Source organism: Paenibacillus wynnii (genome assembly GCF_000757885.1).
Taxonomy (GTDB): Bacteria; Bacillota; Bacilli; order Paenibacillales; family Paenibacillaceae; genus Paenibacillus_AQ; species Paenibacillus_AQ wynnii.
The window spans coordinates 1,267,447-1,325,117 of sequence record NZ_JQCR01000003.1 but is presented as its reverse complement, the minus strand read 5'-3'; the positions used below and the strand labels follow the sequence as shown (position 1 = coordinate 1,325,117).

Genomic DNA, 57,671 nt, shown 5'->3' with positions numbered 1-57,671 from the left:
AAGCGTCAGCTTGAACTTCCTGCTCCAATTGACCGTAACATTTACATTATGTCTGAGGAAGAGCGTATTGAAGAAGGCATCCCTAGCTTGCCATCCGATTTGAAGGAAGCTCTAAGCGAATTGATCCGCAGTCAAGTAATTACTGATGCTCTCGGCGAACATGCCCTTGCTCATTTCTATGAGTTGAAAGAAATTGAATGGGATATCTACCGGACCCAAGTGCACGAGTGGGAACGTAATCAGTACATGACTCTTTACTAGAATCCAGAACCCTTGACGCGTTAAGCGTTGAGGGTTTTTTTATTTGTGGCAAAGTTAAGTTATAGTTAGTATTCTGCATAAGGAAGGACCTGTGGCATTAAGCCAACAGGTCCCTTTGTTATTTATCAGTTTTTTGCTGTATGAGATTGTTGTACGTGTTCAGCATATCATCAAGTAGTTGACTTGCTTTTATTACCTCCGGGTCGGATAGGCGTTTATATGCGGATATCCAATACCATCCGGTTTGAAGTGGTTGACCAGATCCGCATCGGGTCTCTAAGTTGGTTGCAAATTTGCTTCTATTATTTGATTGATGCAGAGGGGAAATAACACACATTTATCAAATATTACCGAACCACACAAGCGTTTAAGTGATTTTCTGCATCTCATACACTATCAAAAGTAAAGAGGTGATAGAATATGACTGCTGCGAAACGTGCGAGAATTCAAAGAGCTTTAAATGCTTTACGGGTGCAGAGAGCTGTGTTGTTAGAAAGACTTGAGGAAATTAATGAGAACCTTCGTAGATTCCCTGTTGGAAGCCGGGGAAGACGGGAGTTGCTGGCTGCAAGAGTTTCGATTAGAGAAGCCCTTCGTTTAAATGCAATTGCGATTCGAAATTTAAGAGCCGTGTTATAGTTTTAGGGATAAGATGTAGTGATTTAAGATTTCTAGTATACGAAATAGAAGGTCAGGATTTTCCTGCCTTCTATTTTTTTGAGGCTGTATGGTTCTAATAATCAGTAAATATATCTTTTCAATTTATTTTGAGATTCGGAGTCGTCATTAAATTCAGAAAATGTAACGATCGATTTTAATGTTTGATACAGAAGAAGAGCTTCGGAATAAATTTGGGGATAACGGGAGTCCGATGGTTTGAGGGCGAACTGTTTTGGTAGGAGAGAGATGTGAAGGATCTGTGTAGTTAAGGCTTGGATGTAAATTATAAGTGTTAGCTCAGTTATTTCTTCGGTATGAATTGTCGCTGGTTTAACCTCTGTATGATCTGCAACTCTCCGGTTGATTAGACTTGTTTTAGAAACCTTGGTAATAGTTAAAGCGTTTTCAATAATTTCACAGCCTAGAATTTGATCGAAAGAATAAAGGTTGGCTATGGCTTTTTTCTGCGAACTATAAGGAAAGGTTCCTATGGCTATTTTTCTTAAATTCTCATTATACGCAACGATACAGGATTTATTGGAAGCGATAAGCTGTCTAGGGAATTTCATTCTAAAAGAAGAGACTGCAGCAATTAACTTGTGGTGGTCAGTTATCGGAAACATTAAGATAAGCTTTATCATTGCCGCAATACATAACAAAGAAGCTCCGATGAAAGTAAATAGGTACATTAAAAAGATGAGCATAACAATACCCCCTATAACCTATGATTCAATGGTAACCTTTTGGTTAAAGCTCACTATTAATAAATATGTACTCTTTCTTGAAAGATACGTAATACAAATAGAAAAAACTCCCCCTTTATAGAAGGGGAGTCACAGGTGGCGCTAAATTAAAGCGATGGCTAACAACGTGAACAGGCTCAGCGTTAAGATTTGGTTACTATAAGGATTTCCATATGGATAGGGATAAAAGGCCGAGGTTTTAACGCGTCCACCTTGCTCCGGTTTGAGATAAACATTATTTCTGTCGACATCCATGATAACTCCCACATGTTGCTGACCATCCACAGTTAAAATACGCACCTTTTTGTTCTTACAGTGCAAGCAATTGTAATATGCATCCATAGATACAACCCTCCTCCTTTTCCTTATTAACTTATGGAGAATCGGATTGATGGTAACGGCAGAGTTGCTTAAATTTAAATTAATGTCCTTACGAGTCTAATCACGTCAGTTCCTTATTGTAACTCTTGTTCCTACATTAACCTTGCTTGCTAGTTCGAGCACGTCCGCATTATACATACGAATACAGCCTTGCGATACTCTCTTGCCGATAGATGAGGGGTTATTAGTGCCGTGAATGCCGTAGTGCGGCTTAGATAGCCCCATCCAGAAAGCTCCGAAAGGACCGCCGGGATTGAGCTGTTTGTTGATAATTGTGTATTCACCTTCGGGAGATCGGTTGAGTATCGTTCCAATTCCGACAGGAAATCCTCGGACGACTATATCATCTTCTAAAAGATATAACATGCGTTGAGACAAATCGACGATGATACGAATAGTTGGCATAATCATCAGCACTCCTTTCGATGTAGAATATGTTCCAACAGCCTAGGATGTTCAGAGTTGAAAGTCACAGCAGCGAACAGTGTAATAGGGTTTGTACAACAAAAAGGCTGATTTCGCAACATGATGCGAATCAGCCTTTTTGTTGTGCTCTGAAAAAATAAATAAGGAAATTAATGAATATCTCGGAACAATCCAATAACTCTGCCTAATATCGTTACGCGGTTAAGGCGTAAGGGTTCATAGGCCGGGTTCTCAGGCTGCAGGCGAATATGATCACGTTCTTTATAGAATGTCTTAACCGTTGCTTCATCTTCATCAGTCATAGCAACTACGATATCACCGTTGTCAGCCGTTTGCTGCTGCCGAACAATAACATAGTCTCCATTCATTATTCCTGCTTCAACCATACTGTCACCGAGAACGGACAGCATAAATACTTTGTTATCCCCTACAAAGTGAGAGGGTAGCGGAAAGTAATCCTCAATATTCTCTGTTGCTGTGATCGGTAGACCTGCAGTTACCTTACCTACAACCGGAACACGGGTGATCGTCTGTGCAAATTGATGAACGTTATCAGAATCTTCTTGACCCAGAAGTTCGATCGCGCGTGGCTTCGTGGGGTCACGGCGGATAAGTCCCTTCTTCTCCAGGCGGTCTAGATGACCATGAACAGTGGAACTGGATGCAAGTCCTACAGCTTCACCTATTTCACGAACGGAAGGTGGATAACCCTTGCTGCGGACTTCGCTACGTATAAACTCCAGAATCGCCAATTGACGACTTGAAATCTTGGACATCGGAATCAACCCCATATAGTAATGTTTGGGAAAATTATAACATAGAACTACCGTTCGTACAAACATAAGTTCTAAAACTAAAGAAAAGGGAACAATTGTTCGAAAATAGTATTGATTCAAACACATGTTCGTGTTATATTATTTTTGAAAGTAAGAACAAGTGTTTGGAGGGTGATATTTCATGTTAAAATATAGCACATACCGCAGCATTTATAAAGAGACACCGAGGGTTGATCCTATAGAAAATCGTTTTTCATCCGTTCGTATGATTTCGTCTTTATTTATGACCAAAGCATTCCGGCAGGCAAATTTGATTAAGGTCTTGATGATTCTCATGCTCGTAGTTTCCGGGTTTACAGTAGTAGGTAATGTCTTCGCCAGTTCTATTGCTCAGGTTAAACATCAGGAGAAAATAGTAGTCGTTGAACGTGGTGATACGCTTTGGAGTATTGCATTGAAGAATAAACCGTCTGACATGAGAACAGTCGTATATATAGAAGGAATTAAACAATACAGTGGGTTAGAGAACAGTAGTATTCAGGCAGGAGATATCTTATCTCTTCCTATTTATTAAGATTTAAGGAAGTGTGAATTACATATCGAAGAGCTTGCAGGGGGTAGACCTTGACAAGCTCTTTTTCTCATGGCAAAGTTAGTATGAATTTATAAGGGAGGGAAGAGCAGTGGATATCGATAAACTGGTCGCGCGGATTAACGAATTAGCACGCAAACAGAAGTCCGTTGGCCTGAATGAAGAAGAACTGGCAGAACGAGCGAAGCTTCGTGAAATCTATCTGGGCAACATACGGAATAATTTCCGTACTCAGTTGAACACTATTGAGATTGTAGATAATGATAAGCATGATAAAGGTAACAAGGGACTGTTACATTAATTCCTTTTTCCTTTTCATAGATATTACAGAACGACTAGGGGGAAATCACATGGCCCGTTCTTGGGAAAGAATGGTTCAACGCAACTCGCAAAAAATCAACCAGCAAAGAAAGAAAGCAGGCAAAGATTCAATTCATGCTTCCACTGTATCCACAAAAAGCGGAGATGTGTATAGAGGACGTAATATTGTTCTGCCTGTAGTACTGATAGGACTTGGAATTATGTACTGGATGGTCGGAACCTTAGATGAAGTAAAGGGCAATGGTTCTCTGATGAATTGGCTTGGGATCGTTCTTTATTTTGCTTTGGCAGCACTTCTTTTTTTCCGTCGTCCATACCTGAAGGTGGAACGTGCAAGACTCTCGACCTTCAAGTTTAACCGTGAACGCTTTCTTGGAGCGGCGGATATTGAGAAAATCGTTCTCTCCCGCGGTTCTGTAATCATTAAGCATAAGGGTAAGCGGATGAAATGGATTTTCTCCAAGTTAATCAATCGTTATGATACTGCAGTCATGGGAGAACGTTTGGAGCAGTTTGCCACAGCTAATAACATCACAATAGAACGCGAGTAGAATCACGCATCATGATTATTGAGGAAGAGGGAGAAATCTAATGCCGATTACCGCCGTACTGTTTGATCTGGACGACACGCTGCTCTGGGATGAACGCAGCATTGAGGAAGCATTTGAATTTACTTGTAAAGCAGCGGGAGATTCCGTTAACCCTCAGGAACTGGAGGAAGCGGTGCGCAAGGAAGCAAGAGGTCTATACGAATCCTACGAGACCTTCCCTTTTACTCAGATGATCGGGATTAATCCTTTTGAAGCTCTATGGGGGAATTTTACCGCAGGAGAGCAAAATGAATTTCGTCAAATGGAAAAGCTGGCTCCACTGTACCGCAAGGAGTCATGGCGCCGGGGACTTGCTGCTCTTGGCATCAATGATGAGGATCTGGCTCAGTCACTTTCGGAGACGTTTGCAGCTGAACGAAGAAGCAGACCTTATATTTATGAAGAGACCTTCCAGATTCTTAATCAGCTCCGCGGAAAAGTGAAGCTGCTGCTTCTGACGAATGGCTGTCCGGCTCTTCAACAAGAGAAGCTGGATGGAGTACCAGAATTAATACCCTATTTTGATCATGTCGTGATTTCGGGAAGCTTTGGCAAAGGGAAGCCGGATAAGGATATTTTCTTACATGCTCTTAATTTGCTGGAAATTACTCCGGAGCAGGGGGTAATGGTTGGCGACAAATTAACGACAGATATCCGCGGTGGACTGGCCGCCGGCCTGACCACGGTTTGGATTAACCGTACCGGAAAAGAACCAAATCCCGAGATCCAACCTCATTTTGAAATAGAGCATCTGGCAGATCTTATTCCATTAGTAGAGTCCTTATAAGTTCTATAAGATAGGTGTCCTATCAACCATCAACATGGTTGTTGGGGCATCTTTTTTTAATATATAAGGAAGTATAAGTTTTCAGTATACTTTGGACGGCAAAGCCGTTTCTTCTTGGATTTCGGTCGAAAATGTGATATATGTCACAAAATTGTGAACATCATTCGACAGGTGAGCCGTAATGAAAGAATTTTTGTGTGTATAATAAGACTTATAGATATAAAAAACCTTACTATGAATGAATACTTATAATGCAGAGTGGAAAGGAAGGCTTTTCGAATTCCCTATATTCTGCTAAACTTACTCTAATGTTTTACTGGGGGGATACTAAATTGGCTAAAATCACACTTGCTGAAAGCTTACAAAAACGAATATTAATTCTTGATGGCGCGATGGGCACCATGATCCAACAGGTCCCACTTACGGATGCAGACTTTGGCGGAGAGGAACTCGACGGATGTAATGAAATGTTGGTTCTAACTCGACCAGAGGTTATTCAGACCATACACGAGCAGTATCTCGAAGCAGGTGCTGATCTGATAGAGACCAATACATTCGGTGCAACCTCGGTTGTACTGGCGGAATATGATATACCTGAAAAAGCGCGCGAGATTAATCTGGTAGCCGCTGAGCTTGCCCGTAAAGCGGCAGACAAATATGATACGCCGGAACATCCGCGTTACGTTGTGGGGGCAATGGGCCCGACGACAAAGACTTTATCAGTCACCGGAGGTGTAACGTTCAAGGGGCTTGTTGAGAGTTATGAAGAGCAGGCTATAGCTCTAATAGAAGGCCGTGTGGATGCACTGCTGCTAGAGACTTCACAGGACACACTGAATGTTAAAGCTGGAAGCATCGGGATCCGAAATGCTTTTGAGAAGACAGGAATTACTCTACCGGTAATGATCTCAGGAACGATTGAGCCGATGGGAACAACACTCGCCGGACAGAATATCGAAGCCTTCTATATTTCATTAGAGCATCTGAACCCGGTATCGATTGGTTTGAACTGTGCAACTGGGCCGGAATTTATGCGGGATCACATTCGTTCATTGTCAGCGATTTCCTCGGCGGCTGTAAGCTGCTATCCAAATGCAGGCCTGCCTGATGAGAACGGGAACTACCACGAATCACCGGAATCTTTAGCCCGCAAGATCGGTGCTTTTGCCGAAAAGGGCTGGTTAAATATCGCTGGGGGCTGCTGCGGTACCACACCTGAGCACATTCGTGCGATGGCTGATGAATTGGCACAGTATCCACCGCGTCCATTGGAAGGAAATCACCCGCCGGCGCTTTCCGGAATTGAACCTATTTATATCGAGAGTGAGAATCGTCCATACATGGTTGGAGAGCGGACGAATGTTCTGGGCTCACGGAAATTTAAGCGTCTAATTGTTGAAGGTAAATATGAGGAAGCCTCAGAAATTGCCCGTGCACAGGTCAAGAGCGGTGCTCAGGTCATTGATGTCTGCGTACAGGACCCTGACCGGGATGAGAGCGAGGATATCAAGATTTTTCTGGAGTTGGTTGGCAAGAAGGTTAAAGTTCCCTTGATGATTGATACCACCGACCCTAAGGTTATAGATTTGGCACTTCAATATTGCCAAGGTAAGGCAATTATTAACTCCATTAATCTTGAAGATGGTGAAGAAAAATTCGAGCAGGTAACGCCGCTGATTCATAAGTATGGTGCTGCGATAGTGGTAGGTACAATTGATGAGACCGGACAGGCTATCCTGGCTTCTGATAAGCTTGAGGTTGCCAAACGTTCCTATGATCTGCTCGTGAACAAGTACGGCCTGAACCCAGAGGATATTATTTTTGATACATTAGTATTCCCAGTGGGTACAGGAGATGAGCAATATATCGGCTCTGCTAAGGAAACCATTGACGGAATCCGTTTGATAAAAGAAGCACTCCCTGCGGTTCATACGATCCTGGGAATCAGTAATGTCTCTTTTGGACTTCCTGAAGCAGGACGTGAAGTACTGAACTCCGTCTTTTTATATGAGTGTACAAAGGCTGGGCTTGATTATGCTATCGTTAACACGGAGAAGGTGGAGCGTTATGCATCTATTCCCGAAGATGAGCGGAATCTTGCCATGGAACTAATCTACAACACAAATGATGCGACGCTTTCCGCATTTGTTGCCGCTTTCCGAGAAAAGAAAGTAGAGAAGAAAGAGAAAATCTCCAATCTTTCGCTCGAAGAACGGTTGGCTTCTTATGTGGTGGAAGGAACGAAGGAAGGCTTAATACCCGATTTGAACGAAGCATTAACCAAAAGCGGCCCTCTTGAAATTATCAATGGACCTCTTATGGCAGGAATGTCAGAAGTCGGCCGGTTATTTAATAATAATGAATTGATTGTTGCGGAGGTTCTCCAAAGTGCTGAAGTGATGAAAGCCTCGGTAAATCATCTGGAGCAGTTCATGAAGAAGGACGAGACCTCAGTTAAGGGTAAAATCATGCTCGCTACCGTTAAAGGGGATGTGCATGACATCGGCAAAAATTTGGTTGAGATCATCCTGTCCAATAATGGTTACCAAATTATAAATTTGGGTATAAAAGTACCACCAGAGAACATTATTGAAGCGTTCCGGCGTGAAAAAGCGGATGCGATTGGACTGTCCGGGCTGCTCGTGAAATCTGCCCAGCAGATGGTACTGACCGCGCAAGATCTGCGTACGGCAGGAATAGATGTTCCGATTCTAGTCGGAGGAGCAGCATTGACGCGCAAGTTTACCAAAACTCGTATTCGTCCTGAATATGACGGGATGGTGCTCTATGCCAAGGATGCTATGGATGGTTTGGATATCGCCAACCGGTTGATGAACCCGAATGAACGGGCTAAAATGCAGGAAGAAATCCGCGAGGAAGCGGAAGCGGCAGTAGCGGTTGCCCCTTCACCGGAGCTGCCTAAGCTGACAAGAGCTGTCCGATCTCATATTTCACCGGATGCTCCCGTCTTTCTTCCTCCGGATTTGGACCGTCACGTGCTGCGCAACTATCCATTGGGTCATGTAATTCCTTATGTGAATATGCAGATGCTGTTAGGCCATCACTTAGGTCTGAAGGGTTCAGTAGAGGCTCAGCTTGCTGCACGGGATCCACGTACAGTAGAATTAAAAGAAACCGTGGACGATATCCTGCAGCAGGCGATAATGGACGGTACGATTACACCGCACGCCATTTATCAATTTTTCCCTGCTCAATCCCGCGGGAATGATATTCTCGTATATGATCCGCAGGATGTGAACAAGGTGCTTCACACCTTCACCTTCCCACGTCAGGCGGTTGAACCTTATCTGTGCCTAGCTGATTTTCTGAAGCCTGTAGACAGCGGCATAATGGATTATGTAGGTTTCTTGGTGGTAACTGCAGGACATGGAGTTAGAGAACTCTCCACAGAGCTTAAAGATAAAGGGGATTATTTACGCTCACATGCACTTCAGGCGGTTGCTCTTGAGATAGCAGAAGGTCTGGCTGAGCGTGTCCATCATATGATGCGTGATATTTGGGGCTTTCCCGATAGCGCGGATATGACGATGAAGCAAAGACACGGTGCCCGTTACCAGGGGATCCGAGTATCCTTTGGTTATCCTGCCTGTCCCGATTTGGAGGATCAAGGACCACTTTTCAAGCTATTGCTGCCGGAGGACATCGGTGTTCACTTAACAGAAGGTTTCATGATGGAGCCTGAAGCCTCTGTATCCGCAATGGTCTTTGCTCATCCTGAGGCACAGTATTTCAATGTTGAGAAGGTATAGTTGTAAGCCAATTATATAATCCCGGACTGAATGAAAAATTTTCATTTCAGCGGAACCTCCCGGTTACGGGAGGTTTTTTGCTGGGAATACTAGAACGATAAAACTTACAAAGTACGGCGCAGCTGTTTTGATTTTTGAATACAGTATAGAAAAGATAGGAGGGCAGCTATGGAATTATATTTCTTAGGGACAAATGCCGGTATCCCCACATTGCAACGAAATGTAACTTCTATTGTCTTGCGTTTGCTTGAGGAACGCCGCAGCTACTGGATGTTTGATTGCGGGGAAGGTACTCAACAGCAGGTGCTTAAGTCTCCGCTTCGGCTTGGTAAATTGGAGAAGTTATTTATTACCCATATGCATGGTGATCATCTGTTCGGCCTGCCAGGGCTTATTTCCAGTCGGGGTTATCAGGGAGGAACAAGTCCCCTTACGGTCTACGGACCTCCAGGTATCAAGGCTTATCTGGAAACCTCCCTTTCACTGAGCCAATCCCGTATCCCTTACAAGCTTGAAATCATAGAGCATACCGGTGGACTTATCTTTGAGGATGAAGGCTTTAAGGTGGAGGCCGGATTATTGGAGCACCGTATTGACAGCTACGGATACCGCATTGTTGAAAAAGACAGTCCAGGCAGTCTTAACACGGAGCTGCTTAAGGCCAAAGGGCTGAAGCCGGGACCGTTATACGGAAAACTCAAAAAGGGTTTCGATGTGATGACGGAGGAAGGCGAGACTATACACGCTACCGATGTACTAAGCAAGCCTAAGCGAGGACGGGTGATCACTATTTTGGGCGATACAAGACCTTGTCCAGGTGCACTCCACCTTTCCTTGGATGCCGATTTATTGCTGCATGAAGCTACCTTTTCTCAAGATCTAACGGATATGGCTTATCAGTATTATCATAGTACAGCACTTCAAGCTGCTGAGTGTGCCAAGGAAGCAGGAGCACGCAGGCTTTTACTGACACATTTCAGCTCCCGCTACAGCTCTTTTGATGAGCTCGTTCCACTGCTGGAGGAAGCGCGGTCGGTATTCCCGGAGACACAGTTAGCGGAGGAATTTACAGCCTTTCCGATCTATCGGAGGTAAGCGGGAAATGAATTATTTTCCGGGAAAGCGCAGGAAGTGACAGAGTTGTGGCAAATATCGCGGAAACCGCATCATCTTCGATTCTGTTCGACTTTCTTATAGGCTATAGACGGATATCTTGAGTTTTATCGTATTAACTATTAATGGCATGAATTAATTAAAAACGCCAAAAGAGGAGCCTTCATGGACAATATAGAAGGAATTTTGATAGATCTGGATGGAACGCTGTATCATGGCCGACACAGAATTCCGGGTGCGGACGATCTAATAAAAGGCCTTCGGGATGCGGGGATTCCTTTTTTATTCGTCACGAATAATTCTTCACGGACACCGGAGAGTGTAGCGGAGCATCTGCGAGGAATGGGCATAGAAGCTAGGGCTGAAGAGGTATGTACCTCCTCTCTTGCAGCAGCGAAATATATGTCCGAGGAAACACCGGGAGCAACGGTAGCGATATTCGGGGAAGAAGGTTTACATCAGGCATGTATGGATGTGGGGCTTACACTTGTAACCGAAGCTCCGCAATATGTTGTCCAAGGGATAGATCGCTCTTTTACATATAACTCTTTGGCTCAAGCCTCTAGGTGGATTATGGAGGGTGCCGTCTCCGTGCTCACTAATCCTGACCTCATGTTACCGTCGGATGACGGCGTGATGCCCGGCGCGGGTACGATTGGTGCAGCTATTGAAGCAGCAAGCGGAGTAGCTCCGATTGTCATCGGCAAGCCGGAGAGACACCTGATGACTTACGCAACCGCATTGCTTAACATTAATCCCGAGAATGCAATTGTAGTAGGTGACAACATGAGGACGGATATCGCTGCTGGTGCAGGGGCGGGTTGTCGTACGGTTCTTGTGCTGACAGGTTTAACTACAGAAAATAATTTGGAGCACTATAAGACCGTTACCGGACTAACTCCGGATTATATTTGTGCTGATTTAACTGAACTAATGGCGCTGCTCGGGTTATAATAGCAGAATCGCTATATTTCACCAACGTAGAAGGGAAGATGAGACATGCCGGAATTACCGGAAATGGAGAATTACAGGAGGCTGCTGAGCCAGCATATTATAAATGTGCCAATTACGGGAGTAACCGTGAACCGAGAGAAAACCATCAATGTAGAAACGAACGTCTTTGCCGAGGCGTTGCTCGGAGCACGGGTGGTCTTTGTTGAACGGAGAGCCAAATATATTTTGTTCCATCTGTACGATGGCCGACGTCTCTTGCTGCATCTGATGCTGGGCGGAATGCTGTTCTATGGAACGGAGGAGGAAAGACCGGAACGCAGCACGCAGGTGGAGCTGGCCTTCGGGGATCATATTTTGTATTTCATTGGGCTGCGTCTTGGATATTTGCATCTGGTATCCGTCAAGGAAGGCGAAGCACTAATGGGTAAGCTGGGACCTGAACTGCTGGATCGCCGGATGACTTTGGAACGCTTTGAGGAATTGCTGAAAAAAAGACGCGGGGCGCTTAAGACAACACTCGTGAATCAACATGTGTTTGCAGGTATCGGTAATTGTTATGCGGATGAAATTGCCTATGAGGCCAAACTGTTGCCGACGGTACTAATTCAGACATTGACGAAGGACTCTATCGCCCGTCTGTATGAGGCAGTTCGTAAGGTTCTAACAGAAGCTACCGATACTGGCGGATATATGGAAATCCCCTTTATGACGGGTGATACGGTGACTGGTGCGTACAATGATCAATGCAAAGTGTATGACAGGGAAGGCGAACCTTGCCTTCGTGGTGGGGGAACCATTGTTAAAGTAGAGCTGTCTGGGCGTAAAGTGTTCTATTGCCCTGACTGCCAACATGAACAGTAAACCTGCAATCGGAAGTCATGTCAGCATCCGCGGTGGTTTCGGGAAAGCAGCCCGATTTGCCTGGGAGAGCGGTGCGACAGGCTTTCAATATTTCCCTAAGAATCCCCGAAGCTTAAAAATCAAACCTGTGAATAGGCGGGATGCAGAGGATTGTGCAGTTTTTTGCCGGGAGAAGGGGTTGAAGTCTATTGCTCACACCCCTTATCCAACCAATATGGGGGCGAATAGTAATGGCCGATCTATCACCGTATTATCACTAAGGAATGATCTTGAGATTGCGGAAGCGTGCGGTTCACTTGGAATTGTGGTTCATTTTGGACATTTTCAGGGTACTGAGCCGTTACAAGGGTATCAAAATATTATACAATGTATGAATGAAACGTTAGATTCCTGGGAAGGCCGAGCGAAGCTGCTCATCGAGAATCAAGCTGGCACTAGCGGATCGACAGGAACAACTCTGGAAGAACTGGTAAAGGTGCGTGAGCTTAGCCGTTATCCTGAAAAAATCGGATTTTGTTTCGATACTTGTCATGCATTTGCCGCAGGGATTTGGAATCCATCAGACACCGGGGAGTTAATTAAACGGGGGCAGGCGCTGGGCTACTGGGATGATCTTGAGGCTGTTCATTTGAATGATTCATTGCATCCGTTTGCCTCTGGGCGGGATCGCCATGCAGTAATTGGTAAGGGCTATATTGGTAATGAGGGATTGAGAAGTCTGTTGACCGCAGAACAGCTTTGTCCTGAAATAATGGTTATGGAGACCGAAACAGGAGCGGATGGAACTTATCGGAACGAAATGGATACCGTGAATTCCTGGTATTGATTGATCGGAGGTTAGGATCATGATTAATGTCTATATGGATGACTTTAGAAAGGTACCGCAAGGGTTCATGCTGGCTCGCACTACGGAGGAGTGTCTGTTGCTACTGCGTAATTATGAGGTTGGAGTTCTGTCACTCGACCATGATATGGGACCTGTTGACGATACTGGAAGCGAAGTAGCAAGGCTTATCGTACTGGAAGGACTATTCCCGCAAGAAGTTTATTTTCATACCTCGAGCCTATGGGGCAGGAAAGAGATGTACGAGATGCTCTACGCCGCCAAACCCGAAGGGATGCTTATTCACAACGGACCTATGCCACAAGACAAGCTGCTGGCTATAGCTTCTGGTGACTCCAACGAATGAAGGATATGAAGGAAGTACAGCTTCTGGAGATTTTGGAACAGGAAGGCAGACCGTTGGCAGTGTTTTTCTATACACCTCTTTGTGGAACCTGCAATGCAGCTCGGCGAATGTTGGAGGTTGCGGAACATATGCTGCCGCCCGACCTTATCGTGGCTTCCGCTAATGTTAATATGATGCCCGGTTTAGTAGCCCAATATCGTATTTCCAGTGTGCCTGCGTTAATGGTAGCTTCTGCGGACCGAAACACAGACCCGGATATTTATTATGCGATGGTTTCTGTAGAAAGAGTGCTGGAGTACATAAGGAGTGTGACCTCATAAATGATTTCATTACAGCATCTTACCCTTCGCAGGGAAGAAAGTCTAATTCTCGATGACGTTTCACTTGAGATCGGACCCGGTGAGAATTGGGTGATTCTCGGTCGTAATGGCTCCGGTAAAACTACCTTACTGGAGATGATGACAGGGTATCTTTTTCCCAGCAAGGGATCAATAGAGGTACTTGGCTATAAATACGGACAATGTGATGTGCGTGAGGTCCGTAAGGAAATCGGTTATATCAGCCCGAACTTGATGGAGAAGCTGTCACTTTCAGACCCGGTATGGGAAGTTGTAGCGACAGGGGCGTACGCTTATTTACGGTTCTATCAGACCATCCCGAGTACCGTGAAAGAGCGAGCAATTGAACTGTTGGAGGAAATGAATCTAGGATCACTGGCCTTTCAACCGCTGGGAACTTTATCGCAGGGTGAACGCAAAAAAGCGATGTTGGCTCGTTGCTTAATGGCTGATCCCAAGCTTCTCATCTTGGACGAGCCTTGTGCAGGTCTTGACTTGTATGAACGGGAAAAAATGCTGGCAGAAGTGGATAGGCTGCGTCAGCGAAACATTGCGGTTGTCTATGTCACCCATCATGTCGAGGAAATTGTTCCACTGTTCACACATGTTGCTCTTATTCGCGGAGGTAAGCTGGCGGGCTCCGGCCGCAAGGAAGATGTATTAACTAAGGAAATGCTTATGGCTACCTACGATATTCCTATTGATGTTGAATGGGACGGAGGTCGGCCTTGGATTAAAATAAGATCTGGAGGCTCAACCATTTGAACGATTTCATTGAAGACCCTGAGGGGCAAACTCCCCAAGCGGAAGAACCGGTTAGTTCACGTTATATATGTACGGCTAATCACGGTTTTGCACCCTTTGCTCAAGAGGAACTTCGCCGTCTGTTCGGCGCAGTAAAAAGCACGCTGTTGGTGCCGGGTGAGATATTCTTAGCTACGCTGCAAGTCGAACCGGAAGAGGTCACACAACTTCTTTTGAATAATCTGCCTATCTTTCTGCGCCACATTCAACCTGTTCAGTTCCAGGATGAAGCTGGATTACCTGCACTAGGACGGTTGGCAACCTATTTAAATAGTCTGAGTCATCTTCAAGGACAAACTATTGCACTGCATGTCCGTAAGGGTGGGAATTCATTCTGGCAAGAAAGCCCCGGAGAACTAAGGGAGTGGCTGCAGGAGGAAGTAAAAGGTCTTGGGGCCGAATTCTCTGTGCATGAACCCGCTTGGGTAATTTCAGTTTACGCCGATGATGATGCACTGTATGCAGGTGTATGCCGTCCGGAAGAGAACCTGTCCAGTTGGAACGGAGGGGCTATCCGCTTCCGCAAGGAGGAAAGTCAAATTTCCAGAGCCAAGTTCAAGCTTATCGAAGCGGAAAAAGAGTTTGGTATTCCCTTCAACAGCTTCCGACGGGGACTGGATATTGGGGCTGCACCGGGTGGGTGGACTTCATTTTTGCTGGAGCATGGGGTACAGGTGACAGCAGTGGATCCGGCCCACATGCATGAGTCGCTTAAGAATTATCCAGGACTTAAGATCTTGCGGAAGAACGCCAATGAGCTCAAATTCCGCGAAAATGAGTTTGATGTCATTGTCTGTGATATGAGCTGGAGCCCTAAGCTGATGGCGAAAATGGTTACAGGTTTACTACACAGTCTTGTTCCGGGAGGAACAGCTGTGGTAACTGTGAAGCTGATGCACAAGAAACCGCTAGCCATGATCAAGGAGATTATTGAGATCTTCGAAGCGGAGCGGATGCAGATCCAACGAGCCAAGCAATTGTTCCATAATCGAGATGAAATCACGCTGTATATGATAAAATACTAAATAAACAGCAACACTATAATGTAAAAAACAGGGAAAGCATCCCGTTTACAATGACCGGTAAAAACCGGAGCATTGAACGGATGCTTTCTTTTTTTTATGTTATAAGTTGAACAAAAGAAAATAACAAAAAGCGAAAAGGAACGATAGGGAAATTTGGATACAACAGCGGCCGGAAGTCCAAATCTTCACGGTAGTGACGTCTGAGCCTTAAGTCAATATCTTAAGTTCAACTTAAATAGAAGGAGGAGAATGGAATGCGTTATCAATCTAAACTTTCAGCCGGAAAAATATGGGATGGACGTTATGCCATTACACAGATTATCGGCTCCGGGGGTATGAGTCATGTTCATTTGGCTGAAGATTTACGCCTGCCGGGAAAGAAATGGGCGATTAAAGAATGTGTTACCACGGGACTGACCTACGGCAGTTTGCAGGCTGAGGCTGAGCTGTTAATTTCATTGAACCACCGCAGATTGCCGCGGATTGTTGATTTTTACCCTCCGGACAATGAAGGCTATTCTTACCTGGTGATGGATTACATCGAAGGTATAACTCTGGGAAGTTACATGAGTTCAAAAGCAGGAGTGATGTCGGGTACAATGATTTTAGGGTTTGCCAGGCAGCTGCTAGAAGTTTTGCAATATTTACACGGTCATAATCCGCCTATTGTATATCGTGATCTGAAGCCATCCAATATTATGATTACTGCACAAAACGAATTAATGCTGATTGACTTCGGCATTGCCCGCAGCTATAGAAACGGTGGAACAGAGGATACAGAGAAGCTGGGTACTGTTGGTTTTGCCGCCCCGGAGCAATACGGAGGAGGGCAGAGTGGACCGTTGTCTGATTTGTATGGACTGGGTGCTCTATTACTCTATATGGCAACAGGGGGTAGATATAGTCAATGGCAGAGTGGAATGGATCGTCATTTGAACGGCAGTGTTCCGACAAAACTAATCCCTGTGATTCAGCGTTTGCTTCGTCACCATCCAGAAGATCGCTATCGAGATGCCCAGTCGGTATGGAGTGCATTAGCAGGTATTGGTGATGAGGATGATAATTCAGTAGCCGAACTTCAGCCGACATCGGTCCGGAATAAACCTTGCATTGTGGCCGTATTGGGAATAGCGAAGGGGTTGGGAACCACGCACACCTCCCTTGCAATAAGCGGATATTTGTCGCGACTTGGAGCAACTGCATGGGTAGACTTAAGCGCGGAAGATTCACCTGTATTCCACCGAATACGGAGTATGGTAGATGTGAATGAGGAATATGCTCCGGGCCGGGAGCCCGGACCTATTTTTGAATGGAATGGAGTGCATTATGGAAAGAGACCTGATCGCGGTGGGCTTGATAGGTATCTAGAAGGGGATTACCGTTATGTAGTCATGGATTTGGGAGTCGGAAGTTTCGAGGGGGCATTGGAAGAGTTTGCTCGGAGTGATATTCCCATACTGATTGCTTCGGGAGCAGATTGGCGATTAGAGGAATTAGTACTCTGGTTGCGCCGCAGCGGATTGCAGAATCATGCGAAATGGAAAGTTGGGCTGCCAATGGCAAGTAGAACTGCTGTGAAATTAGTTCAAAGTGTTTTTAAAGAGGGTAAAGTATATGGATTGCCGTTGCAGTCCAATCCCTTTAAGGTTTCAGGGGAATTTGAGGCTCTATTTGAGGATTGGGTTCATGGAATTCCCGAGAACATCAGCAACTCAAAAAGTAAGAAATTTTTTCAAAAGAAAAAATATTATATAGATTAACTTGATAAACTGACAAAAGGATTATAGTAACGGAGGGGAATTTTGGAACTGGAAGAGCGGTAGCGTCCGCCTTTGTCTCCGGATTTCATCCGCTAATAGCGGTAAAAATCCAGAAATCCGGAGACAACAGCGGCTGGATGTCCAACATTCACCGTAGTTACGACCCAAAACCAATGTAGCAAAATCTTAAGTTCATCTTATATAGAATCTTTAATTTAATTTTATTAATAATATATTTCTGTGGAGGCTCTACTTGTGTTAAAATAAATTGTTGTAGGTTATTTTCAGATTTTAATGTTTTTATATATAGATAGGAGCTTGCGGAGAATTTATGAGTTTACTTACTGTAGAAGACGTTTCCCACAATTTTGGGGATCGGTTGTTGTTTAAGAACGTATCTTTCCGGCTGCTTGCCGGTGAGCATGTTGGATTCGTAGGCGCAAACGGAGTCGGCAAATCGACTCTAATGAATATTTTGACCGGAAAATTGCTTAAGGATAGCGGTAAAGTGGAGTGGACGCCAAGAGTTCGTTACGGCTATTTGGATCAGCACACGAAGCTTGTTCCTGGCATGACTGTACGGGATGTCCTGAAGGATGCCTTTCTTCCACTGCTAGAGCTGGAGAAGGAAATGATGGAAATTACCGATAAAATGGGTGATGCAACACCTGAGGAACTTGATATCCTGCTGGAGCAAATGGGTGAAATCCAAGAACAGCTTGATATCGGCGATTTCTATCTGATTGATGTAAAAGTAGAGGAAATGAGCAACGGTCTAGGTTTGTCTGCGATCGGTCTGGATCGAGATGTGGCCAGTCTGAGCGGAGGTCAGCGGACCAAGATTCTGCTTGCGAAGCTGCTGCTTGAGAAACCTAATGTTCTGCTGCTGGATGAGCCTACCAACTACTTGGATGTAGAGCATATCGACTGGCTCACCAATTACTTGAAGCAGTATCCGTATGCGTTCATGCTGATTTCACATGATACGGAGTTCATGAACAATGTTGTCGATATTGTGTATCACTTGGAATTCTCGAAGCTTACCCGTTACACAGCGAACTACGAGAAATTCCTTGATATGGCTGATATGAATAAGAATCAGCATATTGATGCCTATGAGAAGCAGCAGGAATTCATTAAAAAGCAAGAAGACTTCATACAGCGTAATAAAGCACGTTACTCTACTTCAAGCCGCGCAAAAAGCCGGGAGAAGCAGCTTGACCGCATGGAGCGTATCGACCGTCCTGAGGAAGCTGCTAAACCGACTTTCCAATTCAAAGAGAGTCGTGCAAGCGGCAAGACGGTATTCGAAGGAATCGATTTTGAAATCGGTTATGATCGTCCGCTCCTGCCCAAGTTGAACATGACGATTGAACGTGGGGATAAGATCGCCATTGTAGGTTGCAACGGTGTAGGTAAATCGACATTATTGAAAACCATCCTCGGTGTTATACCTCCATACAGCGGTAAGACTTATAAGGGTGATTTCTTGAATAGTGCCTATTTCCAACAGGAAATGAAGGGTGCCAAAATCACTCCTATCGACGATGTCTGGAATGAGTTCTCCAGCCTTACACAAAATGAAGTACGGGGTCATCTGGCTCGTTGCGGCCTGAAGAATGACCATATCACTCGTCCGCTGAGCATGTTGAGCGGCGGAGAACAAGCCAAGGTACGCTTGTGTAAACTGATGATGCGTGAAAGTAACTGGATTCTGTTCGATGAGCCTACGAACCATCTCGATGTTGTTGCTAAGGCTGAGCTTAAACGTGCGCTTCAAGAATATAAAGGTACCATTATCCTCGTATCTCATGAACCGGTCTTTTATGAAGATTGGGTCACGAAAACTTGGGATGTAGAGCAATGGTCAGGTCAAACCGTATAGATGAATAACAGGACCGGGGATGAGCAGCTATGCTGCTTGCTCCCGGCTTTTGAATATGGAGGACTGTTCAGGATGATACATAACGATAAAGGTAAGGACAATGATCGAGTAATTGCTGTTAGCTCATCAGAAGGGCGTGAGGGCCGCTACTCGCGTCAGGTTCGATTTACGCCATTCGGTGAGGAAGGCCAGTCGCAGCTTGCAAAATCCAATGTATTGATCGTTGGTGCTGGTGCTTTGGGCACTGGCATCGCGGAGACATTGACACGCTGCGGGGTAGGCCGAATTGTCATTGTGGACCGTGACTATGTAGAATGGAGCAATCTGCAGCGTCAGCAGCTTTATACCGAGGCGGATGCTGAGCAGCGCATACCGAAGGCAGCTGCAGCCAAGGATAGGCTGCAGCAGATTAACTCCGGGGTGACTGTGGAAGCTCACGTTATGGATGTCCGGGCGGAAGAGTTAGAAAGCTTGCTTCCTGGTATTGATCTGATTATGGATGGTACTGATAATTTTGATACCCGGTTGATTATCAATGACATGGCTCTAAAGCACGGTATTCCCTGGATTTATGGAGCCTGTGTGGGCAGCTATGGAATTACGTATACCATTCTGCCAAATGAAACACCCTGTCTGAATTGTCTGATAGGATCTGTCCCTTTGGGCGGGGATACCTGCGACACAGCGGGTATCCTTCCGCAAGCCGTTCAGTTGGTAACAGCAAACGCTACTGCGGAGGCACTGAAGCTACTTGGCGGACGGAAACAACATCTGAGAGGCAAGCTCCTAACCTTTGACGTGTGGCGAAATGAACATCAGGAAATCGGAGTTAAAGCGGCTAAGAAAGATAATTGTCCTTCTTGCGGTACTCATCCTATATATCCCTATCTAACTGCGGCCAACACGGAGCGCAGTGATGTGCTGTGCGGCAGAGACACTGTGCAGATACGTCCGGCACAGAGACAAAAACTTAATTTGGAGGAGATTGCCAATCGCTTATCGAGGCTTGGAAGTGGGAAGGTGGATCTGAATCCATACCTGGTATCCTTTACTGAAGGTCCTTATCGTATGGTTATCTTCACAGATGGCCGAGCTTTAATTCACGGCACTAGCGATATTGCTGCTGCCCGGAGCTTTTATCATCGATATTTCGGTTGAGAGTACTTCATAAAGTGAAAGACCATTCCTGATTTAGGAATGGTCTTTTTGTATTGCGGGAACCCTAGGGTAACTCTGCGGCGGTTCTGCCGGCGCAAGGCTAACTGGATGCGGGTGGTATGCGTGAATGAGCGATTAGTTTGGTTTGCTCCCGGTTTAACGAAGAGGGATACAGAAGAACACAGAAATTTGAATCAGGTCGTGGTCGATATCGGACTTAAAATTACGAGATGCGAAGAAATTGAGGATCTTCACGAAATACTATCACGCATTGATCCGTTATTGCTATTGGTTGAACTGAATATGCCCAAAGGATGGACCGGATGGAATACAATTACCTCCTTGAGAAAAGAAGGCAAAATTATTCCTGTAATGGTAATATCCGATGACGGTTCCAGTGATAAAGCCGTTTGGACTTTCAAATCCGGGGGTAATGAATATATGTCAAGACCTCTGCATGTTGGCGAATTCAAGTGTAGAATACTCAACTTATTGGAGCTTTCAGGAAGGCGTCGCGGCCTAGGGAATTTGCTTAAAATTGATGGTCTGATTCTCGATCCCAACCACCGGCATGTAAGCCGGGAAGGGAAGGAACTGAAAATGACACCCAAGGAATTTGAACTTCTCTATTACCTTGCAGTGAATCAAGAGAATATTTGTCCCCGTGACGAAATATTAAAGAAGGTTTGGGGATACCATTTTGATACGAATACCAATGTTGTTGATGTATACATCAAGCATATACGTGCAAAAGTTGATAAAGGATATCGGAACAAGCTGATTCATACGGTACGGGGTACCGGTTATGTATTGAGGGCGCCGGATACGACGCCACATGCTGATCCCAATTCTCTATCATAGCCTAAACTCTATGGTTTAGAGCTGTTACAGTACACGGCGGGCTTTCAAATAAGTTCTGTTCCAATTTCCTGAGGTAAGACTCGAAATTGTTACTCCCGGTGAGCCGTAAGTGTGCAGAATTTTTCCATTTCCGGCATAAACAGCTACGTGAGTTACATTACGACCGGTTGCTCTACTTCCGCTGGAGAAGAATACAAGATCGCCAGGACGAAGATTGGCTCTCGATACCGCTACGCCTACTTTGGATTGGGCCACAGAAGTACGCGGCAGATATTTACCGTATTTACCGAAAATATATTTCGTGAATGATGAGCAGTCAAAATATCTGGTAGTGGAAGTCGAAGCTCCGAATACATATCTTACGCCTAAATAGTTTTTACCCAAGTTTACGATTTTTTGACCTTTCGAAGTAGCTGATACGGATGCTGCTGCAACGGGTGATGTTCCTGCTCCAGTTGCCATAAGTGTGGTAAGTCCAATAGTAGTGCTTATTCCTACAATAATTGCTTGTTTGAACCACTGATGCTTTTTCATGTTGTGATATACCTCCATGGTTTGTTTGTCTATACTGTTTAGTTTGTTTGTTTGCCTGTTTCGAAGTATAGCAGAATATCTATGTCCTAAATATTGGTTGAGAGAGTTCAAATCGAGGCGCAGTAAGGGATGAAAGCGTTTTATTAAAAATTCATTAAAAGTTACAAAAAATTAATATATACAGGTTAGTGTAAACTAAAAAATGCCGAGAAACCCTTTAATAGCAAGGGATTCCCGACATTTATCTTTTGAATCAAAAGTTACAACCATGTCTTTAAATGGACTATGTAATTTAATCTTTACTCTGAATGATGAGCAGTAATCCACTCTCAATAGTGACTGTTCCTGTAGGAGAAGCCAACCTATTACTGACACCTAAAGATTGCCCAAGCTTCAATGTGGCGTTGGTGAGTGGGTATTGAAATCCCTCAAGGGTGATCCCGGTTACCTCATGAGTTAACGGCAGTAAAGATACATAAGTATAGCCTCGTTCTTCTACAATGGCTTGAGATCCTGTAAGAGTGACATAGTTATTACAATCCATAACGGAACAACTAACCTGACGTTGAAGCGCTCTAGTCATCATTTGAATGCTGGCTAAAGTATGATCGATCCGTGTGCCGGTGACTCCCAATAACAAAATGTGGTCGGGTTGTGTGTTCAGGGCAAGATCAAGCGCCATTTCACTATCCGTCAAATCTTTATTTACGGCGTCACAAGTTATGGTTTGCTTGCTTCCTGCTTCAACCTGTTTGAGGGCCTCAGCAGGAATAGAATCGAAATCACCTACTGAAATATCTGGGGTAACACCGTTAGATATCAGAAACAAGGCTCCGCGATCGGCGCCGATAATAAAATCTTCTTCATCTATTACACTTAAATATTCGTTAGAAAGTACTCCACCTGCAAATATTACGACTCTTTTGGATGGCATCACAAGCCTCCTTTTCATTAATCATTAAAGTTTGTAATCTTGACCTAGTATAATGTCTTTTGAAAAGTTGTACAATTGCCTTGGACAACGCTAAAATAAGAAGTGTGCGTCTCATCGTCGAGATTGCGAAATTTGACCAGGAAGTTAGCCCTTGGAGGTGGAAGAGATCGTAAAAGTTCTTTTTGTCTGTCTTGGAAATATTTGTCGATCACCTATGGCGGAAGCTGTGTTGCGTCATAAGGTCAGTGAGCAGGGTCTTTCCCAAGAAATTTCAATTGATTCTGCAGGAACTGGAGATTGGCATGTTGGAAAGGTTCCTCATGAAGGTACCCGCCGAATTCTGGATCAGAATGGAATTGGTTATGAGGGAATTGCAGCCCGTTTGGTAGACAGTGATGATTTTGACAAGTTCGATTATATAGTTTGTATGGACAAGTCTAATGGAAGCAATGTTCGTAAGCTGTCCGGCGGGGAAGATGCAGAATTGCTGTTTTTCATGGATCTCTTGCCTGAAGAGGAATTGAGGGAAGTGCCAGACCCTTATTTCACCGGTAACTTTGAGCAGGTTTATAATTTGATGGATGCGGGCTGTAACGTTTTACTTAACAATATCATTAGAGAAAAGCTGTAGCTTCTTTAAATGGTCTCTTTTAAAAATAAAAGAAAGTATAAGCATATACTCATACTTTCTTTTGTTCCGCGAGGAGATGGGCTAAGTAATATCTTTCTAGACTCGGGCTGTAGAAACAATTATTGCATACATAAAGTTCCTGAGTTGTTCACTTTTTTAAAGTTCAAAGACGTTTTATTGGTTTAAGAAGTAAAGTAGTGATTCTGGAAGCTCCATTTGCCAGAATCCCCAAAGATGCTTGCCGTCCTTTTCACGGTAGCATACGGTTGCACCCCGTTCTTCGAGCAATGCTTTGGTTTCTCTGTTCATTTCAACAAAGTCATAAACGCCTGTATCGGTCTTGAAGTCCGTTTCCTGGAGTCCGACGACCATGTTGATATTGAGCCATGACAGGTCTGTTTCTGCGGCTAGTATTTCCTGAGTCTCGGGGTAGAATGCACCGGAGAGACTGATTACTCGATGAAAGAGAGCCGGATAAGCGAGCGCTAGATGAAGCGATACACTTCCCCCTAGGGAATCTCCTGCAATGATGCGTTCATTAGGTGTCCGGCGTACTGGATAATTGTGTTCAATGTAGGGAATAATCTCTTCGGCAAAGCAAGACAGATACTGCCTGAACCTGTTGCCAAATGGAGCATACTCTTGTGTTCTCACGGCGACATCAACTTCAACACCGACGATGATGAACGGCTCGATATCTTCTTCCAGGATTAGACGTCCTGCCAAAGTGGCAATACGGCCGAAATTAAAGAATTCCTCACCATCCTGGCAATAGATTACGGGGTAGCTGAGAATCTCATTGTATCCCGGAGGCAGGTAAATACGGAGCTTCCGGTTCTCCTGTAAATGCTCGCTCCAAAGGGTTTGCTTCATTATTGTACGTTTCAGAAAAACAGGATCACTCAATGTCGTCACGTCACCTTTCTTGTCGTATTTCGCAATAGTTACGGCATTACGTTAAAATTATCCATGGAGTAAATGTGTTAAATGTCATTTACTTTCGCGAATATGCCACATCTGTTATACAAATATATCAAACCTGTTATACATACAAAATTTGTGAAAGTATAAATTTTATGCGTATTTCTTTGACGAAAGATATGAAACAGGTGTATAATAATTCTATAACAGAGGCAGCTGATATTCAAATTTTTTTATTGAGGTGAAGATAATGAGTAAAGTTCCTTATGAAGTGTATACAGAGGACGTGGAGGCTCTTTCGGTACTTTCTCCGGATGGAGAAGTTATCAATAAAGATAAAATGCCTACACTTACCGACGATCAATTGAAAGAAATTATGTACCGTATGGTATTTACCCGTACTTGGGATGACCGTGCAGTAAATCTAGGCCGTCAAGGCCGTCTGGGCTTCTATGCACCGGTATCCGGTCAAGAAGCAACAATGATAGGCAGTGAATTTGCTCTAGAGAAAGAAGATTTCGTATGCCCGGGCTATCGTGATATTCCTCAGCTCGTATGGCACGGCCTTCCTTTATACCAAGCATTCTTATATTCTCGTGGACACCAACATGGTGGACAAATACCTGACGGTGTAAACGTATTGATGCCGCAGATCATCATTGGCGCTCAAATTCTACATGCTACGGGTATCGCGATGGGCTTCAAACTTAAAAAACAAAAGAGTGTTGCAATTACTTATACAGGTGACGGAGGTTCCTCCGAAGGAGACTTCTATGAAGGCTTGAACTTTGCAGGCCGCTTCAAACTGCCGGTTATATTCTTTGTACAAAACAACGGTTATGCGATCACCACTCCGTTTGCGAAGCAGACTGCAGCGAAATCGATTGCTCACAAAGCCATTGCAGCCGGTATCCCTGGGGTCAAGGTTGACGGAATGGACATCTTTGCTGTAATCCGCGCTGTACAAGAGGCAGCTGAACGCGGACGTAACGGTGAAGGCGCAACACTGATTGAAGCTGTAACTTACCGTTTCCGTCCACATTCCCTTTCAGACGATGCCAGTAAATATCGCTCTAAGGAAGAAGAAGGACAATGGAATGAGAAGGATCCAATCGCTCGTCTTGCCAAGTATTTGGAGAAGAAAGGCCTTTGGACTGAAGAAGATACACTGCGCGTGAGAGAAGAAGCGAAAGCTACAGTTAACGAGCAGATTAAAAAAGCAGAACAAACCGAAAAAATGACTATTTCAGGATTAATCGATACTATGTTTGAAGTAACACCTAAGCATTTGGAAGAGCAAAAAGCCGATTTTGAATAAGGGGGATAACAGGCAATGGCACAAATGAATATGAAAGAAGCGATCCGCGACGCCATGCGCGTTGAACTGAATCGTGACCCTAACGTCCTTATCTTCGGAGAGGATGTTGGTAATGTAGGTGGTGTTTTCCGTGTTACGGAAGGACTGCAAAAGGATTTTGGAGAAGATCGCGTATTTGATACACCACTTGCGGAGTCTGCTATCGGTGGTTTGGCTGTTGGTCTTGGCATACAGGGCTTCCGTCCAATTGCTGAAATACAGTTCATTGGTTTTATCTTTGAAGCATTAGATCAAATTGTTATTCAGGCGGCACGCATGCGTTGGCGCTCTGGTGGTAAATATAATGCACCAATCGTATTCCGTACTCCATTTGGCGGTGGTGTTAAAGCGGCAGAACTTCACACCGATTCTTTGGAAGGCTTGATTGCTCAGAGCCCTGGTATTAAAGTAGTTATCCCATCCAATCCTTACGATGCTAAAGGACTTCTTATTGCATCCATTCGCGACAATGATCCGGTATTTTTCATGGAGCATTTGAATCTATATCATGCATTCCGTGCAGAAGTGCCGGAAGGTGAGTACACGGTTGAGCTGGGTAAAGCGAATGTAGTTCGTGAAGGTTCAGACGTAACCATCGTAACTTACGGCCTGATGGTACATACTGCTGTCAAAGCGGCCGAACAGCTTGAGAAGGAAGGCATTAAGGTAGAAGTTATTGATCTGCGTACAGTCAGTCCGATTGATATCGATACCGTTATGGAATCCGTGAAGAAGACCAATCGTGTTATCGTTCTACAGGAAGCACAGAAGAGTGCGGGCGTAGCCGCTGAGGTTATCGCACAAATCAACGAAAAAGGCATTCTCCATCTGGAAGCGCCGGTGCTTCGTATTGCAGGTCCTGATACCATATATCCATTTGCACAAATCGAAGATACATGGCTGCCTAACCCTGCACGTATTATTGCAGGCGTGAAGAAAGTTCTGGATTTTTAAATAGGATTACAGCACTAATTTCCATTAGGAGGTTTTCGAAGTGGCAAAATTTGAGTACCGGTTCCCTGAACTGGGCGAAGGCCTGCATGAAGGCGAAATTATCAAAATGCATATTAAGGCCGGCGACAAAGTAACTGATGACGATATAGTTATGGAAGTACAGAATGACAAAGCAGTAGTAGAAGTACCTTGTCCCGTTAATGGTACTGTACTTGAAGTATTTACTAAGGACGGACAAGTGTGCCGTGTCGGTGAAGTTGTAGCGATCATTGATGCAGAAGGTGACGTTCCTGAACAGGAAGCTCCAGCTGATGCTCATGGATCTCAAGAAGCGGATGCAGCAAAAGGTAGTGCAGATACAACAACTTCCCCTGCGGCAACTAGTCCTGTTGCGGCTCGGGAAGGCGGAGCAGTTGCTGCCGCTGTACCAGCTCCAGACCGTGATATTCTGGCTACACCTAGTGTGCGTAAATTTGCCCGCGAGCAAAATGTGGACATCTCTAATGTCAATGGAACCGGCAAGGGTGGCAAGATTACCCGTGAGGATATCGAAGCCTTCATGAGCGGCGGAAACGCTCCGGCAGCAGCACCAGCAGTCGAAGCAGCAACGGAAGCTCCGACAGCAGCGAAAGCGGCAGCTCCAGCAACCGTTGCTGCAGGTAATGTAAGCCTTGAAGAAGAACGCGTGCCCTTCAAAGGTATTCGTAAAGCGATTGCCAACGCAATGGTTAAATCGGCTTACACTGCACCGCATGTAACGATTATGGATGAAGTTGATGTAACTGAGCTGGTAGCATTCCGAGCTCGTATGAAACCTGTCGCTGAGAAAAAAGGCGTGAAGGTAACTTACCTTCCGTTCATCGTCAAAGCACTGGTTGCGGCTTCCCGTCAATTCCCGGCGCTTAACGCTATGATTGATGAAGAGACCAATGAAATTGTATACAAGAAGTATTACAACATAGGTATTGCAACAGATACAGACAACGGCTTGATCGTTCCGGTTATTAAGGATGCTGACCGTAAGAGCATCTGGATGATTGCAAGCAGCATCAGCGACCTCGCACTACGTGGACGCGAAGGTAAACTGGCGCCGAACGAAATGAAAGGCAGCACCATTTCTATTAGTAACATTGGATCTGCTGGCGGCATGTTCTTCACACCAATCATTAACTTCCCGGAAGTGGCTATCCTCGGAACAGGCCGCATTACTGAAAAACCGGTTGTTAAGAACGGTGAGATTACAGCGGCACCTGTTATGGCACTTTCCCTGAGTTTTGATCACCGTATTATTGATGGAGCAACAGCACAGAACTTCATGAATTACATTAAGACGCTGCTTGCTAACCCTGATATGCTAGTTATGGAGGTGTAATTAATGGTAGTGGGAGACGCTTCACTCGATATTGATACATTGGTAATTGGTGCAGGTCCCGGTGGATATGTAGCGGCCATTCGTGCTGCTCAGCTGGGCCAGAAAGTTCTGATCGTAGATAAGGGAGTTGTCGGCGGTGTATGTTTGAACCGCGGCTGTATTCCATCCAAAGCGTTGATTTCTGCAGCGCATCAATATGAATCCGCTCAACACGGCGAAGCTTTCGGTATTTCTGCCGAGAACGTCAAAGTGGATTTCAGCAAAACTCAAGAATTTAAGAACAGCGTTGTCAAGAAATTGACCGGCGGTGTGGCTGGACTCTTGAAAGGTAATAAGGTTGAAGTATTTACCGGTGAATGCATGTTCATCAGTGACACGGAAGCTCGTGTGTTCAATGACCACGAATCTCCGCGTTATCGTTTCAAACACTGCATCATTGCTACAGGTTCCCGCCCGATTGAGCTGAAGCCTTTCCCATTCGGTGGACGTATTCTGTCCTCAACCGAAGCGCTGGAGCTTCCGGAAATTCCGAAGAGCATGATCGTTATCGGCGGTGGATATATCGGTGCTGAGCTTGGTCAAATGTATTCCAAATTCGGTACTAAAGTTACCATCATCGAAGGCATGGACACCGTTCTGCCTGGATTCGATAAGGATATGACTCGTCTGGTTGCCAAGAATATGGCGAAGACAGGCATCGAAATCGTAACCAATGCCAAAGCGGAGAGTGCTGATCAGAATGACAAGGAAGTTACCGTGAAGTACTCTGTTGGCGGCGAAGCCAAAGAAGTTACAGCGGAATACCTGCTTGTTACCGTAGGCCGTCGTCCGAACACGGACGGTGAACTGGGTCTGGATCTGATCGGTCTTGAGCTGGATGAACGCGGTTTGGTTAAGGTTGACCATCAAGGACGTACGAGTATTCCTAACATCTTCGCAATTGGGGATATAGTTCCTGGTCTGGCATTGGCGCATAAAGCTTCCTATGAAGGCAAAATCGCAGCAGAAGCAATCGCAGGACATAAATCCGTTGTTGACTACAAAGTCATCCCGGCTGTTGTGTTCACTGATCCTGAATGCTCCAGCGTTGGCCTGACAGAAAAAGAAGCGAAGGACAAAGGCTACAAAGTGAAGAGCGGCAAATTCCCGTTCGCCGGAAATGGCCGTGCACTTTCTTTGAACAACGCAGAAGGCTTTATCCGACTTGTTGCCAATGAAGAGAACAATCTGGTCCTCGGTGCACAAATCGTCGGTATCGAAGCATCTAACCTTATCGCTGAACTGGGTCTCGCCATTGAAATGGGCGCAACGCTTGAGGATATCGCTTTGACTATCCATGCGCATCCAACCCTTGGTGAAATCGTTATGGAAGCCGCTGAACTGGTTGAAGGTCATCCCATTCATGTATTGAAATAATTAAATCTCCTTACGCTTCTTTTGTTATATAAAGTAAAAATCGCTCTTCGTAAATGGTGTGTTAAGCAACCATTTATAAAGAGCGATTTTTTTTGATAAAAAAGGCAATTTATGTCTAAGCTAAGTGGTATTGAATTGGAATAAGGAGTAATGATATGCATCAATTAATCCAAGGTCAGGATGGTCTAGTTATTGGCGTTGATGTTGGCTCGACGACCGTCAAGGTTACTGTAGTGAGTCCAGAAACCAGGCAAATCCTTTGGTCGGATTATCAGCGCCATCATACGAAGCAGGCGGAAAAGGTATTGGAAATGTTAGTTGCTGTTGCTAATGAGTTTCCGGACATACAACAAGAAAATGTCCGTGTGTTTGCAACAGGCTCAGGCAGCGGTCCTATTGCTCCACATATCGGAGCGAAATGTATACAGGAAGTCAATGCGGTTACGATGGCCGTTGAACATCTTCATCCTGATGTTGGAAGTGTTATTGAACTTGGAGGACAGGATGCCAAGATTATTATATTTAAGGAAAATGAGGAAACAGGACAAAAGCAAATCCTTACCTCAATGAATGACAAATGTGCGTCAGGTACCGGGGCTATGATCGACAAGTGTATGATCAAAGTGGGCATACCTGCTGATCATGTGGGTGAGCTTCACTTTGATGATTCGAAATTACATCATGTGGCTGCAAAGTGCGGGGTATTTGCTGAGACAGATATTGTGAATCTCGTTAAAAGCGGTGTGCCATCTACAGAAATCATATGCTCACTGGCGGATGCTATCGTTATGCAGAATCTTTCCGTTCTTACTCGAGGGAATACGCTGCGGCACAGTGTTCTCTTGCTGGGCGGTCCGAATACCTACTTGACCGTCCTGCAGGAATGCTGGAGGAAGCGGATCCCACAGACTTGGCAGGAACGCGGATACGATTATCCGAAAGATAAATCCATCGATGAACTGATTTTTGTTCCAGACCATTCGCAGTATTATGCAGCCTATGGAGCAGTCCTTTATGGACTGCAAGAATCTAGAGATGTCGGTTTATATCTGGGATTACAGGGTCTGAAGGAATTTATCATTGGCGGACGGAAAGCTAAACTGAGTGAAAAAGCGGGCCCGCCTTTGGTTGTTAACGAAGATGAACGGGTGCAATTTCGCCGGAAATATAGCATTCCTAATTTTAAGCCGACAAGCTTCACTTCAGGGCAAAAGGTAAGAGCAGTGATCGGTCTTGACGGCGGTTCGACTTCATCTAAAGCCGTGCTGATGGATGATCGAGGAGAGATCCTTTTGAAAGAATATCAGCTTTCCAAAGGGAATCCTATTGAAGATACTAAAGAAATATTATCGCGGATGCGAGATAAGCTGAAGGATGCTGATGTAGAAATAATCGGCTTTGGAGCCACGGGGTATGCTGCAGATGTTTTGGGGAAAACGTTAAAGGCTGACGTGAACATCGTGGAGACCGTAGCGCATATGATGAGTGCCGTTCACCAATTCGGTGACATTGATGTGATCTGTGACATTGGGGGACAGGACATTAAGGTCCTGTTTCTAAAGAACAGGGATATCCGTAATTTTAAGCTGTCCAATCAATGTTCAGCTGGGAACGGGATGCTGCTGCAGGCGATGGCGGATCAATTTGGTATTCCGGTTCAAGAGTATGCGGATACAGCTTTCAGTGCGGAGTTGAGCCCGAATTTTTCTTATGGATGTGCCGTATTTCTAGATGCGGATCGGGTGAATTTTCAGAAAGAAGGATATACCAAAGAGGAATTACTCGCTGGGATTGCTCTCGTTCTACCGAAAAACGTATGGCAATATGTAGTGCAGATTCCGCGTATGGCTGAATTTGGCCGTAAGTTTGTTCTACAAGGAGGAACCCAGTATAACTTGGCTGCGGTGAAGGCACAGGTGGATTATATAAAACAACGGGTTCCCGATGCCGAAGTATATGTCCATCCCCATTCGGGAGAAGCGGGTGCGATCGGTGCGGCTTTGGAAACGTTACGTGTAGTAAATCGTCGAGGGTACTCCACGTTTTTAGGGCTGAATGCCGCTATAGATCTTCGTTATATAAGCCGTAACGACGAGTCGACCCGTTGCCAGTTCTGTCCTAACCATTGCAGTCGTACCTTTATTGATTCAGAAACGCCGGACGGTCAAACCGCCCGATACATTTCCGGTTTCTCCTGCGAAAGGGGGACGGTTGAAGACAAGGAGTCGGTCGTTAAATTAACAAAGCAGCGCCAAGTTTTGAAAAGAAACTATCCCAATCTAGTTGAGTATGAGGCTCGCCGTTTGTTTCAACACTTTTATGAAGTAGAACCTCTTCCCAAACAGGAGTTGTTAAGGAATGATGTCAGGTTGAAACGTGGTTGGTTTGGGTTTGGGAGTCGGCGTAATCAGCGACAGTTTGAACATTCTTCCCCGGAGGCAATAAAGCGGCGCAGTCGGATTCGTATTGGTATTCCCCGGGTCCTTAACATATGGTCGACCGCGCCCTTTTGGCGGACCTATTTCGAATCATTGGGTATCGATGAGCGAAATATTGTCTTTAGCGATTATACGAGTGAGGAAATGTGGCAGGAAGGCGGTAAATACGGCTCTATTGATCCTTGTTACCCTTCCAAAGCGGCTCAGGCTCATGTGCACAATCTGTTGTTCAAGTGTCATGAGAAAGAATCGTTGGATTACATTTTCTTTCCGTGCCTTACTCATATTCCGACTCACCTCGAAAATGTAAGTGATTCAACCAGTTGCCCCATTGTGGCGGGTACTCCAAAAGTGATCAAAGCCGCCTTTACCAAAGAAGTGGATTTCTTTGAGACCAAAGGGATCGTATATCTGGATCCAGCCGTTACTTTCGCGGAACCTAATATGATGAAGCAGCAGTTGTATGAGGCATTTGAAGAACATTTACAGATCACAAAAGATGAGAGTGATTTTGCCATAGAGCAGGGTTGGAAGGCCATGGATTGGATGGATAAGGAGATGCAAGAGAAAGGGCGGGTAATTCTGGAGCAGGTCGAGCAGGAAAGCCGCCTTGCCATTCTAATGATCGGACGTCCTTACCATTCAGATCCGGGGTTGAATCATGGCGTGCTTGAAGAATTTCAGGTGCTCGGCTACCCCATTTTGTCCATGAGATCTATTCCCAAGGACGAGGAGTGGCTGCTCCGATTTTTTAGTGAAGATCTAAAGAGCGGACGAGTGAAGCACGTACATGAAATTGGAGATGTGTGGCCGGAAAACTTCAGTTCTAACAGCGCTCAAAAAGTCTGGGCGGCCAAGTTCGCTGCACGCCACCCCAATGTGGCGGTGTTGGACTTGTCCAGCTTCAAATGCGGACATGATGCCCCTACCTATGGGTTAATCGACTCGATGATCTCAGCCGCTGAGACCCCGTACTTAACGTTACATGATATTGATGCGAATAAGCCGAGTGGTTCGATCAAAATCCGGGTCAAAACGTATGCACACAGTCTGGGGCTTCATGAAGAGCGTTTACAGGATTTAGCTCGTAAAAAAGTGGAGTTGCAGCAGCGACTGGAGAAAAAATGCGCAGAATTGCTGGACAGTAAACAAGATGAACAAGCTGGAGCTGTTTAACCTATAAACTCAATAAAGGAGTGAAACAATGGTTGTCGTCAAAAGAAAAAATAGTAACGAAGCCGTTTCCTCTCTCGATGACATTCTATTGAAATTTCAGAAGGAGCAGGAAACAGCTTTAGGCTTGGATCAAGAAAAGAAGATCCAGTGGTTCGATCCCGTTCCGCGTCCATTCTTAGCTAAAGACAAATCCGATATGACCCTTCTGTTCGGGGGATTGTCGATGATTCACGATTACCTGGTGGAGGCAGCATTAAAAGGTTTGGGGTACCAGGTAAAGCATATGGAATGTCCGGATAATGAGTCACTACGCTATGGTAAAGAGTTCGGCAACCGTGGGCAGTGTAACCCGACGTACTTTACGGTTGGTAATTTAATTAAATATCTGGTATACCTGCGTGATGTGGAAGGTAAATCAAAGGAAGAGATCATTGGGAACTACATGTTTATGACTAGCGGTTCCTGCGGTCCCTGCCGTTTCGGTACTTATGCCACAGAGTACCGTAAGGCGCTGCGAGATGCTGGCTTTGAAGGTTTTCGAGTGATTCTGTTTCAACAGACGGAGGGTCTGAAACAGGCATCTGGCGGGGAATCGGCGCTAAAATTGGATGCGTCGTTTTTTATTAGCGTCCTGAAAGCCGTTGTTTTGGGAGACATTTTGAATACCTTAGCTTACCGTATACGGCCTTATGAGGTGGAAGCCGGAGCAACAGACGCCGCACTGGAGCGGAGTAAGCAGTATATCTATAAAGCCCTAAGTGAGCGCAAACGGCTTAGACCCTCGTTGATCAGAAGCCGTAGGGAACTGGAAAGAGTTCGGGTGGATCGTACCAGAGTCAAACCTAAGGTAAGTATCATAGGTGAGTTTTGGGCGATGACAACTGAGGGAGACGGCAACTATCAGTTGCAGCGCTTTTTAGAGAACGAGGGAGCCGAAGTGGAAGTGCAATCCGTGACGGCTTGGATTTTGTTCCTTATCTGGGCAGGCCGCTTCGACACCATAAAGAGAATGCAACTACGGGAAGCGGATTCCGGAAAAAACGGTCTGAAAGGGAAGAACCCGTTCCTGCGTCTGCGGATGTTTGGATTAGCTGATCGAACCCTCCGAATGATTTTTCAATCGTATGCCAAAACCATCGGTCTGTATCATTACCATCTGCCCGATATGGATGAGATAGCCCGTGTCGCACATGAACACTATAATAATCATTTGCGCGGTGGAGAGGGGCATATGGAAGTAGGAAAGTTGATTCTGAACGTAGTCAAGCAGAAAGTGAACATGACTGTTTCTGTAAAGCCTTTCGGATGCATGCCTTCTTCCGGTGTTTCCGATGGTGTGCAATCCCTGATCATCGAAAAATACCCCAATGCCATTTTTCTGCCCATCGAAACGACAGGAGATGGAGCGATTAACGTCTACAGTCGAGTGCAAATGATGCTGTATAAAGCGAAACAGGCTGCGCAGCGAGAATTTGAGTTAGCCTTATTAGAAAAAGGCTTAACCGTTGGTCAACTGCAGAATAAGCAATGTTCTATGCAATTTGCCCGACCGCTTCAAACAAGTCGTCATGTTGTCGCTTGCACGGCTGCCAATTGGGTATATGGCTTACGCCGGTAAGATGATTTAGTTTCACAATCAATTTTGAATTTCGATATCGACAATCGATGGCGGTGAGCAACTTTTTGAAAGAACAAATTTACAGAAAATTATTTCTTGGGTTCATTCAAATTCATATCCTCCATCACGCTGCAAAGGAGCCGATTTATGGCTCGTGGATGTTGGACGAATTGCAAGAACACAGATATAAAATGAGTGCAGGAACTCTTTATCCTTTGCTGCGAACCATGGAGACAAGTGGTCTGTTGGAAAGAGAGGATCGGAATGTCGGTGGGAAAATCCGCAAATATTACCGGACAACTGAAATTGGCAATCAAGTCCTTGCTGAAGCGCGTAGCAAAGCATATGATCTGTTTAAGGAGAAAGAGAACTAATCAGCTGATCGAAAGGAGTGATTGACGATGTTTCGATTAAAGGGTGTAAAAGTAAAAGGGATTTTATCTGTCCCGGAATTAACTATAATTAAGAATACAATAACCTGTATTGTAGGAGAAAGCGGCAGCGGGAAGACAACCCTACTTAGATTGTTAAACCAATTGGACAGCCCGGACGAGGGGGAAATTTGGTTTGATCAGTGTCCTCTGAGCGAAACCGATCCTATTGAATGGAGGCGAAATGTGGTGATGGTGCCGCAAGCTCCAATCGTGTTCAAAGGAACAGTGGGAGATAACCTGCAAATCGGACTATCTTTTTCGGATAAACCTGCAGCATCGAGTGAACAGTTGATGCAAGCGCTTCATCTTGTTTGTCTGGAGAAAGATTTGGCTCAAGATGCAGAGAATCTCTCCGGTGGAGAAAAGCAGCGGTTGTCTCTTGCAAGGGCTGTTTTGATGGATCCTATGGCGCTGCTTCTAGATGAACCGACATCTGCACTGGATGAAGATACTGCAAATAAGGTGTTTCAGCGATTGACAGGATTTATTCGAGAGAACGGTAAAACACTGGTCATAATCACTCATTCCCGTAGCATCGCCGATACATACGCTGATTTGATCATTGAAATGAAGGATGGAATACCGCAAGTGGGCGGGAGGGTTTATAGTGAACGGAACGATTGATTTGTTATTTTGGCAACTGTCCGCGGCATACTTGTTCGTGCTTATATTGGTTGTGATCGTTCGAATTAGAGGTATCCCGCGCGAAAAGGAAATATTCATTGCTTCTCTTCGGATGACCCTACAATTAATTCTGGTTGGATATTTACTGGTTTATGTTTTTAAATACACGCATCCTGTTTATACTTTGCTGCTTGTGGCTGCGATGCTTGCTTTCTCCATCCGCACGATCATCAAACGAGCAAAAGGGAAATTGTCCTATGCTATGAAACGAATTATTGCTTTTTCGATGACTTCAGGTATTTTGGTCAGCCTCATCTTTTTTATATTCATTGTATTGCAACTTGAACCTTGGTACGAACCCCGATATGTCATCCCGATTGCCGGTATGATCGTTGGCAATTCGATGACAGGAATTGCGCTAGGCGTTAATTCCCTGATCGAAGGTATGTATATTCAAAAAGATAAAGTGGAAGCTGCGCTCATGCTCGGTGCGACGCCGAAAACAGCGGCACGGTATATTGTGAATCAGGCATTTGATTCTGCCATGCTGCCCACTATTAATTCAATGGTTGGTATGGGTATCGTATTTTTACCAGGAATGATGACAGGACAAATTTTGTCAGGGACATCTCCAATCGTAGCTGTGGAATATCAAATTGCCATCATGCTGGGAATTGTCGGGAGTGTTTCGCTATCCGTGATCCTCTTCGTGCAGCTAGGGTATCGTACATTCTTTAACCACCGAAGTCAGCTTGATTTAGAGGGATCAGGAAAAATTCAACGCTACCGGCAGCTATGAACAAATTGCTCAATCAGTTCGTTTAATTTGGCCCCAGCTTTCGTCGGTATCTGATGTTTGGTAGCTTTGACAAAAACAAGTTCACTCTTAGGCAATCGTTGATGCAGTAGCTGGGCATATGGATGAAACAGTGTGTCCTTCTCTCCGTAAACCAGCAAGACGGGTTGATGTATATTTCCCAAATGTGCCGTACAGTTATAATGCAAACTATAATGATAATACTGCTCGACGTTTTTTGGGTTTCCTTTTTTGGCATCGTTAAACAGTGAGCGAAACAAGGACAGCTTTGTATTCGCTTGTGTCCAAGCAACGGAGAGGGCAATCTTACCGACCGCACCAAATTTGGCTAAGGTGGTCCCGAGCAATATTTTATTTCTTAACCTACTGTCGCTTACTTCCGACATCCCGCCGATCACAATACCTCCCGATGCCAGTTCGGGATAAGTTAACAGAAACTCGAGTACTACCGATCCGCCAGTCGAGTAACCGCATAAAAATGCTTTTTCTATCTTCAACTCAGCCATCAACTGACGGATATCCTCAACAATTAGCGGATAGGTAATCTCTTTTTTTGAAGCTTCGCTTTTACCATGGCCTCGTATATCAAAAGAAACCGTTCGAAATTTCCCAGACAGTTCCTGAATCTGATATTGAAAGTTCAAGCTTGTTAACACAGGAGGATGGATGAAAAGGATCGCAGTTCCTTGCCCGCGATCCGTGTAATACATGCTGTATCCGTTTATATAGATTTGGGACATTTGATCCCTCACCTTCTTCACCTTAACCCTATTTATTCCAATCAAACCAAATGTGTATTTAGAAAATTCTTCGGATAGGCTGGAGCATCTGACGCTGACTTTTTCGGTTTAAATTACGCCGCCGTGAAAAGCTAAAGGCAGCTGTTCCAACGCCTAAAGCCAACATAGACATAAGAGTTCTTCGGTTAGTTAAACTTCTCATTAAGGATCGCATCCATCGCATACATTCTCACCACCACTTCGCTCTAATTTGTTCGAATAGGATGTACGATCTTTATTTTGCTTATGATCTGATCTCTTCATTCATGGTAGAATTGTCCTCATAGTAGAGATCACATTAATCCATGAAGTGGAGACCATAAATGAGATATGACTGTTTAATTGTGGATGATGAAATTGAGCTGGCGGAGACGACCTGTGAATATTTTAATCTGTTTGATGTATCATCGGCTTATGTTACAAACGCTGAGGCGTGTCGGGATTTTTTGAGGGAAAACACCGTATCAATGCTCCTGCTCGATATCAATCTGGGCGGAGAGTCGGGCTTTCAGCTGTGCAAGGAGCTGCGGCTAACAACTGGTATTCCCATTCTGTTCATCAGCGCCCGTTCGAGTGAGGATGACGTTCTAGTTGCTCTTGATATCGGCGGAGACGACTATATCCACAAACCTTATACGCTTAGAGTACTGCTTGCTAAAGTAAAGGCTGTCCTGAAACGATATGGCAATGAAAGCTCGTCTGAGCCTGAATCGATTCAGGGTGGCCCCGTACAGATTAATCCGGACCTGCGAAGAGCAAGTGTGAACGGTGTGCCGCTCAAGCTGAAAACCATGGAATATAAATTAATCAGTTATTTCATCCTCAACAAAAATAGGGTGATTCCCAAAGAAGAGTTATTTACAGCGGTTTGGGGTGATGTATTCGCAGGTGACGGCACATTAAATGTACATATCCGGCATCTGCGTGAAAAGATCGAGCAAAATCCCAATGATCCCCAATACATAAAAACGATATGGGGCATCGGCTATGCCTTTGAGGATAAATAACGATGCTGAAGAAACTGCTGATTGTTCTGGTGTCCGCTATTCTAACAACGAGCATCGCTTATCTGCTCCTGCTGATGAATGTAAAGGAAGGGGCATTAACCGACAGGATTGCTATTAATGCCATTGTGAAGCTTACGGAACAGAACTGGGGGGCTTTGAAAGGGAATGAATATGGTGACAGCCCTTATGAATTCGCAATACTTAACTCCGCAGGTGCGCTGTTGTATCAAACAACGGATGGAATTGCCGTTACTGTTAACGAAGCCATTAATAACCGTGATACCCTAATAGACATTATTGTGGAAGATCAAATCGTAGGTAAAATAATTATAAATAATGACTATAGTTCTGTGTTTATGAATTTAAAGCGGCAGTTTACGATTGTATTTTTAGCAGCGATCTTTATACAGGCGTTGCTCTGTCTCGCTTTTATCCTGTATTTGAATCGAAACATCCTCCGCCCGTTCCGCAAAATGCAGCTTTTCGCGAGGTATATTGCTAAGGGAGAGTTGGATATCCCGCTTGAGATGGATCACAATCATATGTTTGGTGCCTTTACCGAGAGTTTTGACATGATGAGAGAGGAATTGGCAGCAGCGCGGCACAACGAATATTTGGCTAATAAGAGCAAGAAGGAGCTGGTCGCCACCCTTAGCCATGATATCAGGACGCCGGTGTCCTCAATTAAGGCTATCACAGAGCTGATGCTCCTTAGGGCGATGGATGAGAAGAACAGCCGTCAGTTGAACACGCTCTATTCCAAAGCCGATCAGATTGATCATCTAATAACGGACATGTTCCACGCCACCATGGAGGAATTGAATGAATTGCAGGTAAATGTAACGGATGAGTTCAGTAGTCTGCTGGACACTGTTATTAATAATGCCAATTACTATGAGCAAATTAAGGTTGGACCCATACCGGAGTGTATTATAGCTGTAGATCCCTTGCGCCTGCAGCAGGTTATCGATAATGTCGTGAACAATTCCTTGAAGTACGCCAGAACCTCCATCGATATCGTCTGTGAGATTAGAGAGGGTTTTCTCGAGGTAGATATTATGGATTTTGGCCCAGGAGTTCCGGATGAAGAATTGCCGCTGCTGTTCAATAAGTTTTATAGGGGGAGTAGGGTTGGAGCCCAGAGCGGTTCAGGACTTGGACTCTATATTTCACGGTACATGCTGCGGAAGATGCAGGGAGATATGGTGGGCATCAATCGGCAGGATGGATTTACGATGAAACTGTTGATTCCGCTCGCCGGATATAATTAAGAAATCGTTAAGGATCGCACAAAGACACGTTAAGAACATTCGTCGTACGATAAGATTGCAATCATGACTATCGGTTGCATCCATTATAATACTGGCAGAGTGGATGCCGAATAATGAGAATAACGTTAATGGAGTGTTCTTATATGAAAGATTCTAACCAAGAAGTACTAATGCAAACCCATAAACTCGGAAAAACCTTCTCCCACGGAGGCGTTCAACAGCATGTGTTAAAAAATCTGGATATGACTCTTTACAAAGGAGATTTCACAGTCATTATGGGCAGCTCCGGTTCGGGCAAGTCGACATTGCTATATGCGATTTCCGGAATGGATAAACCGACACTGGGGGAAATAACTTTTGAGGGACAGGAAATTACGGGTCTAAGCAATGATCAGCTTGCCATATTCCGGCGGAAGAACTGCGGGTTCGTGTTTCAGCAAATCCATCTGCTCGACACTATGAGTGTACTCGACAATGTGTTATCCAGTGCGTATCTCGTTCAAAAGGATAGAACTCAAGCGGTAGTCAAGGCCAAGAAGCTGCTAAGTGAAGTAGGACTGGATGCATCCATATGGGGTAAGTTCCCGGCTCAAATCTCAGGGGGAGAAGCTCAGCGTGCTGGAATTGTCCGCGCATTAATCAATAGTCCTAAGGCAGTGTTCGCCGACGAGCCAACTGGAGCCCTCAACAGTGCAGCGGGCGCAAGTGTGCTTGATGTCTTAACAGAGGTAAATGAGCGTGGGCAGAGCATTATTTTAGTGACTCATGATGTCAAAACCGCTTTGCGCGGCAACCGAATTCTGTATCTGCGGGATGGCGTAATGGTAGGTGAGCTGCATCTTACTCCATATAGTGAAGACAGCGGGCCGGAGCGGCAGAAGCAGTTACAATCCTTTTTGGCAGATTTGGGGTGGTAGGAATGAGCAGTGTTCAAAGTAAACTTGCTTGGTCCAACATCCGCAAAAGAAAAAGTTCCACAGCTACTCTTTCCCTTTTAATTCTGCTGGCTGTATTACTGCTGAACATTGGGCTGTCGGTTACCTTAAAGCTTAATTCCTTTCAGGAAGACAAAATGACTGAGCTGCAAACACCGGATTTGATTGCCTACTTCGAAAATGATAGACATCTCAAGGAATATGAATCTCTGGTGGAAAGCTATCCTACTACGGAGAAGTGGGAAAATGAACCTGCAATTCTGCTTAACGATGCTGCGTTGGAATACGGGCAGACGGATACCACTTCTAGCCTGTTGATTCTTAATTCAGATCTGCAAAGGACTATGGCTCCCTTTAGACCAGCCTCTCAATTGGAACACATCACTTCAGATATGATTTTTCTACCCTATATGTTCCATGTCAGTGCGGGGTACAATCTTGGTGATAGCTACTCATTCAACTATGAGAAAAATAAATATACGTATACCATTGGAGGCTTTATTGAGGAGCCGATATTAGGGACGCTTAGTAACGGTTCTTTAAAGGTGTTTTTGCCGGATAAGGCGTATAAGGATTTAGATGGACGTATTGGAAAAGAGGCGCATTTTAACCTTTTGTCTGTGAATTTGACCGACAGTACTAAAGTTGAAAAGCTGAGCCAATCGCTGGAAGATCAAATTTCCGCTTCGGGGACACGTAACATGTTTTCAGTGATGAGTGCTGAATCCGGCGTAACAGGAAATCGTATATTTGTTAGTATTTTGACAGCCATCCTAATCGCCTTCGCTCTAATTATGGTCGTGATTTCGCTCATCGTTATTCGCTTCCAGATCTTGGGCCATATTGAAGATAATCTGCTTAATATTGGTGTCCTGAAGGCGAATGGTTTCACATCATGGCAGATTATAGGTGCGCTTTTACTGCAATTCACCTCGATTTCCATCCTTGCTGCAATTCCGGGGATAGCTGTTTCTACTCTGGTGATGCCGTTTGCCGGCAATCTGATTTCCGCTTCAGTAGGTTTGATATGGCCCGCTTCATTTGGGATGTTAAGTGCGGTGCTAAGCTTGTTGATCATCACTGGAATGGTTCTGCTTGTGGCTTTTCTATCCAGTAAACGGATTCGGACCATCACACCTATAGCTGCTCTGCAGAGCGGGATACTTACCCATAATTTTAAAAGAAATCGTATTCCTCTTGAACAATCGCGTCTTTCTCTGCAGTTTGCTTTAAGTTTGAAATCCTTAATCAGGCAGACCAAACAGAACGTGATGATTGTTATTATTGTTGCGGGACTGACCTTTTCCTGTATTTTTTGCTCCATTTTGAATTTTAACTTTAAAGGAGATACTACCGCTATTTTGAAGCTTGTGGGCATAGAGCAGAGCAGCCTGTTGTTAGTCTTAAAAAGCGGTGTGGTACAGGAGGATATGATTTCTGAAGTGGAAAGCATGAAGGAAGTGAAGAAGACTTCTCTGCTCGACAGCAAAGTGGCTTCCATTCTAGACACCAACTTTTTGCTCCGAATTTCAGATGACTTTAGCAAGATGGAGACAGAGACTGTTTATAAAGGCAGGCAGCCTAAATATGACAATGAGATAGCCATATCGGGGATCATTTCAAAGCAGATAGGTAAAACCATCGGTGATGAGGTTAGAGTTACCTCTAATAGTGTTACTGAAAGCTATTTAATATCAGGACTCAGTCAGCAGATCAATCAACTCGGAATGGTGGCGACCATGACCGAAGAGGGTGTGAAGAGAATGCTCCCTGATTTCGCACCTAGCACGCTTAATGTCTATCTGAAGGAAGGGTCCAATGAAAATACAATTATTCAGGAGTTGGAGAAACGGTTCCCTGGACAATGGACAATAACGAATCTTCAAGATGTACAGGATAGTGTGCTCAGCACCTTTAGTTCAGCTGTTTCTTCCATGACGGCGGTCATTACGGTGGTGACGATTATTGTGGTCAGTTTGATCTTATACCTGGTAATCAAGACCTTAATCCTAAAGCGGAAGAAAGAATTCGGGATACTCAAGGGAATGGGTTATACCACCTTCAATTTGATGACACAGATTACGTTCAGTCTTCTGCCAGTTATTACAGTAGGAGTACTGTTAGGAAGTGTGCTAGGTTACTTTTACTCGGATACTACGTTTGTGCTGCTGCTTTCGAATCTTGGAATTTATAACATCCAGCTTGCAGTCAGCTTACCTCAGGTACTGCTGCTGAGTGTTGCGATTATCATTGTTGCGTATGTAGTTTCTATGTTAGTAGCCCGCCGAATAAAGAAGATAAGTGTGTACGGCCTAATTATGGAATAAATTCAAGAAGGTATGAGTATAACGCATGAATTAAAAAGAAACCCGGAAGAACAACCTCTAAGGAGGGGGTAGTCCTCCGGGTTTTTCATGTCCATGAGGTTCTTTTTGCCGATTTCTATAGTTTTGCAAGTTACAAGGGTGGCAGGGTCATGGTAAACTAATAAAAGAAAAAAAGGATAGAGGGGCGTTGTCAGTTGCGCAAATATTTAGAATTACTCCAGGATGTACTGGATCACGGCACTGCAAAAAGCGACCGTACAGGAACAGGTACAATATCCGTGTTCGGCCGTCAGCTAAGGTTTGACTTGGCTAAGGGTTTTCCTCTCATGACAACAAAACGTATTCATTTGAAATCGGTTGTTCATGAATTGTTATGGTTTCTGAAGGGTGAGACCAATACGGCTTACCTTAAGGCCAACGGTGTTTCCATTTGGGATGAATGGGCCGATGAGAACGGAGAGCTGGGACCGGTATACGGCTCACAGTGGCGGGCTTGGGAAAGCGCAGACGGGCGCCATATTGACCAAATCTCGAATGTTATTGAAGCCATTAAGAATAACCCGGATTCGCGCCGGCATATTGTAAGTGCCTGGAATGTGGGTGAAATTGAAAATATGAAGCTGCCTCCATGTCACTTTGTATTTCAGTTCTATGTAGCGGATGGTAAGCTGTCCTGCATGTTAACAATGCGTTCAGTTGATACTTTTCTGGGGTTGCCATTTAACATTGCCAGCTATGCACTCTTGACTCATATGGTCGCTCAGCAGACCGGTCTTGAAGTGGGTGAGTTTATCTGGTCCGGAGGAGATGTGCATATTTACACCAATCATCTGGAGCAAGTAGCGACTCAATTGGCTAGAGAACCGTACGAACTGCCGAAGTTAATGATCCGTAGAAAACCGGAGAGTATTTTTGATTATACGTTTGATGACTTTGAGTTCACCGATTATGTCTTCCATCCAGGTATTAAAGCACCGGTAGCTATTTAACAGGGGAGGCGAGGTACTATGAGCATTAGTATGATTTGGGCCATGGGCTCAAATGGTGTAATCGGTAAGGACAATGATATGCCTTGGCATCTGCCGCGGGATTTTGCTTTTTTCAAGGCGGAGACGCTGGGCAAAAGAATGCTGATGGGACGCAAAACCTGGGACTCACTCGGAGGTAAACCGCTGAAAGACAGAACTAGTCTGGTCATGACCCGGGATACCAGCTTTAACCCTGAGGGTGCCGAGGTTGTACACACGGTAGAGGAAGCTATTAACGAAGGGCAGAAACCCGATGAATTGATGGTTATCGGGGGTTCGGAGATATACCGAATGATGCTGCCTTATGCCGACAAGCTGATCGTTACTCGGATCGATGAGGCTTTTGATGGGGATACCTATTTTCCGAATGTTGACTGGAGTCTATGGAAAGAAGTTTCTAATATCAAGGGCATTCGCGACGATAAAAATCCGTATGATTACCAATTTCTTGTATATGAACGTACGGAATAGATAATAAAACGCTTTCTCTGACACAACGTGTGAAATAGTACAAATAATCAGCAAATTAATCCATTACTGTGCAAAAGTGATGAATGCTACTATAATTAAAATTAGAAGTATGTGTCGCTATACAACAGAATGTACAGGACAACACTTGCGTTATTTATGAACCTAACAAATATCGCAACAGGTTACAATGTACTATAAATTTACATGAAGAGAACGGATGGGGGAAACGTAAATATGTCTACACCAACAGGGTTTATGGAGTATAAACGTCAGCTCCCGGGTGACCGCGAGCCTGAGCAACGGGTTAAGGACTGGGAAGAGTTCCACCATCATTTGTCTGAAGAAGAGCTTCGTACGCAAGGTGCTCGCTGTATGGATTGCGGGACACCGTACTGTCATACCGGTATTGATATGGATGGAGGAACCTCCGGGTGTCCGGTACACAATCTGATTCCTGAATGGAACAACTTGGTATACCGTGGATTATGGAAAGAAGCACTGGAGCGCTTGCATAAAACTAACAATTTCCCTGAGTTTACAGGAAGTATTTGCCCGGCACCTTGTGAGGGTTCTTGTACTGTAGGTTTGATTGGTCAGCCAGTTACAATTAAGACTATTGAGCTGGCGATTATTGATAAAGGTTTTGAAGAAGGCTGGGTTGTCCCTAACCCTCCTGAGAAACGTACCGGGAAAACGGTTGCCATCGTAGGCTCCGGTCCTGCTGGTCTTGCGGCTGCCGCACAATTGAATAAAGCTGGACATACCGTAACTGTGTTTGAACGCAGTGACCGTATCGGCGGATTGTTGACCTACGGAATCCCGACGATGAAGCTGGACAAGCGTGTAGTTCAGCGCCGCGTCGATCTGCTGGCTGCGGAAGGTGTTCAGTTTGTAGTGAACACAGAGATCGGTAAGGATATACCGGCACAACAATTGGTGGATGAATATGATGCTGTTGTTCTGTGTGGTGGAGCTACCAAAGCACGCCGCTTTAATATTGAAGGCAGTGAGCTTAAAGGTGTAATGTACGCCATGGATTACCTGTACGGAACCATCAAGAGTTATTTGGACTCTAATCTCGAAGATGGCAACTATGTATCCGCTGGGGATAAGGATGTCATTGTTCTGGGTGGTGGCGATACAGGTTCTGACTGTGTGGCAACGGCGCTTCGTCATGGATGCAGCAGTATTACTCAATTCGGTACACATGACAAAGCACCGCTTGAGCGTGATCCAATCGCTAACCCTTGGCCGCAATTCCCGAACGTGTATACACTTGACTATGCACAGCAGGAAGCCAAAGCATTGTTCGGCGATGATCCTCGTGAATTCTCCATCATGACGACTAAATTCGTTGGCGATGAAGAAGGTAACTTGAAAGAGCTTCATACCGTGCAAATCCACCGGATGGTGGATGAGACAGGTCGTAAAATTTATCAGCCGGTTCCGGGTACAGAGGCAGTTTACCCTGCTCAACTGGCATTGATTGCCATTGGCTTTGACGGACCGGAGCAGAATATTATTGAAGAATTGAACTTGGCTACAGATCGCCGTACCAATGTGAAAGCCCGTTATGGCAAGTTCAATACTAATGTGGACAAAGTATTTGCTGCCGGTGATATGCGCCGTGGGCAAAGCCTCGTGGTATGGGCAATTAACGAAGGACGCGAAGCAGCCCGTGAAGTGGATAAATTCCTGATGGGCTCTACTGTATTAGTGTAAATAATACGAATGAACATATTAACAACCGTCACCACATCGAATTTGTTGTGGTGACGGTTGTTTTGTTGATCAAAGGGTATGCTTGACGTAATCGTTATAATCAGGTAAATTATAAAACATCTGGATAAGACAAAAGCTTTGACCATGGATTTACAGTTCTAGTCTCGTTAGAACAGAGAGGGAATTCACCGGCTGAAAGGTTCCCCGTACGAATGAATTGTATCCTGCCACTGGTAGCTGTAGCGATAGAAGTTAAATCCGCTGCCGGAAACGGCCGTTATCCGTATAGAGGACTGTCTAGGCTCTAATATAGGCGGTTAAATAAGGGTGGTATCACGACACATTCGTCCCTGGCGAATGTGTCTTTTTGTGTTTTTTAGGCTTAGAAGCTCTTAATAATTAGGGGGTTACCAACATGCGGCAAAGTAAGCTGTTATTATCAACACTGCGAGAAGCACCAGCAGAAGCGGAAACTATGAGCCATCAACTGCTGCTTCGTGCAGGCTTTATTCGGCAATTGGCAGCAGGCATATATACTTATCTGCCGCTCGGAAGACGAGTTCTTCATAAAATAGAGAACATCGTGCGGGAAGAGATGGATGTTACAGGTGCCCAAGAGGTATTAATGCCTTCCATGCAGCCTGCAGAGCTGTGGAAAGAATCCGAGCGTTATGACCAATACGGTAAGGAGCTGATGAAGCTGCAGGATCGGCATGAGCGGGATTTTGTGCTGGGTCCAACACACGAAGAAATCGTGACTGCACTCGTTCGTAACGAGATTAGCTCTTATCGAAGACTTCCACTCACCGTCTATCAGATTCAAACCAAATTCCGTGACGAACGCCGTCCGCGCTCAGGTCTACTACGGGGCCGAGAGTTTTTAATGAAGGATGCCTACTCGTTTGATACAGGCTCTGAAGGTCTAAACCAATCGTATTGGACCATGTTCAATGCGTATCATCGGGTCTTCAGCCGCTGTGCCATACAATTTCGAGCAGTCCATGCAGACTCTGGCACCATAGGCGGGGAAGGCGGCAGCCATGAATTTATGGCACTGACGGATATTGGAGAGGATACCATTGCTGCGTGTTCTACCTGTGATTATGCTGCCAACTTGGAACAGGCTGAAGTGCGCATTGAAAATGCTAAATTAAATCAAGAAGTCAATGTACAAGCTATAGAAAAGTTTCATACACCAGGGATCCGTACTATTAACCAACTGGTGCATACGTTAGATATTATGCCGGAGCAAATTATTAAAACACTCATCTATCAAGGCGATGGCAAGCTGCTTGCAGTTCTAGTAAGAGGGGATCATGAGGTAAATGAAATTAAGGTAAGGAAACACATTGGGGCTACTGAGATCAGTTTGGCAGACCATGAGAGTGTGCAGGATGTAGCTGGTGTGGAGAGCGGGTTTGTGGGTCCAATTGGGCTTGAAATAACTATACTGGTAGATACGGCAGTCGCTGAAATGACACTGGGTATAGCTGGCGCAGGAGAATTGGATTATCATGTTCGTAATGTCGTTCCAGGCAGAGACTTTCCATTAACTAGTGTTGGCGACTTCCGTAATGTTACAGAAGGAGAAGCTTGCCCTCACTGTGAAGAAGGAACGCTCAAATTTCATCAGGGGATTGAGATTGGACATGTATTTAAGCTTGGAACCCGATACAGTAAGAAGCTTGGAGCCACCTATCTGGATACAACAGGACGGAACCAGCACATGATCATGGGGTGTTATGGCATCGGAATATCAAGAATGCTAGCTGCTATTGTAGAACAAAATTACGATGAGCATGGCATCGTTTGGCCAGCAGCGGTTGCACCTTACCAGGTTCATATTTTACTTATGTCTGGCAAGGATAATGATCAGGTGGAGCTGGCCGAAGCCCTCTATAAGCAGCTTAACCAATTGGGAATTGAGACACTGTTGGATGAGCGGGACGAGCGTCCTGGTGTCAAATTTAAGGATTCCAGCCTTATCGGTATCCCATTAACCATTGTGGTAGGTAAGGATGCTTCAGATGGACAGGTTGAAATTATCGAACGGAGAACGAACGTTAAAGCAAGTATTGGAATTGCTGAGGCCATTGCACGTATTAAAGCACAAGCACAACCCACCTCGCTATAAGCGTTGAGAGTTATGCTTGTTATGAAGTAAATTAACAGGAGCCGGTTAAGTATGACGGTATATATTCTATGAAGCAGCGAACATGCGGCATTCTTGAGCACAATGAAAGCAAACTCTGCTGCAATGTTGGGATTCCGGGTCAGGAAATCTTGCACACTCTTTCCCGCATACATCACACACACATGCACAGAAGTTGGCAAGTGATTGTGCAAACGGACTATGTCTTGCTAAATAACAGACCATTGTATCGCAAATAGTAACGCAATCTCTTAACAGCTGAATCTGCATCACCCGGTTGTGGACATCGGACATGTGAAGCAGGTGTGTCACCATTTGTTCGCAGGTTACCGCGCAATTTTGGACAGTCTGTATAAGGGTTGGTGTTGCGACATGATTAGCATTCATTTGATAAGACATAAGATATTATTACCTCCCAAGTGGTTTATAACAGTAACATATGCCCATATCTTTTGTCCTGTGTTCTTGATCCGAAGTAATTTTTATAGCTGAGCAAATCCGAACCTTCCAAGGAATACGTTAAAAAAAGTAGAGTTGATGGTATAATAGACTACTGGACGTATTTGGAGTAGAGAACGATAAAGGTAAGGAGCGATTGTTTTTGAAGACACTCATTATTGCGGAAAAACCGGATATGGGGCGGAATATCGCCGCCGCAATAGAACCGAAGGCTAAAAATCACCGTTCCTATCTAGAAGGGGAGCAGTATATTATTACTTGGGCTATCGGCCACTTAGTTGGACTAGCGGAGCCGGAAGCTTACGATGCTAAATACAAGAAATGGAATATTAATGATTTGCCGATTATTCCCGACGCCTTCAAGCTAATTCCGAATGCCAGAACCATCGATCAGCTTAAAGTTATAGGGGAGTTAGCCAAACGCAGTGATCTGTTGGTGAACTCTTGTGATGCCGGGCGGGAAGGGCAGCATATCTTTTCCTTGATTCAGCGACATCTGCAACTGGAGCAGCCGGTTAAGCGGCTGTGGATTTCGGATTTGACCCCGGAGACGATTCGCAAAGGCTTTGCGGAGCTGAAGGACGGTTCGGAATACGAGAATCTGACCAAAGCTGCAAAAGCGCGCAGTGAAGCCGACTGGCTGATTGGAATGAACGGATCGCGTGCTTTTACAACCAAGCATAATGTGCTGTTATCTGTGGGCAGAGTGCAAACCCCCGTGCTAGCGCTGATTTATGACCGTCAGAAGATCATTGAGTCTTTCGCATCACTTAAGTTTTTTGAGGTGGAAGGCCAATTCACACAGAATGAAATGACCTACAAGGGCATGTGGCAGGGAGACCGATTAACGGATGGTGACAAGGCTGAGGCCATAGCTGCTAAGGTTAAAGGAAAACTGGGCAGAGTTGCCTCCTATGAGGTTAAGGATACGAAGGAGTATCCAACCAAGCTGTACGATTTGACATTATTGCAGCGGGAAGCGAACGGCAAATACGCTTTTTCAGCTAAGAAAACCTTGGATATCGCGCAGGCGCTTTATGAGAAGCACAAAGTTATCTCGTATCCGCGGACGAATTCCAACTATGTGACTGAGCAGAATATTCCCGAAATGCATAAGACGCTCTCTGCGCTGCAGGGTACCGCATATGACGAGTGGGTAAAAGGTGCTAACCGGAATCTGGTGCATAAAGGGAACAAGTTTATCTGCAATCCCTCGAAGGTTGAGGATCACCATGCAATTTTGCCTACATATCGGAAAGCCTCGGGTTTAAGCACGGATGAGCAGAAGCTGTATGATCTGATCGTACGTCGCTTTCTATCCCAGTTTTATCCGGCTGCAGAGTATAAGGTTCATACAGTAATTACCGAGGTTGAGGACGAGAAGTTCAAAACTACGGTTAAAGAATTGCTGAGTCTAGGCTGGAAGGTTATTTATGCAGATCAGAAGAAGGACAAGTCTAAGCCAGCCAAGGGCAAGTCAAAGGACGACGAAGAGGAAGAGGAGATTGAGGTTAATGAGCCTTTTTCAATCCTTCGCTCGGAGGATGTCCTGTGCAGTGATGCTATTGTAAAAGAGAAGGACACTCAGCCCCCCAAACACTTTACAGAAGGTACTCTGCTGAAAGCGATGGAGAGTGCTGGTAAACAGATTGAAGATGAGGAACTTCGAGATGCCATGAAGGATTCGGGTCTGGGTACCCCGGCAACACGTGCAGCCACGATTGAGCGCCTAAAGAACGTGGGCTACATAGAGATGCAGGGTAAAAAAATCGCGCTCACTCAAAAGGGTCGAATGGTAATCGAGCTCATTCGGGGCGCAGGTATAGAGCTGCTGACTTCTCCGGAGATGACCGGCCAATGGGAACGCCGTCTGAATGAGATTTCCAGAGGGACAGCTTCGGATGGGCAGTTTATGGAGAATGTGAAAAAGTTCGCCTCCATGATTGTCCAGAAAGTGCGTGTGCAATCCCGGGCGGATAAAACCTCCTTTGAAGGCGAGACACCCACGACAAAATCCGGAGGTAAAGGAGGTAGCGGTGCTGCTACACGTAAAGCTGCCGATAAACCCGCTGCGCCAAGAAAGCGAAAAGCGGAGGGTGAAGCTGGCGGAGCATCAACGAGAACTGCTACCCAGCAGGGAAGTAGCGCTGACTCTTCAGACCAAGGTCCAACCATCATCGGTAATTGTCCGAGTCCCGGCTGTGGCGGAATGATATTTATGGGCCGTAAAGGATATGGCTGCTCACATTATAAAGAAGGCTGCAAATTTGTAATTTGGAAAGAAAACCATGGACGTACGTTGACGGATGCTCAGGTGAAGACATTAATTTCTAAGGGGCGTACGGGTAAGCTTAAGTTTACTGGCGAGGATGGTTCAACTCCAATTGAAGCCAAGCTAGTACTCAAAAGTGCAGATACAGGAGAACTTGAAATCGAAGAGTGATTTCATCTTGTATATTCACAAGATCCAATATAGTTATAAAGATAGCCCACTTCAGGCAGCGTCCTGAGGTGGGCTTTTTAGGGCTCGGCGATTTGCAGAGGTATATTAAGTGAGTTTATAAAACGTTATACTAATAAAAGTATATTTTTTAATGCCATCCGAATTTCTAGATGTTTCAATGGAGGGATAATGATCCACATGAAGAATTTTCATATTGCCATACCTACTCCGTTTCGAGAAGATGAAAGCTTGTATTTGGAGGGATTCGAGCCAATAGTCAATTATTTGAAAAAAAACGAAGTCGAATCATTGTTTGTTTCAGGTTCAACAGGGGAACAGCATTCATTGAGCATCGAGGAGCGACTGCATATCATAGACTATTTCAACCAGAAGCAATTTCTGGATGTAGAATTGATTTTTGGCGTTGCATCCACTAGAACCCGAGACGGGGTGAGATTAATCCAAGCCCTTGAAGGATCGGTTTTTGATGTGGTAATGATCGGATTTCCACCTTACATTAAACCGACCCAGCAACAAGCTATCTTGTATGTAGATGAGTTACTCACACACACATCCAAAGATGTTATTCTTTACAACAATCCTTCCCGAACAGGTTTTGATTTGAGTCTGGATGCTTTGCACGATTTAATAAGAAGGCATGACAACATCTTGGGTTTTAAGGAGGCAGGAGACGTTCATCGTCATAGAGATACGATGTTTCCTGAATCGTTTGTTAGGTTCGCAGCGGGTGATGAAAACCTAGTATCCAATATTAAAATAGATGGATGTAATGGCTTGTCCAGTATGGTCGGAAATGTGTTCCCTAAAGAAATTAAGCAAACTTTTGATGCTCTTCTGGAGAACAGAACCGTAAATGTTGAAGAAACCGGCCAGATGATCGCCCAGGTCACACACGGTCAGACCCTTGTGAATATTAAAGCATATTACAACCAATTGGGAATGGGAACAGGTAGTTGCCGTTCACCTCTAGGAGTTGCAAGATAATCTCTCAATAATAACACTAATATTTCGAATCAGTGCGGGTGTCATCCCTGAGTGAAGCCAAGACACTGATTCTGTGTTTTGGCTTTTATAATTTGAAAGGTGGTTTCTACATGAATGAATTAGAATATAAGGATTTTATGATAAAGTCGGCAAAATTAATGGGTGGGACTTTAGGGAATTGCAGGTAACCATTGCTTCTTCATTTCAATCTGTGTTTAGGATTGACTTATCGAGCGGAATGATGGAAACTACAAAATCAAACCTGGATAAAGCGAATGTTTCTAACGTTCTATTTGAACAGATGTCATCTGATAACTTGCAATTTCCATTTGATTTGATTGACGTAGTTTCGTGTTATCACGCGCCGTTCTTCTCAAATGAAGTGTCTAAGGTGTTAAAGAATGATGGAATTTTTTTGACGCAGCAAGTAAGTGAAGCGGATAAATTAAATTTAAAAACCGCTTTTGGTCGGGGGCAGGCGTTTGGAGTTGTCGATGGAACATTAAATTATTCCACATTTCGGTCATGAGGACAGGAACTTTCAAATTCTAAATGATTTCATTGATAACAATCTAACGCCAAAGGAAATTTGCACAAATTCCAAAAGGTTAATGGGAAACGGAAAGAATACAAGGAGGAATGACATGGTGAAACGGTGGCCTAAAAATACTATAGCGGCGGGTCGTCGTCATACCGTTGGTCTTAAACCGGACGGAACGGTGATGGCTGTGGGTGATAATAAATATGGACAATGTGATGTAAGTGGCTGGCACGATATGGTGGCGGTTGCGGCTGGTAATGTTCATATGGCGACGAACACGGGTAATGCTCATACAATCGGGCTTAAATCGGACGGCACGGTTGAGGCTGTTGGTTGGAATAAGCATGACCAATGCGATGTGAGCGGCTGGCACGATATTGTGGCGGTTGAGGCGGGTTGGCGTCGTACCGTCGGTTTAAAATCGGATGGTACGGTGGTGGCTGTAGGTCGAAATAATGAAGGTCAATGCGATGTAAGCGACTGGCTTGATATAGTAGCGGTAACGGCGGGTGACTGGCACACCTTAGGGATTAAATCGGACGGCACGGTAGAGATTGTAGGGAATAATCGGTATGGTCAATGCAATGGAAGCGGTTGGCGCGACATAGTGGCGGCAGCGGCGGGTTACCTTCATACCGTCGGGCTTAAATCGGACGGCACGGTGGCGGCTGTAGGTTGGAATAAGCATGACCAATGCGATGTAAGCGGCTGGTTCGGTATTGTGGCGATAGCGGCGGGTAGTAATCATACCGTCGGGCTTAAATCGGACGGCACGGTGGCAGCAGTGGGTTGGAATGAGCATGGCCAATGCAATGTAAGTGGCTGGCGCGATATTGTGGCGGTAGCGGCGGGATGCGCTCATACTCTCGGCCTTAAATCGGACGGCACGGTGGTAGCTGTGGGTGATAATAAATATGGCCAATGCGATGTAAGCGGCTGGCGCGGCATCCAACTGCCCAGCAATTAGTTTTCAATAATAAAATACATAAAATGAAAGCCATTTTCATTGAAGTTTTAATTACATATGCGTCTAAGGAATAGATATAGGTACTCGGGAGGAGTATTAATTAGATGAATTTAAAATCCGTATTCGTATTTCTTGTTATATTGATTGTACTATCTGCCTGTTCGGGTGGCGGTGAAGAAAGAAAGATTTCGCTTGAAAATGTAATTCAATCTATGGAAACCCAAGGCTTAAAAGTATTTCCAATCCACCTTAAGGGAGGAAAATCACATTTTGGGGAGCTAAACCATGTTACGGCAGTGACGTATGCTATAGATACATACAGTATGGACAAACTGCCACAGACATCACCGGATTCATCGCTTCATACGGATGCTGTAAACGTGTATATCTTCATATTTGATTCTGAACAAGCTCAAAATGTAGGACGTAAAAATCTTGACGAAAAATTAGCTAGTGCTAATTTTGTAACCATACCAAGTGTTTACGAGAAAAAGAATGTGCTGGTTGTACATTTTAAGCTTCCCGATGAAAAGGTGGAGTACGATGATATGATAAAAAAGGCAGTCAAAAACCTTTAATTAATAGATATTCATTGCCTTAAATTAGCAGATTTATCCACATTAAATCTCAAGGTGCCCAGCATCTTGGCGAATTTCAGATCGTGGTATTTATTTGGATGAATAATGAAATTGTTGAAGGGTTTTCCTATAACTTATTGAAATATAGGAGTACCTGAAATCGATGTGCAGCGCCATTGGGAGTGGGAGTAGTGGGTAAACGGATGTGGTGTTCTAGGCTTCGGTTATCCTGTTCAGTTCGACGGCCATTCCGTTGTGTGCGCGGACGATCATCCGTTCGGGAGTCAATTCGGAAAAGAGGAACTTAAGCTGATGTCAAATATTCGGTTAGACAGTACCCGATTAACAGGAGCGGATGGCGTTCGAGCGATCGCTTGCCTGTCCGTCATCCTGCATCATTTGTCACAACGTCTAGCGATGCCCGCACAAAAGCAATGGCTTCAAGAAGTGCAGTCGGTTGTCTTGCTTGGGAACAGCGGGGTCAGCTTGTTTTTCGTGTTAAGCGGATTTTTGTTATCGTTCCCCTTTTGGAGCGCTTACTTGGAAAATGAAGCGTATCCGAGTATCCGTACATATGTAGTGCGTCGTGCTGCAAGGATTATGCCCGGCTTCTATGTTTCGTTCTTGGTTTGTCTGTTACTCGTATGGATACTGGACATCCGTACGGAGTTCTTGTGGCGGCGAATCATCACGGGGTTCACGTTTACGACGGGCTTCCACTATACAACTCTTTTTCCGTCCGACTTGAATGGGCCATTCTGGTCGATCAGCTTCGAGGTGTTATGCTACATGTTGATGCCTTTGTTTATGGCTTTATTGTTTATGCTCAGCAAGCGGCGTTCGTTCGGAAAGGCGATCTTGTTCTGGGTCGTCGCCTTTGGATTGGTACTTGTCGCCAACTCGCTCATACATCAGTGGTTTACGCCAAGCGAGAATGGCCGGGGTTGGGATTTTGGTCTGATCGGCGGCGCAAAATACTGGATGCCAAATTACAACCCAATTGGATTTTTCGGTCACTTCGCTATTGGTATCTTGGCGGCGGGCGTAACGGTCGCGATTATGCAGCGCGGCACCGCCATCGAGCGGTTGCGCAAGCTCGGGCTGTTCGACGCCGTCGGGGCAGTAGCTTTGGTGCTTGCCGGCTTGCTGCTCTGGCGCATGCGCCACCTTGGTGAATTTGACTTCAGCTTCCAGCAGCAGCCGTACTACTTCCCGGCTTACGCCATTTTGTTCGGAGTCGTGCTGTTGTCGGCACCGTTCAGCCTAATTTTAGGACGCTTACTTGAAAACCCCTTTTTCCGATTTACCGCGAGAATTTCGTTCGGCTTGTATATTTGGCACTATTTGTTCATTACGTTAATCGAAATGTACTTCTTAAAGGATTATCGCTATTTCGGGATCCAGGACGTGTGGCGATGGTTAGGCATCAGTGTATCCGTCGTCGCAATCTCGTATGTGGCAGCGACGATCTCTTATTATGTTATAGAGCAGCCGTTCATCAATTGGTCGAAGGGTAAGCCGTTCTTTCGAAGCAAGCGGACGGATACACACTCGGGTAAAGCGGCATAAGTTATTTCTCAAAAGAGGATCTAGCAGTTCGCAGAATTTCACACAACCTTCAGAGGAATTATTCTTATACAGGGTGAAATTTGGATACCAGTAAAGAATAAGTAACGATTGTGCTAACGGATACGAGTTAGGAAGGTAGTTTAATATTTAGACTGAAAGTGTAATGCAAATGGTTAAATACAGAATGGCAACTCCGAATGAGCGCGAAGAATGCATAGATTTAGCCAACTATGCTTTTCGCTTAGATTTTGAAACCCTGATGCCCAAAGCGTACGATAAGAACGTAGATTCCTCAGCCATGCATATGGTTGCTGCGGATGAGAAAGGCAGGCTGCGCGCACAGGTGGCCGTTTTTCCAGAGTCGCTGACGGTATGTGACTATACTCTGCGAACCTGCTATTTAGGTACCGTATCGGTCCATCCTCGTGCGCGTAGCGAAGGGCATATGAAGGTGCTCATGAACATGTGGCTTGGAGAACTGCGCAATACGTACGATATGGTCGTATTATATGGTCAGCGACAGAGATATGAGTATTTTGGCTTCACTCTTGGCGGTGTAAAGTTCAAGTATTTCGTGGGAGAGGCCAACGTGCGCCATGCCTTAAGACATGTGAACGATACAGGAATATCCTTCTGCTCGTTCTTCGAGGTTGAAGGAGCAGAATCTTTTGCGCATAGCATTAACACCTCGCGGCTTGCTTATATTGAACGTAACGTACAGCAATTGCCACTTATTTTCAAATCCCTTCATCAAAAAGCGCTGGGCGTTCTGGAAAATGGTAAGTTGATCGGGTATCTGATCGTAAACGAAGCAGGCGATGAAATATCTGAATGCGCGATGAAAAATACGGACGATATTTCGCGGACTATCAAGGCTTATATGGTATATAGCAGAGCAGAGCGGGTTTCTATTTATACGCCAGAATATGACATTCCTCTGAATACGACTCTTGGTAGCATTGCTGAAGACTATGTTATCGAGACATCTGATATGTATAATATTCTGGATTTTGCCAATGTATTGAAGGCTTATCTGACACTTAAGTTTAAGACGTTAGGGATTGTCCAGGGGGAGTTCTCTGCAGTCATGGACGGTCAGCCGGTTACTGCGCGAGTGGATGCGAATGGCGTGACTGTCGAGCGGTCTGCTATGCCCGATGCAGTTGTCCTTAATAAGCAGCAGGCTCAGACGCTTCTGCTTACACAACACAGTCGTTATATGGCAGTAACTGCACCTGTAGGATGGTTTCCGTTACCCGTATTCTGGTACAAGATTGATAAATTCTGACTAATCCAACTAATCACGATACCCCAAATAAAATGCGTGTAGTAAAAGACATGTCCGAGCACACTGGACTATCAGAGGGTGATTATGGAATATTAGGTTTGTTAGTTGAATTAGGTAATGGGGTTCAAGTCAATATTACTCCCGCTGGGAAATCAGCAGTGATTGATTCTCGTCCCATAGTCGCAAAGGCAATACGCAAACATTTTCTTGATCATTTAACAGAACAAGACATTGAGTTGATTACGACGTTGGCGGAGAGGATAGATAAAAGGTTTTCTGATTGATCTGTTTATCAAGTCTATTAGTACTACTATTGTTTGTTAAACCGGAGATGTGGCGTGTCTTTCCACCCGATCCACCTGAGCGTTAATGCTAGGTGGTATTTTTTTGAGATTCATGGTAGCGAAAAATACAACATCTCTTTCATGTCACGCCTAGTTGTTAGTCTTATCTGTTTCTCTTAGATCAGTCATAGAAAAACTTGCCGCTTCAACTAGTGGGGGGAACTGTATTATAAGTAGGGGCAAGTTTTAGTTGTGTAACTCGAATCAAGTATGAAATGATCATAAGGGAAAGTTACGGGTATAAACCATATACAGAGGAGTACGGAGAATACCGATTACCGCTTCTGCTGAAATTGCTGGATA

55 protein-coding genes and 1 pseudogene (1 of these 56 running past the window's edge) are annotated in these 57,671 nt (G+C 44.9%); 45 read left to right on the top strand and 11 right to left on the bottom strand.

Going from position 1 to position 57,671, the window contains the following annotated elements:
- Positions 1-261, top strand: partial view of a type I glutamate--ammonia ligase gene (gene glnA, locus PWYN_RS21465; RefSeq protein WP_036656077.1) — the 3' portion only. Its footprint begins 1,068 nt before the window's first position; 261 of the gene's 1,329 nt are visible here — the last part of the coding sequence; its start codon lies beyond the left edge, outside the window; the stop codon is at positions 259-261.
- A gap of 118 nt (positions 262-379) precedes the next feature.
- On the opposite strand, the gene PWYN_RS30740 is transcribed toward glnA, so the two are convergent.
- Entirely contained in the window at positions 380-598 is a 219-nt protein-coding gene (locus PWYN_RS30740; protein ID WP_084146859.1) for a Spo0E family sporulation regulatory protein-aspartic acid phosphatase, read from the bottom strand.
- Positions 599-681: 83 nt separating this feature from the next.
- Here PWYN_RS30740 and PWYN_RS21460 point away from each other — a divergent pair, with 83 nt between their 5' ends.
- The gene (locus PWYN_RS21460) at positions 682-900 is read left to right on the top strand and encodes a hypothetical protein (RefSeq protein WP_036656075.1); all 219 of its coding nucleotides are present in this window, start codon (positions 682-684) and stop codon (positions 898-900) included.
- Between the two features lie 101 nt (positions 901-1,001).
- Here PWYN_RS21460 and PWYN_RS21455 read toward each other — a convergent pair whose 3' ends face one another.
- From PWYN_RS21455 to lexA, 4 genes are all read right to left on the bottom strand, one after another.
- Positions 1,002-1,625: a hypothetical protein gene (locus PWYN_RS21455; RefSeq protein WP_036656073.1), complete on the bottom strand. Its 624-nt coding sequence runs from the start codon at positions 1,623-1,625 to the stop codon at positions 1,002-1,004.
- A gap of 141 nt (positions 1,626-1,766) precedes the next feature.
- Positions 1,767-2,006, bottom strand: coding sequence for a hypothetical protein (locus tag PWYN_RS21450; protein ID WP_036656071.1), 240 nt, complete (start codon positions 2,004-2,006; stop codon positions 1,767-1,769).
- Positions 2,007-2,111: 105 nt separating this feature from the next.
- Complete coding sequence (locus tag PWYN_RS21445) at positions 2,112-2,450, bottom strand: L,D-transpeptidase (protein WP_036656069.1); 339 nt, start codon at positions 2,448-2,450, stop codon at positions 2,112-2,114.
- Positions 2,451-2,620: 170 nt separating this feature from the next.
- On the bottom strand, positions 2,621-3,247 hold the full coding sequence (gene lexA / locus PWYN_RS21440) for a transcriptional repressor LexA (protein ID WP_036656067.1): 627 nt from the start codon (positions 3,245-3,247) through the stop codon (positions 2,621-2,623).
- 181 nt (positions 3,248-3,428) lie between these two features.
- Here lexA and PWYN_RS21435 point away from each other — a divergent pair, with 181 nt between their 5' ends.
- The 17 genes from PWYN_RS21435 to PWYN_RS21355 all read left to right on the top strand — a co-directional run bounded on the left by PWYN_RS21435 (position 3,429) and on the right by PWYN_RS21355 (position 21,256).
- The gene (locus tag PWYN_RS21435; RefSeq protein ID WP_036656065.1) at positions 3,429-3,821 is read left to right on the top strand and encodes a LysM peptidoglycan-binding domain-containing protein; all 393 of its coding nucleotides are present in this window, start codon (positions 3,429-3,431) and stop codon (positions 3,819-3,821) included.
- A 109-nt stretch (positions 3,822-3,930) separates the two neighbouring features.
- The gene (locus tag PWYN_RS21430) at positions 3,931-4,140 is read left to right on the top strand and encodes a DUF896 domain-containing protein (RefSeq protein ID WP_036656063.1); all 210 of its coding nucleotides are present in this window, start codon (positions 3,931-3,933) and stop codon (positions 4,138-4,140) included.
- 49 nt (positions 4,141-4,189) lie between these two features.
- Positions 4,190-4,711 carry a hypothetical protein gene (locus tag PWYN_RS21425; RefSeq protein ID WP_036656061.1) on the top strand — a complete coding sequence of 174 codons (522 nt, stop codon included), beginning with the start codon at positions 4,190-4,192 and terminating at the stop codon, positions 4,709-4,711.
- A gap of 40 nt (positions 4,712-4,751) precedes the next feature.
- Positions 4,752-5,537 carry an HAD family hydrolase gene (locus PWYN_RS21420; RefSeq protein ID WP_036656059.1) on the top strand — a complete coding sequence of 262 codons (786 nt, stop codon included), beginning with the start codon at positions 4,752-4,754 and terminating at the stop codon, positions 5,535-5,537.
- Positions 5,538-5,929: 392 nt separating this feature from the next.
- On the top strand, positions 5,930-9,307 hold the full coding sequence (metH, locus tag PWYN_RS21415) for a methionine synthase (protein WP_420805822.1): 3,378 nt from the start codon (positions 5,930-5,932) through the stop codon (positions 9,305-9,307).
- A 168-nt stretch (positions 9,308-9,475) separates the two neighbouring features.
- A complete protein-coding gene (gene rnz, locus PWYN_RS21410) occupies positions 9,476-10,402 on the top strand; it encodes a ribonuclease Z (protein ID WP_036656053.1) in 927 nt (308 codons plus the stop codon).
- Between the two features lie 183 nt (positions 10,403-10,585).
- Positions 10,586-11,374, top strand: a complete 789-nt coding sequence (locus PWYN_RS21405) for an HAD-IIA family hydrolase (RefSeq protein WP_036656049.1) — start codon at positions 10,586-10,588, stop codon at positions 11,372-11,374.
- A gap of 45 nt (positions 11,375-11,419) precedes the next feature.
- Entirely contained in the window at positions 11,420-12,235 is an 816-nt protein-coding gene (locus PWYN_RS21400; protein ID WP_036656045.1) for an Fpg/Nei family DNA glycosylase, read from the top strand.
- Positions 12,225-13,061 (top strand): deoxyribonuclease IV, encoded by an 837-nt coding sequence (locus PWYN_RS21395; protein ID WP_036656043.1) that lies wholly within the window; start codon positions 12,225-12,227, stop codon positions 13,059-13,061. The genes PWYN_RS21400 and PWYN_RS21395 overlap by 11 nt, the downstream gene beginning before the upstream one ends.
- A 19-nt stretch (positions 13,062-13,080) precedes the next feature.
- Positions 13,081-13,425 carry a cyclic-phosphate processing receiver domain-containing protein gene (locus PWYN_RS21390; protein ID WP_036656040.1) on the top strand — a complete coding sequence of 115 codons (345 nt, stop codon included), beginning with the start codon at positions 13,081-13,083 and terminating at the stop codon, positions 13,423-13,425.
- Positions 13,422-13,745 carry a thioredoxin family protein gene (locus PWYN_RS21385; RefSeq protein WP_240479806.1) on the top strand — a complete coding sequence of 108 codons (324 nt, stop codon included), beginning with the start codon at positions 13,422-13,424 and terminating at the stop codon, positions 13,743-13,745. The genes PWYN_RS21390 and PWYN_RS21385 overlap by 4 nt, the downstream gene beginning before the upstream one ends.
- Positions 13,746-14,528, top strand: coding sequence for an ABC transporter ATP-binding protein (locus tag PWYN_RS21380; protein ID WP_036656039.1), 783 nt, complete (start codon positions 13,746-13,748; stop codon positions 14,526-14,528).
- Positions 14,525-15,592 (top strand): SAM-dependent methyltransferase, encoded by a 1,068-nt coding sequence (locus PWYN_RS21375; RefSeq protein ID WP_052088254.1) that lies wholly within the window; start codon positions 14,525-14,527, stop codon positions 15,590-15,592. The genes PWYN_RS21380 and PWYN_RS21375 overlap by 4 nt, the downstream gene beginning before the upstream one ends.
- Positions 15,593-15,846: 254 nt before the next feature.
- Positions 15,847-17,352 (top strand): serine/threonine protein kinase, encoded by a 1,506-nt coding sequence (locus PWYN_RS21370; RefSeq protein WP_036656034.1) that lies wholly within the window; start codon positions 15,847-15,849, stop codon positions 17,350-17,352.
- Positions 17,353-17,683: 331 nt separating this feature from the next.
- The gene (locus tag PWYN_RS21365) at positions 17,684-19,237 is read left to right on the top strand and encodes an ABC-F family ATP-binding cassette domain-containing protein (RefSeq protein ID WP_036656032.1); all 1,554 of its coding nucleotides are present in this window, start codon (positions 17,684-17,686) and stop codon (positions 19,235-19,237) included.
- A 72-nt stretch (positions 19,238-19,309) separates the two neighbouring features.
- Positions 19,310-20,395: a ThiF family adenylyltransferase gene (locus PWYN_RS21360; RefSeq protein ID WP_084146858.1), complete on the top strand. Its 1,086-nt coding sequence runs from the start codon at positions 19,310-19,312 to the stop codon at positions 20,393-20,395.
- 123 nt (positions 20,396-20,518) lie between these two features.
- A complete protein-coding gene (locus PWYN_RS21355; protein WP_052088253.1) occupies positions 20,519-21,256 on the top strand; it encodes a winged helix-turn-helix domain-containing protein in 738 nt (245 codons plus the stop codon).
- A gap of 24 nt (positions 21,257-21,280) precedes the next feature.
- Here PWYN_RS21355 and PWYN_RS21350 read toward each other — a convergent pair whose 3' ends face one another.
- Positions 21,281-21,790, bottom strand: a complete 510-nt coding sequence (locus PWYN_RS21350) for a C40 family peptidase (RefSeq protein ID WP_036656030.1) — start codon at positions 21,788-21,790, stop codon at positions 21,281-21,283.
- 292 nt (positions 21,791-22,082) lie between these two features.
- Positions 22,083-22,724, bottom strand: coding sequence for a thiamine diphosphokinase (locus tag PWYN_RS21345; protein WP_036656028.1), 642 nt, complete (start codon positions 22,722-22,724; stop codon positions 22,083-22,085).
- A gap of 166 nt (positions 22,725-22,890) precedes the next feature.
- Here PWYN_RS21345 and PWYN_RS21340 point away from each other — a divergent pair, with 166 nt between their 5' ends.
- On the top strand, positions 22,891-23,355 hold the full coding sequence (locus PWYN_RS21340) for a low molecular weight protein-tyrosine-phosphatase (protein WP_036659051.1): 465 nt from the start codon (positions 22,891-22,893) through the stop codon (positions 23,353-23,355).
- A gap of 174 nt (positions 23,356-23,529) precedes the next feature.
- On the opposite strand, the gene PWYN_RS21335 is transcribed toward PWYN_RS21340, so the two are convergent.
- Positions 23,530-24,261: an alpha/beta hydrolase gene (locus PWYN_RS21335; protein ID WP_036656026.1), complete on the bottom strand. Its 732-nt coding sequence runs from the start codon at positions 24,259-24,261 to the stop codon at positions 23,530-23,532.
- 265 nt (positions 24,262-24,526) lie between these two features.
- On the opposite strand from PWYN_RS21335, the gene pdhA reads away from it, so the two are divergent.
- From pdhA to PWYN_RS21290, 9 genes are all read left to right on the top strand, one after another.
- Positions 24,527-25,594 (top strand): pyruvate dehydrogenase (acetyl-transferring) E1 component subunit alpha, encoded by a 1,068-nt coding sequence (gene pdhA, locus PWYN_RS21330; protein WP_036656023.1) that lies wholly within the window; start codon positions 24,527-24,529, stop codon positions 25,592-25,594.
- 15 nt (positions 25,595-25,609) lie between these two features.
- On the top strand, positions 25,610-26,587 hold the full coding sequence (locus tag PWYN_RS21325) for an alpha-ketoacid dehydrogenase subunit beta (RefSeq protein WP_036656021.1): 978 nt from the start codon (positions 25,610-25,612) through the stop codon (positions 26,585-26,587).
- Between the two features lie 40 nt (positions 26,588-26,627).
- Complete coding sequence (locus PWYN_RS21320; RefSeq protein ID WP_036656017.1) at positions 26,628-27,959, top strand: dihydrolipoamide acetyltransferase family protein; 1,332 nt, start codon at positions 26,628-26,630, stop codon at positions 27,957-27,959.
- A gap of 3 nt (positions 27,960-27,962) precedes the next feature.
- A complete protein-coding gene (gene lpdA / locus PWYN_RS21315; RefSeq protein ID WP_036656014.1) occupies positions 27,963-29,375 on the top strand; it encodes a dihydrolipoyl dehydrogenase in 1,413 nt (470 codons plus the stop codon).
- 155 nt (positions 29,376-29,530) lie between these two features.
- Complete coding sequence (locus PWYN_RS21310) at positions 29,531-32,989, top strand: BadF/BadG/BcrA/BcrD ATPase family protein (RefSeq protein ID WP_036656011.1); 3,459 nt, start codon at positions 29,531-29,533, stop codon at positions 32,987-32,989.
- A gap of 28 nt (positions 32,990-33,017) precedes the next feature.
- Positions 33,018-34,607: a 2-hydroxyglutaryl-CoA dehydratase gene (locus tag PWYN_RS21305; protein WP_052088251.1), complete on the top strand. Its 1,590-nt coding sequence runs from the start codon at positions 33,018-33,020 to the stop codon at positions 34,605-34,607.
- Positions 34,608-34,672: 65 nt separating this feature from the next.
- The gene (locus PWYN_RS21300) at positions 34,673-34,981 is read left to right on the top strand and encodes a PadR family transcriptional regulator (RefSeq protein ID WP_036656010.1); all 309 of its coding nucleotides are present in this window, start codon (positions 34,673-34,675) and stop codon (positions 34,979-34,981) included.
- A 27-nt stretch (positions 34,982-35,008) separates the two neighbouring features.
- Positions 35,009-35,665, top strand: coding sequence for an ABC transporter ATP-binding protein (locus tag PWYN_RS21295; RefSeq protein ID WP_036656008.1), 657 nt, complete (start codon positions 35,009-35,011; stop codon positions 35,663-35,665).
- Entirely contained in the window at positions 35,649-36,464 is an 816-nt protein-coding gene (locus PWYN_RS21290; RefSeq protein ID WP_036656006.1) for an ABC transporter permease, read from the top strand. The genes PWYN_RS21295 and PWYN_RS21290 overlap by 17 nt, the downstream gene beginning before the upstream one ends.
- Here PWYN_RS21290 and PWYN_RS21285 read toward each other — a convergent pair.
- Together PWYN_RS21285 and PWYN_RS30735 are read right to left on the bottom strand one after the other, a co-directional pair.
- Entirely contained in the window at positions 36,449-37,222 is a 774-nt protein-coding gene (locus PWYN_RS21285) for an alpha/beta fold hydrolase (protein ID WP_036656004.1), read from the bottom strand. The two genes, PWYN_RS21290 and PWYN_RS21285, sit on opposite strands and share 16 nt — an antisense overlap.
- Before the next feature lie 58 nt (positions 37,223-37,280).
- A complete protein-coding gene (locus tag PWYN_RS30735; protein WP_420805821.1) occupies positions 37,281-37,394 on the bottom strand; it encodes a DUF3918 family protein in 114 nt (37 codons plus the stop codon).
- Between the two features lie 190 nt (positions 37,395-37,584).
- On the opposite strand from PWYN_RS30735, the gene PWYN_RS21280 reads away from it, so the two are divergent.
- The 8 genes from PWYN_RS21280 (at position 37,585) to PWYN_RS21245 (ending at position 48,156) form a co-directional block, all read left to right on the top strand.
- On the top strand, positions 37,585-38,268 hold the full coding sequence (locus PWYN_RS21280) for a response regulator transcription factor (RefSeq protein WP_036656002.1): 684 nt from the start codon (positions 37,585-37,587) through the stop codon (positions 38,266-38,268).
- 2 nt (positions 38,269-38,270) lie between these two features.
- The gene (locus tag PWYN_RS21275) at positions 38,271-39,539 is read left to right on the top strand and encodes a HAMP domain-containing sensor histidine kinase (RefSeq protein WP_036656000.1); all 1,269 of its coding nucleotides are present in this window, start codon (positions 38,271-38,273) and stop codon (positions 39,537-39,539) included.
- Positions 39,540-39,682: 143 nt separating this feature from the next.
- Positions 39,683-40,456 carry an ABC transporter ATP-binding protein gene (locus PWYN_RS21270; RefSeq protein WP_036655997.1) on the top strand — a complete coding sequence of 258 codons (774 nt, stop codon included), beginning with the start codon at positions 39,683-39,685 and terminating at the stop codon, positions 40,454-40,456.
- Between the two features lie 2 nt (positions 40,457-40,458).
- On the top strand, positions 40,459-42,801 hold the full coding sequence (locus PWYN_RS21265; protein WP_036655994.1) for an ABC transporter permease: 2,343 nt from the start codon (positions 40,459-40,461) through the stop codon (positions 42,799-42,801).
- A 194-nt stretch (positions 42,802-42,995) separates the two neighbouring features.
- Entirely contained in the window at positions 42,996-43,790 is a 795-nt protein-coding gene (gene thyA, locus PWYN_RS21260) for a thymidylate synthase (protein WP_036655991.1), read from the top strand.
- 18 nt (positions 43,791-43,808) lie between these two features.
- Positions 43,809-44,300, top strand: coding sequence for a dihydrofolate reductase (locus PWYN_RS21255; RefSeq protein WP_036655988.1), 492 nt, complete (start codon positions 43,809-43,811; stop codon positions 44,298-44,300).
- A gap of 234 nt (positions 44,301-44,534) precedes the next feature.
- Positions 44,535-46,022, top strand: coding sequence for a glutamate synthase subunit beta (locus tag PWYN_RS21250; protein WP_036655986.1), 1,488 nt, complete (start codon positions 44,535-44,537; stop codon positions 46,020-46,022).
- A gap of 415 nt (positions 46,023-46,437) precedes the next feature.
- A complete protein-coding gene (locus PWYN_RS21245) occupies positions 46,438-48,156 on the top strand; it encodes a proline--tRNA ligase (protein WP_036655984.1) in 1,719 nt (572 codons plus the stop codon).
- A 66-nt stretch (positions 48,157-48,222) separates the two neighbouring features.
- Here the strand turns inward: PWYN_RS21245 and PWYN_RS30815 are convergent, their stop codons facing one another.
- Positions 48,223-48,561 (bottom strand): four-helix bundle copper-binding protein, encoded by a 339-nt coding sequence (locus PWYN_RS30815; RefSeq protein ID WP_084147011.1) that lies wholly within the window; start codon positions 48,559-48,561, stop codon positions 48,223-48,225.
- 214 nt (positions 48,562-48,775) lie between these two features.
- Here PWYN_RS30815 and PWYN_RS21240 point away from each other — a divergent pair, with 214 nt between their 5' ends.
- From PWYN_RS21240 to PWYN_RS21205, 8 genes and pseudogenes are all read left to right on the top strand, one after another.
- A complete protein-coding gene (locus PWYN_RS21240; protein WP_036655982.1) occupies positions 48,776-51,076 on the top strand; it encodes a type IA DNA topoisomerase in 2,301 nt (766 codons plus the stop codon).
- Between the two features lie 198 nt (positions 51,077-51,274).
- A complete protein-coding gene (locus PWYN_RS21235; protein WP_036655978.1) occupies positions 51,275-52,081 on the top strand; it encodes a dihydrodipicolinate synthase family protein in 807 nt (268 codons plus the stop codon).
- A gap of 110 nt (positions 52,082-52,191) precedes the next feature.
- A pseudogene (locus PWYN_RS29670) lies at positions 52,192-52,695 on the top strand (class I SAM-dependent methyltransferase); the annotation flags it as partial.
- Between the two features lie 30 nt (positions 52,696-52,725).
- Entirely contained in the window at positions 52,726-53,589 is an 864-nt protein-coding gene (locus tag PWYN_RS21225) for an RCC1 domain-containing protein (protein ID WP_036659048.1), read from the top strand.
- 104 nt (positions 53,590-53,693) lie between these two features.
- Complete coding sequence (locus PWYN_RS21220; protein ID WP_036655976.1) at positions 53,694-54,167, top strand: hypothetical protein; 474 nt, start codon at positions 53,694-53,696, stop codon at positions 54,165-54,167.
- A gap of 312 nt (positions 54,168-54,479) precedes the next feature.
- Positions 54,480-55,736 (top strand): acyltransferase family protein, encoded by a 1,257-nt coding sequence (locus tag PWYN_RS21215; RefSeq protein ID WP_036655975.1) that lies wholly within the window; start codon positions 54,480-54,482, stop codon positions 55,734-55,736.
- Positions 55,737-55,905: 169 nt separating this feature from the next.
- Positions 55,906-57,024 carry a GNAT family N-acetyltransferase gene (locus PWYN_RS21210; protein WP_036659047.1) on the top strand — a complete coding sequence of 373 codons (1,119 nt, stop codon included), beginning with the start codon at positions 55,906-55,908 and terminating at the stop codon, positions 57,022-57,024.
- A 32-nt stretch (positions 57,025-57,056) separates the two neighbouring features.
- Entirely contained in the window at positions 57,057-57,308 is a 252-nt protein-coding gene (locus tag PWYN_RS21205; protein ID WP_052088245.1) for a hypothetical protein, read from the top strand.
- The last annotated feature ends 363 nt before the right edge of the window (positions 57,309-57,671 follow it).

Coding starts and splice junctions, on each gene's coding strand:
- PWYN_RS21305 (WP_052088251.1), top strand. CDS start 33,018: ATGGTTGTCGTCAAAAGAAAAAATAGTAACGAAGCCGTTTCCTCTCTC.
- PWYN_RS21265 (WP_036655994.1), top strand. CDS start 40,459: ATGAGCAGTGTTCAAAGTAAACTTGCTTGGTCCAACATCCGCAAAAGA.
- PWYN_RS21420 (WP_036656059.1), top strand. CDS start 4,752: ATGCCGATTACCGCCGTACTGTTTGATCTGGACGACACGCTGCTCTGG.
- PWYN_RS21380 (WP_036656039.1), top strand. CDS start 13,746: ATGATTTCATTACAGCATCTTACCCTTCGCAGGGAAGAAAGTCTAATT.
- PWYN_RS21400 (WP_036656045.1), top strand. CDS start 11,420: ATGCCGGAATTACCGGAAATGGAGAATTACAGGAGGCTGCTGAGCCAG.
- PWYN_RS21360 (WP_084146858.1), top strand. CDS start 19,310: ATGATACATAACGATAAAGGTAAGGACAATGATCGAGTAATTGCTGTT.
- PWYN_RS21350 (WP_036656030.1), bottom strand. CDS start 21,790: ATGAAAAAGCATCAGTGGTTCAAACAAGCAATTATTGTAGGAATAAGC.
- PWYN_RS30815 (WP_084147011.1), bottom strand. CDS start 48,561: ATGAATGCTAATCATGTCGCAACACCAACCCTTATACAGACTGTCCAA.
- PWYN_RS21295 (WP_036656008.1), top strand. CDS start 35,009: ATGTTTCGATTAAAGGGTGTAAAAGTAAAAGGGATTTTATCTGTCCCG.
- PWYN_RS30740 (WP_084146859.1), bottom strand. CDS start 598: ATGTGTGTTATTTCCCCTCTGCATCAATCAAATAATAGAAGCAAATTT.
- PWYN_RS21325 (WP_036656021.1), top strand. CDS start 25,610: ATGGCACAAATGAATATGAAAGAAGCGATCCGCGACGCCATGCGCGTT.
- PWYN_RS21435 (WP_036656065.1), top strand. CDS start 3,429: ATGTTAAAATATAGCACATACCGCAGCATTTATAAAGAGACACCGAGG.
- PWYN_RS21390 (WP_036656040.1), top strand. CDS start 13,081: ATGATTAATGTCTATATGGATGACTTTAGAAAGGTACCGCAAGGGTTC.
- PWYN_RS21405 (WP_036656049.1), top strand. CDS start 10,586: ATGGACAATATAGAAGGAATTTTGATAGATCTGGATGGAACGCTGTAT.
- PWYN_RS21220 (WP_036655976.1), top strand. CDS start 53,694: ATGAATTTAAAATCCGTATTCGTATTTCTTGTTATATTGATTGTACTA.
- PWYN_RS21310 (WP_036656011.1), top strand. CDS start 29,531: ATGCATCAATTAATCCAAGGTCAGGATGGTCTAGTTATTGGCGTTGAT.
- PWYN_RS21275 (WP_036656000.1), top strand. CDS start 38,271: ATGCTGAAGAAACTGCTGATTGTTCTGGTGTCCGCTATTCTAACAACG.
- rnz (WP_036656053.1), top strand. CDS start 9,476: ATGGAATTATATTTCTTAGGGACAAATGCCGGTATCCCCACATTGCAA.
- PWYN_RS21445 (WP_036656069.1), bottom strand. CDS start 2,450: ATGCCAACTATTCGTATCATCGTCGATTTGTCTCAACGCATGTTATAT.
- metH (WP_420805822.1), top strand. CDS start 5,930: ATGGGCACCATGATCCAACAGGTCCCACTTACGGATGCAGACTTTGGC.
- PWYN_RS21425 (WP_036656061.1), top strand. CDS start 4,190: ATGGCCCGTTCTTGGGAAAGAATGGTTCAACGCAACTCGCAAAAAATC.
- PWYN_RS21215 (WP_036655975.1), top strand. CDS start 54,480: ATGTCAAATATTCGGTTAGACAGTACCCGATTAACAGGAGCGGATGGC.
- lexA (WP_036656067.1), bottom strand. CDS start 3,247: ATGTCCAAGATTTCAAGTCGTCAATTGGCGATTCTGGAGTTTATACGT.
- PWYN_RS21245 (WP_036655984.1), top strand. CDS start 46,438: ATGCGGCAAAGTAAGCTGTTATTATCAACACTGCGAGAAGCACCAGCA.
- PWYN_RS21270 (WP_036655997.1), top strand. CDS start 39,683: ATGAAAGATTCTAACCAAGAAGTACTAATGCAAACCCATAAACTCGGA.
- pdhA (WP_036656023.1), top strand. CDS start 24,527: ATGAGTAAAGTTCCTTATGAAGTGTATACAGAGGACGTGGAGGCTCTT.
- PWYN_RS21280 (WP_036656002.1), top strand. CDS start 37,585: ATGAGATATGACTGTTTAATTGTGGATGATGAAATTGAGCTGGCGGAG.
- PWYN_RS21235 (WP_036655978.1), top strand. CDS start 51,275: ATGAAGAATTTTCATATTGCCATACCTACTCCGTTTCGAGAAGATGAA.
- PWYN_RS21460 (WP_036656075.1), top strand. CDS start 682: ATGACTGCTGCGAAACGTGCGAGAATTCAAAGAGCTTTAAATGCTTTA.
- PWYN_RS21385 (WP_240479806.1), top strand. CDS start 13,422: ATGAAGGATATGAAGGAAGTACAGCTTCTGGAGATTTTGGAACAGGAA.
- PWYN_RS21450 (WP_036656071.1), bottom strand. CDS start 2,006: ATGGATGCATATTACAATTGCTTGCACTGTAAGAACAAAAAGGTGCGT.
- PWYN_RS21370 (WP_036656034.1), top strand. CDS start 15,847: ATGCGTTATCAATCTAAACTTTCAGCCGGAAAAATATGGGATGGACGT.
- PWYN_RS21365 (WP_036656032.1), top strand. CDS start 17,684: ATGAGTTTACTTACTGTAGAAGACGTTTCCCACAATTTTGGGGATCGG.
- PWYN_RS21345 (WP_036656028.1), bottom strand. CDS start 22,724: ATGCCATCCAAAAGAGTCGTAATATTTGCAGGTGGAGTACTTTCTAAC.
- PWYN_RS21225 (WP_036659048.1), top strand. CDS start 52,726: ATGGTGAAACGGTGGCCTAAAAATACTATAGCGGCGGGTCGTCGTCAT.
- PWYN_RS21285 (WP_036656004.1), bottom strand. CDS start 37,222: ATGTCCCAAATCTATATAAACGGATACAGCATGTATTACACGGATCGC.
- PWYN_RS21395 (WP_036656043.1), top strand. CDS start 12,225: ATGAACAGTAAACCTGCAATCGGAAGTCATGTCAGCATCCGCGGTGGT.
- PWYN_RS21250 (WP_036655986.1), top strand. CDS start 44,535: ATGTCTACACCAACAGGGTTTATGGAGTATAAACGTCAGCTCCCGGGT.
- lpdA (WP_036656014.1), top strand. CDS start 27,963: ATGGTAGTGGGAGACGCTTCACTCGATATTGATACATTGGTAATTGGT.
- PWYN_RS21210 (WP_036659047.1), top strand. CDS start 55,906: ATGGTTAAATACAGAATGGCAACTCCGAATGAGCGCGAAGAATGCATA.
- PWYN_RS21455 (WP_036656073.1), bottom strand. CDS start 1,625: ATGCTCATCTTTTTAATGTACCTATTTACTTTCATCGGAGCTTCTTTG.
- PWYN_RS30735 (WP_420805821.1), bottom strand. CDS start 37,394: ATGTCTATGTTGGCTTTAGGCGTTGGAACAGCTGCCTTTAGCTTTTCA.
- PWYN_RS21255 (WP_036655988.1), top strand. CDS start 43,809: ATGAGCATTAGTATGATTTGGGCCATGGGCTCAAATGGTGTAATCGGT.
- PWYN_RS21205 (WP_052088245.1), top strand. CDS start 57,057: ATGCGTGTAGTAAAAGACATGTCCGAGCACACTGGACTATCAGAGGGT.